General features: G+C 73.5%; 42 protein-coding genes, 1 tRNA gene and 1 pseudogene. 24 read left to right on the top strand and 20 right to left on the bottom strand.

The window, feature by feature from the left end; all coding sequences use genetic code 11:
- The first annotated feature begins 51 nt into the window (after positions 1-51).
- The 4 genes from ACFY7E_RS31275 to ACFY7E_RS31290 all read left to right on the top strand — a co-directional run bounded on the left by ACFY7E_RS31275 (position 52) and on the right by ACFY7E_RS31290 (position 3,344).
- Positions 52-136, top strand: a tRNA-Leu gene (locus tag ACFY7E_RS31275).
- A 307-nt stretch (positions 137-443) separates the two neighbouring features.
- Entirely contained in the window at positions 444-1,826 is a 1,383-nt protein-coding gene (locus ACFY7E_RS31280; protein WP_389490836.1) for a DUF2079 domain-containing protein, read from the top strand.
- A 171-nt stretch (positions 1,827-1,997) separates the two neighbouring features.
- Complete coding sequence (locus ACFY7E_RS31285; RefSeq protein ID WP_389490838.1) at positions 1,998-2,900, top strand: Bax inhibitor-1/YccA family protein; 903 nt, start codon at positions 1,998-2,000, stop codon at positions 2,898-2,900.
- 114 nt (positions 2,901-3,014) lie between these two features.
- A complete protein-coding gene (locus tag ACFY7E_RS31290) occupies positions 3,015-3,344 on the top strand; it encodes a hypothetical protein (protein ID WP_389490840.1) in 330 nt (109 codons plus the stop codon).
- Positions 3,345-3,360: 16 nt separating this feature from the next.
- Here ACFY7E_RS31290 and ACFY7E_RS31295 read toward each other — a convergent pair whose 3' ends face one another.
- The 3 genes from ACFY7E_RS31295 to ACFY7E_RS31305 form a co-directional block, all read right to left on the bottom strand.
- Complete coding sequence (locus ACFY7E_RS31295; protein WP_389490842.1) at positions 3,361-4,179, bottom strand: hypothetical protein; 819 nt, start codon at positions 4,177-4,179, stop codon at positions 3,361-3,363.
- A gap of 301 nt (positions 4,180-4,480) precedes the next feature.
- Positions 4,481-5,701 (bottom strand): acetyl-CoA C-acetyltransferase, encoded by a 1,221-nt coding sequence (locus ACFY7E_RS31300; RefSeq protein WP_389490845.1) that lies wholly within the window; start codon positions 5,699-5,701, stop codon positions 4,481-4,483.
- A 204-nt stretch (positions 5,702-5,905) separates the two neighbouring features.
- Complete coding sequence (locus tag ACFY7E_RS31305) at positions 5,906-6,943, bottom strand: SGNH/GDSL hydrolase family protein (RefSeq protein ID WP_389490848.1); 1,038 nt, start codon at positions 6,941-6,943, stop codon at positions 5,906-5,908.
- A 103-nt stretch (positions 6,944-7,046) separates the two neighbouring features.
- On the opposite strand from ACFY7E_RS31305, the gene ACFY7E_RS31310 reads away from it, so the two are divergent.
- Both ACFY7E_RS31310 and ACFY7E_RS31315 read left to right on the top strand, forming a co-directional pair.
- A complete protein-coding gene (locus tag ACFY7E_RS31310; protein WP_383441988.1) occupies positions 7,047-8,435 on the top strand; it encodes a cystathionine beta-synthase in 1,389 nt (462 codons plus the stop codon).
- Between the two features lie 371 nt (positions 8,436-8,806).
- On the top strand, positions 8,807-9,658 hold the full coding sequence (locus ACFY7E_RS31315) for a MurR/RpiR family transcriptional regulator (protein WP_389490852.1): 852 nt from the start codon (positions 8,807-8,809) through the stop codon (positions 9,656-9,658).
- Between the two features lie 22 nt (positions 9,659-9,680).
- On the opposite strand, the gene ACFY7E_RS31320 is transcribed toward ACFY7E_RS31315, so the two are convergent.
- The 6 genes from ACFY7E_RS31320 to ACFY7E_RS31345 form a co-directional block, all read right to left on the bottom strand.
- Positions 9,681-10,052 (bottom strand): hypothetical protein, encoded by a 372-nt coding sequence (locus ACFY7E_RS31320; RefSeq protein WP_125667118.1) that lies wholly within the window; start codon positions 10,050-10,052, stop codon positions 9,681-9,683.
- 41 nt (positions 10,053-10,093) lie between these two features.
- Positions 10,094-10,594 carry a roadblock/LC7 domain-containing protein gene (locus ACFY7E_RS31325; protein WP_389490856.1) on the bottom strand — a complete coding sequence of 167 codons (501 nt, stop codon included), beginning with the start codon at positions 10,592-10,594 and terminating at the stop codon, positions 10,094-10,096.
- A 41-nt stretch (positions 10,595-10,635) separates the two neighbouring features.
- Positions 10,636-11,418: a transcriptional regulator gene (locus tag ACFY7E_RS31330; RefSeq protein WP_389490859.1), complete on the bottom strand. Its 783-nt coding sequence runs from the start codon at positions 11,416-11,418 to the stop codon at positions 10,636-10,638.
- Complete coding sequence (locus ACFY7E_RS31335; protein ID WP_389490861.1) at positions 11,415-11,822, bottom strand: hypothetical protein; 408 nt, start codon at positions 11,820-11,822, stop codon at positions 11,415-11,417. The genes ACFY7E_RS31330 and ACFY7E_RS31335 overlap by 4 nt, the downstream gene beginning before the upstream one ends.
- A gap of 164 nt (positions 11,823-11,986) precedes the next feature.
- A complete protein-coding gene (locus ACFY7E_RS31340) occupies positions 11,987-12,481 on the bottom strand; it encodes an SRPBCC family protein (RefSeq protein ID WP_389490864.1) in 495 nt (164 codons plus the stop codon).
- 32 nt (positions 12,482-12,513) lie between these two features.
- A complete protein-coding gene (locus ACFY7E_RS31345) occupies positions 12,514-13,923 on the bottom strand; it encodes a diaminopimelate decarboxylase (RefSeq protein ID WP_389490867.1) in 1,410 nt (469 codons plus the stop codon).
- A 163-nt stretch (positions 13,924-14,086) separates the two neighbouring features.
- On the opposite strand from ACFY7E_RS31345, the gene hutU reads away from it, so the two are divergent.
- Genes hutU through ACFY7E_RS31370 form a run of 5 tightly spaced genes read left to right on the top strand, consistent with a single transcriptional unit; the run spans position 14,087 to position 20,446 of the window.
- Positions 14,087-15,766 (top strand): urocanate hydratase, encoded by a 1,680-nt coding sequence (hutU, locus tag ACFY7E_RS31350; protein ID WP_389490870.1) that lies wholly within the window; start codon positions 14,087-14,089, stop codon positions 15,764-15,766.
- Positions 15,767-15,783: 17 nt separating this feature from the next.
- Positions 15,784-17,013, top strand: coding sequence for an allantoate amidohydrolase (locus ACFY7E_RS31355; RefSeq protein ID WP_389490932.1), 1,230 nt, complete (start codon positions 15,784-15,786; stop codon positions 17,011-17,013).
- Positions 17,004-18,344 carry a formimidoylglutamate deiminase gene (locus tag ACFY7E_RS31360; RefSeq protein ID WP_389490873.1) on the top strand — a complete coding sequence of 447 codons (1,341 nt, stop codon included), beginning with the start codon at positions 17,004-17,006 and terminating at the stop codon, positions 18,342-18,344. The genes ACFY7E_RS31355 and ACFY7E_RS31360 overlap by 10 nt, the downstream gene beginning before the upstream one ends.
- A 17-nt stretch (positions 18,345-18,361) precedes the next feature.
- Positions 18,362-19,669, top strand: a complete 1,308-nt coding sequence (gene hutI / locus ACFY7E_RS31365; protein ID WP_389490876.1) for an imidazolonepropionase — start codon at positions 18,362-18,364, stop codon at positions 19,667-19,669.
- A 48-nt stretch (positions 19,670-19,717) separates the two neighbouring features.
- Positions 19,718-20,446 (top strand): hypothetical protein, encoded by a 729-nt coding sequence (locus tag ACFY7E_RS31370; protein ID WP_389490879.1) that lies wholly within the window; start codon positions 19,718-19,720, stop codon positions 20,444-20,446.
- Positions 20,447-20,501: 55 nt separating this feature from the next.
- Here the strand turns inward: ACFY7E_RS31370 and ACFY7E_RS31375 are convergent, their stop codons facing one another.
- The 3 genes and pseudogenes from ACFY7E_RS31375 to ACFY7E_RS31385 form a co-directional block, all read right to left on the bottom strand.
- A complete protein-coding gene (locus tag ACFY7E_RS31375; protein WP_389490882.1) occupies positions 20,502-21,035 on the bottom strand; it encodes an NUDIX hydrolase in 534 nt (177 codons plus the stop codon).
- 14 nt (positions 21,036-21,049) lie between these two features.
- The gene (locus ACFY7E_RS31380) at positions 21,050-21,400 is read right to left on the bottom strand and encodes a VOC family protein (protein ID WP_389490885.1); all 351 of its coding nucleotides are present in this window, start codon (positions 21,398-21,400) and stop codon (positions 21,050-21,052) included.
- A gap of 42 nt (positions 21,401-21,442) precedes the next feature.
- Positions 21,443-21,625 (bottom strand): annotated as a pseudogene (locus ACFY7E_RS31385) (hypothetical protein); the annotation flags it as partial.
- Positions 21,626-21,833: 208 nt separating this feature from the next.
- On the opposite strand from ACFY7E_RS31385, the gene ACFY7E_RS31390 reads away from it, so the two are divergent.
- From ACFY7E_RS31390 to ACFY7E_RS31410, 5 genes are all read left to right on the top strand, one after another.
- Positions 21,834-22,910 carry a GNAT family N-acetyltransferase gene (locus tag ACFY7E_RS31390; protein WP_389490935.1) on the top strand — a complete coding sequence of 359 codons (1,077 nt, stop codon included), beginning with the start codon at positions 21,834-21,836 and terminating at the stop codon, positions 22,908-22,910.
- 167 nt (positions 22,911-23,077) lie between these two features.
- Entirely contained in the window at positions 23,078-24,400 is a 1,323-nt protein-coding gene (locus tag ACFY7E_RS31395; RefSeq protein WP_389490888.1) for a glycosyltransferase, read from the top strand.
- Complete coding sequence (locus ACFY7E_RS31400; RefSeq protein WP_389490891.1) at positions 24,397-25,206, top strand: polysaccharide deacetylase family protein; 810 nt, start codon at positions 24,397-24,399, stop codon at positions 25,204-25,206. Before ACFY7E_RS31395 ends, ACFY7E_RS31400 begins: the two co-directional genes overlap by 4 nt.
- 116 nt (positions 25,207-25,322) lie before the next feature.
- Positions 25,323-27,260 (top strand): hypothetical protein, encoded by a 1,938-nt coding sequence (locus tag ACFY7E_RS31405; RefSeq protein WP_389490894.1) that lies wholly within the window; start codon positions 25,323-25,325, stop codon positions 27,258-27,260.
- A 54-nt stretch (positions 27,261-27,314) separates the two neighbouring features.
- Positions 27,315-27,749, top strand: coding sequence for a hypothetical protein (locus ACFY7E_RS31410; protein ID WP_389490897.1), 435 nt, complete (start codon positions 27,315-27,317; stop codon positions 27,747-27,749).
- Here ACFY7E_RS31410 and ACFY7E_RS31415 read toward each other — a convergent pair.
- The 3 genes from ACFY7E_RS31415 to ACFY7E_RS31425 form a co-directional block, all read right to left on the bottom strand.
- Positions 27,746-29,917, bottom strand: a complete 2,172-nt coding sequence (locus ACFY7E_RS31415; RefSeq protein WP_389490899.1) for a lipopolysaccharide biosynthesis protein — start codon at positions 29,915-29,917, stop codon at positions 27,746-27,748. The genes ACFY7E_RS31410 and ACFY7E_RS31415 overlap by 4 nt on opposite strands.
- The gene (locus tag ACFY7E_RS31420; protein ID WP_389490902.1) at positions 29,914-31,098 is read right to left on the bottom strand and encodes a DegT/DnrJ/EryC1/StrS family aminotransferase; all 1,185 of its coding nucleotides are present in this window, start codon (positions 31,096-31,098) and stop codon (positions 29,914-29,916) included. Before ACFY7E_RS31420 ends, ACFY7E_RS31415 begins: the two co-directional genes overlap by 4 nt.
- Before the next feature lie 169 nt (positions 31,099-31,267).
- Entirely contained in the window at positions 31,268-32,167 is a 900-nt protein-coding gene (locus ACFY7E_RS31425; RefSeq protein WP_389490905.1) for an RNA polymerase sigma factor SigF, read from the bottom strand.
- Between the two features lie 219 nt (positions 32,168-32,386).
- Here ACFY7E_RS31425 and ACFY7E_RS31430 point away from each other — a divergent pair, with 219 nt between their 5' ends.
- Together ACFY7E_RS31430 and ACFY7E_RS31435 are read left to right on the top strand one after the other, a co-directional pair.
- On the top strand, positions 32,387-32,755 hold the full coding sequence (locus ACFY7E_RS31430; protein ID WP_389490908.1) for an STAS domain-containing protein: 369 nt from the start codon (positions 32,387-32,389) through the stop codon (positions 32,753-32,755).
- A 97-nt stretch (positions 32,756-32,852) separates the two neighbouring features.
- A complete protein-coding gene (locus ACFY7E_RS31435; RefSeq protein ID WP_383442951.1) occupies positions 32,853-33,275 on the top strand; it encodes an ATP-binding protein in 423 nt (140 codons plus the stop codon).
- A 164-nt stretch (positions 33,276-33,439) separates the two neighbouring features.
- Here ACFY7E_RS31435 and ACFY7E_RS31440 read toward each other — a convergent pair whose 3' ends face one another.
- On the bottom strand, positions 33,440-34,960 hold the full coding sequence (locus ACFY7E_RS31440) for a peptide MFS transporter (RefSeq protein WP_389490911.1): 1,521 nt from the start codon (positions 34,958-34,960) through the stop codon (positions 33,440-33,442).
- A 427-nt stretch (positions 34,961-35,387) separates the two neighbouring features.
- Between ACFY7E_RS31440 and ACFY7E_RS31445 the strand changes: the two genes are divergently transcribed.
- Positions 35,388-36,065: a response regulator transcription factor gene (locus tag ACFY7E_RS31445; protein WP_125664197.1), complete on the top strand. Its 678-nt coding sequence runs from the start codon at positions 35,388-35,390 to the stop codon at positions 36,063-36,065.
- Between the two features lie 42 nt (positions 36,066-36,107).
- Entirely contained in the window at positions 36,108-37,379 is a 1,272-nt protein-coding gene (locus tag ACFY7E_RS31450) for an ATP-binding protein (protein ID WP_383445316.1), read from the top strand.
- Positions 37,380-37,388: 9 nt separating this feature from the next.
- Here ACFY7E_RS31450 and ACFY7E_RS31455 read toward each other — a convergent pair whose 3' ends face one another.
- Positions 37,389-37,904 (bottom strand): GtrA family protein, encoded by a 516-nt coding sequence (locus tag ACFY7E_RS31455; protein ID WP_383445313.1) that lies wholly within the window; start codon positions 37,902-37,904, stop codon positions 37,389-37,391.
- Positions 37,905-38,114: 210 nt separating this feature from the next.
- Between ACFY7E_RS31455 and ACFY7E_RS31460 the strand changes: the two genes are divergently transcribed.
- The 3 genes from ACFY7E_RS31460 to ACFY7E_RS31470 are packed head-to-tail and all read left to right on the top strand — an operon-like array spanning position 38,115 to position 40,977.
- The gene (locus ACFY7E_RS31460) at positions 38,115-39,254 is read left to right on the top strand and encodes a 5-(carboxyamino)imidazole ribonucleotide synthase (protein ID WP_389490915.1); all 1,140 of its coding nucleotides are present in this window, start codon (positions 38,115-38,117) and stop codon (positions 39,252-39,254) included.
- Positions 39,251-39,778, top strand: coding sequence for a 5-(carboxyamino)imidazole ribonucleotide mutase (gene purE, locus ACFY7E_RS31465; RefSeq protein WP_389490918.1), 528 nt, complete (start codon positions 39,251-39,253; stop codon positions 39,776-39,778). The genes ACFY7E_RS31460 and purE overlap by 4 nt, the downstream gene beginning before the upstream one ends.
- Positions 39,775-40,977, top strand: a complete 1,203-nt coding sequence (locus ACFY7E_RS31470; protein ID WP_389490920.1) for a dipeptidase — start codon at positions 39,775-39,777, stop codon at positions 40,975-40,977. Before purE ends, ACFY7E_RS31470 begins: the two co-directional genes overlap by 4 nt.
- A gap of 18 nt (positions 40,978-40,995) precedes the next feature.
- On the opposite strand, the gene ACFY7E_RS31475 is transcribed toward ACFY7E_RS31470, so the two are convergent.
- Positions 40,996-41,376: a VOC family protein gene (locus ACFY7E_RS31475; protein WP_389490923.1), complete on the bottom strand. Its 381-nt coding sequence runs from the start codon at positions 41,374-41,376 to the stop codon at positions 40,996-40,998.
- A gap of 138 nt (positions 41,377-41,514) precedes the next feature.
- A complete protein-coding gene (locus ACFY7E_RS31480) occupies positions 41,515-42,396 on the bottom strand; it encodes an SGNH/GDSL hydrolase family protein (protein WP_389490925.1) in 882 nt (293 codons plus the stop codon).
- Between the two features lie 399 nt (positions 42,397-42,795).
- Between ACFY7E_RS31480 and ACFY7E_RS31485 the strand changes: the two genes are divergently transcribed.
- Positions 42,796-43,311, top strand: a complete 516-nt coding sequence (locus tag ACFY7E_RS31485) for a cupin domain-containing protein (protein WP_389490929.1) — start codon at positions 42,796-42,798, stop codon at positions 43,309-43,311.
- A 66-nt stretch (positions 43,312-43,377) separates the two neighbouring features.
- On the opposite strand, the gene ACFY7E_RS31490 is transcribed toward ACFY7E_RS31485, so the two are convergent.
- Positions 43,378-44,703: a UDP-glucose dehydrogenase family protein gene (locus tag ACFY7E_RS31490; protein WP_383445323.1), complete on the bottom strand. Its 1,326-nt coding sequence runs from the start codon at positions 44,701-44,703 to the stop codon at positions 43,378-43,380.
- Positions 44,704-44,941 lie beyond the last annotated feature (238 nt).

Raw genomic sequence — 44,941 nt, forward strand, 5'->3', positions numbered from 1 at the left:
AACGAGGGAAGCGCCCCGATAGGGTCATGTGCCAACGCGGAGCTTCGCGACGCCCGGATGGTGGAATGCAGACACGGCGAGCTTAAACCTCGCTGACCTTCGGGCCGTACCGGTTCGAGTCCGGTTCCGGGCACCACCGCTGACAGTGCCGCCGACCGGCGGGGACGCCCGGCACCTCCGCCGGGAGCTCGGAGGACGTCCCCCTCCGGCACCCCTCGCGCACGGAGCGGACCGTTCCGTTCCTCCGCCCCCGGCCGGCCCGCCCGCGGGGGCGTCGCCGCGGCCCGGGGGCCGCCGATTGCCCCCTGTTACCCTGGGGGCCCCTCCGCCTCCTGTTAGGTTCTCATGCCGACATGAATATCCTGAACCTTTCGGTAGTGCCCACACAGCGGCGCGCACCGGAAGGGGGTGGCACGGCGCGTCGAGGAAATGCGCCGGAGGTCGTGGAACAGCGGTTCTCGAAACCCGCTCTCCTCCTTTCCGGGATTTTCTTCCTGGTCTATCTCGCCCTGTCCGCCCGGCGGCACGCGATACAGCTCACGACCGGGTACGACCTGGGGATCTTCACCCAGATAGTGAAGTCCTACTCGCAGTTCACGGCCCCGTACGCGCCGCTCAAGGGAACCGGCTACAACGCGCTCGGGGACCATTTCCACCCGATCCTCGCAATTCTTGGACCCGTCTACAAGGCATTCCCGTCGAGCTATACGCTCCTGGTCTGCCAGGCGGCCCTGGTCGCGGTCTCCGTCATTCCGATCACGCGATGGGCCCACGAGGTCAGGGGCCGAAAATTCGCCTACTGGACCGGAATTTCCTACGGCGCCTCCTGGGGAATCGCGGAACTCGTCCAGTTCGACTTCCACGAAGTGGCCTTCGCGGTCCCGCTCCTCGCCTTCTCCGTGTGCGCGGCCGGCCGGGAGAAGTGGCGCGCGGCCGTCCTCTGGGCGATTCCCCTGGTCCTGGTCAAGGAGGACCTCGGACTCACGGTGGCCGCGGTCGGCGCGTACATCGCGTGGAAGGGGCCCCGGCGCGCGGGAATCCCGCTCGCCCTCTTCGGGATCGCGGCGACGGCCCTCGCGATGTTCGTCGTCCTCCCCTCCGTCAATCCGCTCGGCGAATTCGCCTACTGGCCGCCCGCCGAACCCCAGGAGAAGAGCCTCCTGGTGAAGGCCGCGGCGACGTTCTGGCCGCCGGTCAAATGGCTCACTCTGCTCATGCTCGTCGCCCCCACCGGATTCCTGGCGATCCGCTCCCCGCTCCTGGTCGTCATGCTCCCGACGCTCGGCTGGCGCTTCACCTCGGACTTCCCCAACTACTGGGGAATGGACTTCCACTACAGCGCGATCCTGATGCCGGTCGCCTTCGCCGCGGCGGTCCACGCCGTCGCCTCGGGGCGGACGATCACCCGCAGGCTCCTGCACGCCGGGGTGATCGGGGCGGTGGCCACCGCCGTCACCTTCTTCACCTCCCCGTTCCACGAACTCGTGCTGCCGCGGACGTGGGTCGCGTCCGAGCACGTGAGGGCGACCGGCGAAATCCTCGGCAGGATCCCCGACGGCGCCACGGTGGCCGCGTCCAATCGCCTCGCGGCCCAGCTCGCGTACCGGACCACCGTCAGCGAGGTCTGCCTCTTCCCCCGTTCCTTCGCGCCGGAGGAACCGCCCCGGTGGATGATCTACGACAACGCCGATCCGTCCGATCCGGAATGCGCGACCGGGAAGTCCCTGGAATCGTCCGCCCCGCACGTTCCCGGCTACCGGCTCGTCGAGCGCCGGAGCGGGATAACCCTCCTGGAGAGGGTCGACGCCCCCGGTGGACGGCCCTGAGGGACCGCGCCCCGAACCGGCTCCCGGGGAGGGGGCGTACACCCCGCGCCTCCGGAGAGGAAGAGCGGGAAGATGAGGGAAAGATCCTCCCCGAGCACTAGGGAGTTTCTTTTGCCTACGCATTACCCTTGACGCAAGGCCGCGCCGTGCGGTCCGCCATGGAGGAGTGAGATGAGGAGCAGCAACCCGGTCTTCTCGCGACGGGGGTTCAGCCGCGACAACGGCTACGCGGGCTTCAACGCGCAGCAGCCGCAGGCCGGGGGCCCCGCCGTCGGAACCAACCCGTACGCCACCGGCAACCCGTACGCCGGGGACGCGACGAACCCGTACGCGACCAACCCGTACGCCCCGCAGGACACGCAGCTCAGCGCCCCGCAGCAGGCCCGCGGCAACGTGATGACGATCGACGACGTCGTGAGCCGCACGGCCATGACGCTCGGCACGGTCGTGCTCACCGCCGTCCTGTCCTGGCTGCTGCTGCCGGTCGACCCGGCGAACCTGGGCAAGTCCTACGGCATCGCCGTCGGCGCCGCCCTGGTCGCCCTCGTCCTGTCGCTCGTGCAGTCCTTCAAGCGCAAGCCGTCGCCCGCGCTGATCCTGTCCTACGCCGCCTTCGAGGGCGTCTTCCTCGGAGTGATCTCGGCCGCCGTCTCGACGTACATCGCCGACGGCGTCGTCATCCAGGCGGTCCTGGGCACCATGGCGGTCTTCGCCGGCGTGCTCATCGCCTACAAGCTGGGCTGGATCCGGGTCAACCGGCGCTTCTACGGCTTCGTGATGGCCGCCGCGATGGGCTTCATGCTCCTCATGGTGACCAACCTGCTGTTCGCCGTCTTCGCGGGCGGTGACGGCCTCGGCTTCCGCAGCGGCGGCCTCGGCATCCTGTTCGGCGTCATCGGCATCATCCTCGGCGCCTGCTTCCTCGCCCTCGACTTCAAGCAGGTCGAGGACGGCGTGACCTACGGCGCGCCGCGCGAGGAGGCCTGGCTGGCCGCCTTCGGTCTCACCATGACCCTGGTGTGGATCTACCTGGAGATGCTGCGTCTGCTGTCGATCCTCCAGGGCGACGACTGACGCACCGCCCCCGACTCGGGGGAAGGGCCCGTCCGGCTGCGCGCCGGGCGGGCCCTTCCGCGTTCCCGGGACGCCGCCTGGCACGGGGGCACGGGCGGCGCGTAGGGTCGCGGGGTGCTTGATACGAGTGACCTGACCGCCGCCGTGGAGCGGTTCGCCGACCGGCTGCGGGCCGCCCCGCACAGCCGCCTCCAGCAGGGTGCGGCGGCCGAGGGGCTCGCCCTCGCCCAGGAGCTCGCGGTGCGCGCCCAGCGCGTCGAGGAGCCGGACCGGGAGCCCAGGACGATGCCGGACGCCGGGATCTTCGCCGTGGGCGACCAGCTCGCGGTGGCCGGGAACGACCTGGCCGAGGCACTGCGAACGGCCCCGGCCGGCCCCCGCGAGGGAGAGCTGGACGAGGCCGTGGGACTCGTACGGGGGGCGCTGGAGCGCTCGGGGCTGTAGCGGCCGTTCCCGGGCCCTACAGGGAGGCGATCACGCGGTCCGCGAGGATGTAGACGTTCTCCTCGTCCGTGTCGCCGTACGAGAAGGTCAGGGCGAAGGCGCCGGAGACGCCCGAGCCGCCGAGCAGGACCGGGACGCGGCCCGCGCGCAGGGCCTCCGCGAGGCGCTCCGCGGTCTCGCGGTGCCCGGGGGTCATGCAGAGCGTGGTGCCGTCCGCGAAGACGTACACGTCCAGGGTGCCCAGCGGGCCCGGGCGGACGTCGGTCAGGGCCGTGCGCGTGTCGGCCAGCTCCTCCAGGCGCGCCACCGTCCGCTCGTGGTCGGTGACGACCGGGGTCTGCACCGGTACGAAGTCCGGGTGCGAGGGGTGCCGGCGCCGGGCCGCGGCCAGCTCGGGGGAGTCCTCGGGGAACTCGTCCAGCGGCTCCGCCGCGCCGTCGAGCGCCGCCGCCTCGGACTCCATGGCCTCCAGGGCCATCGCCTCCAGGCCCACGAAGTCGCTCTGCCGCGGCACGAAGAAGGAGCCGTCCTCGGCCGGTCCGCCGAGGCCGCCGAGCAGGGACGGGGCGTCGGCGGCGTCCCGGGCCTCCTGCGCGGCCCAGAAGGCCCGCGCCTCGGCGAGCTCGCGCTCGCGCTCCTCGGCCAGGGCCTCCGCGACCGCGGCCCGTATCTCGGCGGCGGGCGTGGCACGGGCCGCGGGGACCGTGACGCCGTGCCCGGCGGCCAGCTCGCGCCGCAGGGCGGTGACCTGCTTGCGGAGACCGCGGACGGCGTGCAGGGCGGCGGCGCCCACGGCCGTGGCAGCGGCCGTGGTCAGCAGCAGGGCAAGAGGCATGGCGCTCACTGACGTACTCCCGATTCCGAGTCGATCCCCCGACTTCCTACCTCAGCTTGTCGTGAGGTGGGGGCCGCTGTCAGTGCATTACGTCACGAATTGGACAGGTATTTCTCCTGGGTGTTTAGTCCCGAAACCGCTCTGACCTGGGAAAACGAACTCCCCCGGGACGTAGGTCACATCCTGGGGGAGATTCGGTCACGGCTGGGACGCGACGCGGTTGACCGTCGCTCGTGAGGAGAGCGGGGTCAGCTCAGCCGCTCGCTCCTGTGGTCGCGCTGAACTTCGCCTCCGCTACGGCTCAGCTCAGCCGCTCGATGACCATCGCCATGCCCTGGCCGCCGCCGACGCACATGGTCTCCAGGCCGAACTGCTTGTCGTGGAACTGGAGGCTGTTGATCAGGGTGCCGGTGATGCGGGCGCCGGTCATGCCGAAGGGGTGGCCGACGGCGATGGCGCCGCCGTTGACGTTCACCTTGTCCAGGTCGAGGCCCAGCTCCTGGTAGGACGGGATGACCTGGGCGGCGAAGGCCTCGTTGATCTCGGCGAGGTCGATGTCGTCGATGGTGAGGCCGGCGCGCTGGAGCGCCTGCCTCGACGCCTCGACCGGGCCGAGGCCCATGATCTCGGGGGAGAGGCCGGAGACGCCGGTGGAGACGATCCGGGCCAGCGGGGTCAGGCCCAGCTCGCGGGCCTTGGTGTCGGACATGATCACCAGGGCGGCGGCGCCGTCGTTGAGCGGGCAGCAGTTGCCGGCGGTGACCAGGCCGTCGGGGCGGAAGACCGGCTTGAGGCCCTGCACGCCCTCCAGGGTGACGCCCGCGCGCGGGCCGTCGTCCGCCGAGACGACGGTGCCGTCCGGCAGCGTCACCGGGGTGATCTCGCGCTCCCAGAAGCCGTTCTTGATGGCCTGCTCGGCGAGGTTCTGCGAGCGGACGCCGAACTCGTCCATCTCCCGGCGGCCGATGCCCTTCCAGCGGGCCAGGTTCTCGGCGGTCTGGCCCATCGCGATGTACGCGTCGGGGACGAGGCCGTCCTCGCGCGGGTCGTGCCAGGTGGAGCCCTCGGAGGCGGCGACCTCGGCGGTGCGGGCCTCGGCCTCGGCGAAGAGCGGGTTGTGCGTGTCGGGCAGCGAGTCCGAGTTGCCCTTGGCGAAGCTGGACACCATCTCGACGCCGGCCGAGACGAAGACGTCGCCCTCGCCCGCCTTGATCGCGTGCAGCGCCATCCGGGAGGTCTGGAGCGAGGAGGAGCAGTAGCGGGTGATCGTGCAGCCCGGCAGGTGGTCCATGCCCATCTGCACGGCCACGATCCGGCCCAGGTTGTTGCCCTGCTCGCCGCCGGGCAGGCCGCAGCCCAGCATCAGGTCGTCGATGTCACGCGGGTCCAGCTCGGGCACCTTCGCCAGGGCGGCCTGGACGATGGTCGCGGTGAGGTCGTCCGGGCGCAGGTCCTTCAGGGAGCCCTTGAAGGCCCGGCCGATGGGGGAACGGGCGGTCGAGACGATCACGGCTTCGGGCATCACGGCTCCATGAGGGTGCGGAGTGAGCGGACTGAAAGGGAAGTTACCCGTACGTACCGCACCGGGTCACCGGGGCGGACGTGTGATGCGGACCTCTTTTCTAAGCGGGCGCTCAGTCAGGGGTTCTCCGTCGGGAACGGTGTCCGCCGGGGCTTTGTTCCCGGCGGGGGTCCGGCCCGCCGGGGCCCTGCTCCCGGCGGGCGTTCAGTTGGCCGGGGTCTCGGACGCGGGCGCCTCCCGTGCCCCTTCGGCCCCCTCCGGGACCTCCGCCACCTCCGCCGCGACCGGCAGCCGCCGCCTGCGGCGGTGCTTGAGGAGGGCCCACGGCGCCCGGGCGCCCGTGACCTCCGTGCCCGCCTCTTCCACCGCCTCGGCCGCGGCCTTCGCCACCGGCAGCATGTCCTCCCGCCGCGCCGGCTCCAGACGGTCCGCCTCCGGCCACACGCCGAGCACCGCGCAGACCGTCGGCAGGACGGCCATCGCCGCCGTCGCGTACCCCTCGGCCGACGGGTGGAAGCTGTCCACCCCGAACATCTCGCGCGGGTTCGCCGCGAACTCCGGGCCGAGCAGGTCGCCGAGCGACACCGTCCGCCCGCCCTGCTCCACCACCACGATCGTCTGCGCCGCCGCCAGCTGCCGCGACGCCCGCCGGGCCAGCCAGCGCAGCGGCTGGTAGACCGGCTCGATCGTGCCCAGATCCGGGCAGGTGCCGACGACCACCTCCGAGCCCGCCGTCCGCAGCCGCCGCACCGCCGCCGCCAGGAGCCGCACCGACTCCGTCGCCGGCAGCCGGTGCGTCACGTCGTTCGCCCCGATCATGACCACGCACACGTCCGGCGGCCCCAGGGGCTGCGAGAGCAGCAGCGACACCTGCCGCTCCAGGTCGTCCGAGCGCGCCCCCGACAGGGCCGCGTTCCGCAGCAGGACCGGCCGCTCCGCCACCGCCGCGAGCCCCGAGGCGAGCAGCGCGCCCGGCGTCTGGCCGGTGCGGCGCACCCCCTGGCCCGCCGCCGTGGAATCACCCAGAAGGGCCAGTCGCAGCGGGTCCTCCGTCCCGAACACCCGCCCGTACAGCCCGTCCGCCGCGGGCGGCAGCGGGGCCGCCCCGCCCCCCACGGTCCGCTTCGCGATGTGCGCCTCGGCGAGCAGGACCCCCACCGCCGCGACCCCGAGGAGCCCGATGCCCCCACCGCCGTACGCCGCACCCGCCGCGATCCGCCGCGCCACCCTCGCCCTGGACATGGGGCCGTCACCTCCTTCAAGCCGTTCAGGGTGTAACTGCCCCGTAACCCGCTCCGACTACGCATACGCTGGCCACACCATTACGGAGACCCCGGAGATTACGGTGCAATTCCACGACTCGATGATCAGCCTCGTCGGCAACACCCCGCTGGTGAAGCTCAACCACGTCACAGAGGGCATCCAGGCGACCGTCCTGGCCAAGGTCGAGTACTTCAACCCCGGCGGGTCGGTCAAGGACCGGATCGCCCTGCGGATGATCGAGGCGGCCGAGCGCAGCGGCGAGCTGAAGCCCGGCGGCACCATCGTCGAGCCCACGTCGGGCAACACCGGCGTCGGCCTGGCGATCGTGGCCCAGCAGAAGGGCTACAAGTGCATCTTCGTCTGCCCCGACAAGGTGTCGCTCGACAAGATCAACGTGCTGCGCGCGTACGGCGCCGAGGTCGTCGTCTGCCCCACGGCCGTCGACCCGGAGCACCCTGACTCGTACTACAACGTCTCGGACCGGCTCGTCCGCGAGACGCCGAACGCCTGGAAGCCCGACCAGTACTCCAACCCGAACAACCCGCGCTCGCACTACGAGACCACCGGTCCCGAGCTGTGGGAGCAGACGGACGGGAGGATCACCCACTTCGTCGCGGGCGTCGGCACCGGCGGCACCATCTCCGGCACCGGCAACTACCTCAAGGAGGCCAGCGGCGGCGCCGTCAAGGTCATCGGCGCCGACCCGGAGGGCTCCGTCTACTCGGGCGGCTCGGGCCGTCCGTACCTGGTCGAGGGCGTCGGAGAGGACTTCTGGCCCAGCGCGTACGACCGGAAGGTCGCCGACGGGATCGTGGCCGTGTCCGACAAGGACTCCTTCCAGATGACCCGCCGCCTCGCCAAGGAGGAGGGCCTCCTCGTCGGCGGCTCCTGCGGCATGGCCGTGGTCGCGGCCCTGGAGGTCGCCCGCGGCCTCGGTCCCGACGACGTCGTGGTCGTGCTGCTCCCGGACTCCGGCCGCGGCTACATGTCGAAGATCTTCAGCGACGAGTGGATGGCCGACTACGGCTTCCTGGAGGACACCTCCTCCGCCACCGTCGCCGACGTCCTGCGCCACAAGGAGGGCGGCCTGCCCTCCCTCGTCCACATGCACCCGGACGAGACCGTCGGCCAGGCCATCGAGGTGCTGCGCGAGTACGGCGTCTCCCAGATGCCCATCGTGAAGCCGGGCGCCGGCCACCCCGACGTCATGGCCGCCGAGGTCGTCGGCTCGGTCGTCGAGCGCGAGCTGCTCGACGCCCTCTTCACCGAGCGCGCCTCCCTGGGGGACGCCCTGGAGCGGCACATGAGCGCGCCGCTGCCGCAGGTCGGTTCCGGCGAGCCGGTCGAGGACCTGGTGGCCGTCCTGGGCGAGTCCGCCGACGCGGCGATCGTCCTGGTCGAGGGCAAGCCGACCGGCGTCGTCAGCCGCCAGGACCTGCTGGCCTTCCTGGCGGGCGGCGGCGCGAAGTAGGACCCGGCACGGGTCGCGCGGGCGAGTTCGCGCAACCGGTACGAGCGCGTCACGTGCGCGCAGCACCCGCTTAACACGCGTCCGGCAGATTGTTCCTCGTCGGCGTCACGGACTTCCGGAGCGGCTCCCGGGCCTCCAGAGACGCCGCGGACGCGGACCGGCCCTGACCCGGGCCCGTGTCCCTCGCGGGGACCGTCGTCGTCCCGCCCCCCGGCAACGGGGGTGCGGCGGTCCCCGCGCCAAGCTTCACGAAGGGCCCCCGCACCGGCGGGGGCCCTTCGTCCATCTCCCTTCCAGGACCGCCCGCGCGAGATCGTGCATATCCTTATGCAGAGTGTTGCGTGAGTGAATAGGTGAAAGGGGAGGGCGACGTGAGCGACAGCCCGGCCGGCCGGCTCCAGGCCCTCTTCGAGGGGCACCGGCTGACGCCGACCCAGCGGCGGATCGCGCACTGCATGGTGCGGAGCGCCGGAGACGTGCCGTTCCTGTCCAGCGTGGAGCTGGCCGAGCTCGCCGGGGTCAGCCAGCCCTCCGTGACCCGCTTCGCCGTCGCCCTCGGCTTCGACGGGTACCCGGCGCTCCGCCGCCACCTGCGCGAGGTGGCACCCCCCGAGGCCGGCCCCGGGACCGGAACGGACGGGGGCGAGGAGCACAACGAGTACCAGCAGGCCGTGCTCGCCGAGATCGAGAACCTCCGGCACCTCGCCGGGCTGCTCGCCGACCCCCGGCCCGTCGAGCGGGCCGGCCGGCTGCTCGCCCGCTCCCGGCCGCTGCCCGTGCTCGGACTGCGGGCCGCCTCCTCGCAGGCGCGCGGCTTCGCCTACTTCGCCGCCAAGGTGCACCCGGACGTACGGCTCCTCGACGAGGGCGGCTCGATGCTCACGGACCGCGTCGACGCGGCCGTACGGGCCGGGGCGACGGCCCTGCTCTGCTTCGCGCTGCCCCGGCACCCGCGCGAGGTCGTCGAGGCGCTGGAGTACGCGCGGGCGGCCGGTCTGACGGTCGTGACCGTCGCCGACTCGGCGTTCGCGCCCGTCGCCGCCCACAGCGACCTGCTCATCCCGGCCGCCGTCGGCACCGGACTCGCCTTCGACACCGCCTGCGCCCCCATGATGCTCGGCCGGGTCCTCCTGGAGGCCATGGCCGACGAACTCCCCGACGCGCAGGCGCGCCTGGAGGAGTTCGACGCGAAGGCGGCGGCGCGGGGCCTGTTCGTCGAATAGGCGGCGGGCGGCCCTCCGGCCGTCAGACGTCCAGCTCGGCCTCGATCTTCTTCAGCTGGTGGCGGGCCATCGCCAGGTTCGCCCGGTCCTTGTGCAGGGCCAGGTAGAGGAAGAGGCCGTTGGTGTTGCGCCCCTTGAGCAGCCGGATCAGGTGGTAGTGGGTGCCGAGGGTGATGAGGATGTCCTCGATCTCGTCGTTGAGCCCCAGCATCTCCATCGCCCGGACCTTGGCCCGCACGACGTCGGTGTTGCCGGCCGCGGCCACGTTCAGGTCGAGCTCCTTGCCGCCGCCGATCGTGCCGAGCGCCATGCCGCTGGTGTAGTCGACGAGGGCAGCGCCGATCGCGCCGTCGATGGAGGCCGCTTCCTTGAGGGAGGTCTCGGTGTTCGCCATGGTGTCGTACTTCTTCCTTCTGGATTTACGGGTTTACGGGGTCACGGGGTCCTGGGGCTCCGGACCTCACGGACCGGGGGCCCGGCGGGGTGCGGGGGCCGTCCGGGGTGCGGGGGCTTCCCCGGGTACGGGGGCGGGAGCTGGCCCAGGCGGTTCGGCTCCCTGCGCTCCAGCGCGCCGTCGACCAGCTCGCCTATCCGGGCGCTGGACCGGCGCGCCTCCAGGTGGAGCCGCCCCACGTTGATCCGGGGCTCCGCGAGCAGCGTCAGGACGGCCGAGCCGCCCGCCGCGTACGTCGCCACGTAGCCGCTCTCGCCGCGTACGAGCAGTTCGCGGAAGCGGCCCTGGCCGGTGGAGTCGGTCAGGCGCTGGCCGACGCCGAGCGCCGCCGCGGTCAGCGCGGCCACGCTCTCCGCCTCGCCGTCCACGGTGTCGTGGGCCAGGACGAGGCCGTCGGCGCTGGCCGCCAGGGCTCCGGTGAGCTGGGGCAGCCGCGCCCGCAGCCGTCTCAGCTCGCCGAGGACCTCGGCTTCTGCCGTCATGAGCTGTCTCCTCTCGGCGCGCATGCGCAGGGCACGCCTCATCACAGGTGTGCCTCCAGGGCGTCACGGAGCCGGCGCAGCAGGGCGATGTCGGGATCGGACACCGGCAGGACGGGTAAGAGGGCCGGTGCCGGTGGCACGGCTTCGGGTTCGGGTTCGGGGCTGAGCGGGGTCTCGACGAGTCCGGCGGCGGCGAGCCGCCGTACGTCGAGGAGCGTGTGGAAGGCGGGGCGGCCCAGCAGCCTGGCCAGCTCCGCCGGGGACCGCTCCCCGTCGGCCGTCGCGAGCAGGGCGCGCTGCCGCGCCCCCACGGTCTGGCCGGGGGCGGCGGGGCGGGGGACGACCGGGGCGGTGTCCACGGCGGGGTACGGCCAGACGGCGTCGAGGAGTTCGCGGCGGCGTACGGTCTCGCGCTCGACGGCCTCGGCGGAGACCGGCCGCACCGTGCCGAACCAGTGCCCCACCCCGTACCGGAAGCGGGTCGGTCCGCTGGTGGGGGAGAGGGCGAAGAAGGCCGCGTCGAAGACGGCGCCGAGGTGGCAGATCTCCAGCTCCCCGTCCTGGAGCCGGCCGCTGTCGACCAGGAAGCGGCCGACCGCGCGGTGGGCGCCGGCCCGGTCGACGGCCTCGTCCCAGTTCTCCCGGGGCAGCCGGCCGCCGGTGGTGAGGAGGACGTCGACGCCGGGGGCGGCGGGGCTCTCGGCGTGCACCACCCGGCCGTCCACCAGGTAGAGCGTGCCGTGGTCGCGCAGCAGGGCGCCGGTGGCCTTCTCGGCGGCGAGCCGGACCAGCATCGGGGAGACGGGGGTGGCGACCGCGCTCATCCGAGGACCAGCTTCTCGGCTATGTCGCGGAGTCTCATCCGGGCGAGGGCGAGGTTGCCGGTGTGGCGGTCGAGCCAGAGGTGGAGGAAGACGCTGCTGTCGAAGGAGGTCTCCACGAAGCGGAGGACGTGGTAGCCGGCCCGGGTGGTGACGATCAGGTCCTCGACGGGAGGCCCTCCGTCGTCCCCGTCCCCTCCGGAATCGCCGTCCGTCGCCAGGAAGGTGTCGAATTCGGCCGCCGAGCGGGCCAGTTCGGCGGTCTCGGCGGCCGTGGTCTCGTGGTCCCCGACGGGCGAGTCGCCCGCCGTCCCCAGTGCGAGTCCGCTGGTCCAGTCGACCAGGGAGGCGCCCCGAGCACCCGGTAGGGTCATGGCCTCCGTCAGGCACTCGTCGATTCCGGGCACGCGGATTCCCCTCCCGATGCGGCGTGCGAACGTGCGGCAGTGACGGTGACGCTACTGAACGTTCCGCTCCGGGGGAGGTGTTCTGGCATTTTCCATCGGAACATGCCCGGGTCTGACGGAAATTGATCCCTCGGTCGTGGCGGACATGTGCCGGGGCGTCCGCGTCAGGCCCGGGTCCCCACGGCGTTCGCGACGTCCGACAGGTCCTTGGCGAGCGCCCTGGCGACGGCCTTCGCCCCGAAGCGGGCGAGCAGCCGGCCGACGGCGCCGGGGGCGCGCCCGTGCGCGGGCCGGGCGGAGAAGGTCATCCGCAGGACGGTGGACCCGGTCCCGTCGGGCGTGAGGGTGAGTTCGGAGACGTGGTGCGTGCCGTGGGAGTCGGCGACGGTGACGTACCGGTCGGGCGGCTCGCACGCGGTCACGGTCATCTCCTCGGTGGCCTCCCGGCCCAGTGTCCGCCGGGTCTCGCGCCAGCGCGTGCCCACGCCGAAGCCGCCCGGGGTGAGCACCTCCACCTTCCGGACGCCGGTCAGCACCCGGGGCAGGTCCGGCAGGTCGGTGATCGTCTCCCAGACCCGCCCGGGGGAGGTGGCGACCCGGCGCTCGACGACGACGGAGGTGCCGTCCGCACCCGTTCCGGTCATGCCTTCACCACTCATGTCCTCATGGAAGCCGGGGCGCGGGGGCGGCGCTACCGGACTGTCGGCCCTCTTTCTGTTCGATCCTTCCGTTCGGCCGGTTCGGTCGTCCCGGCCGGTTCGGTCGGTTCGGTCGGCGTACGCACCAGCGCGTCCGCCAGGTCCCCGCCCGCCTCGGCGACGATCTCGTCCAGCGTCTGGGACCTGCGCACGGGCGTGAACGCCACCGTTCCGTCACCGGCCACGGCGAAGCCGTGGATCGCCGGCCGGGGCAGGCTGTTGTACGCGTAGTGGTGGGCGAAGTAGTACGCGCCGGTGTCCGGCACCGCCACCACGTCCCCCGGCCGCAGCAGCGGCAGCTCACGGCCGGTGGCGATCAGGTCCCCGGCGAAGCAGGCGGGGCCCGCCACGTCCTGGACGGCGGTCTCCCCGGTGCGGGGCCGCCCCCCTGAGTCGTACGCGAGGACGCGCAGCGGCCAGGAGCCGGGGGCGTAGACCGTACGGGTGGCGAGCTGCACGCCCGCGTGGGTGACGGCGATCGGGCGGCCCCCGGAGGTCTTGGTGTACTCCACCCGGGTGAGGACCGTTCCGTGTTTGGCCAGAAGTGAGCGCCCGAACTCGGTGACCAGACGGTAGCGGCCGTCGAAGAGCCCGGGGACGGTGGTGGCGAGCAGCCGCGCGTACTCCGCGTACGTCGGCGTCTCCTCGTCGGAGGCGAAGTTCACCGGCAGGCCGCCGCCGATGTCGAGGGTGTCGACCTGCCGCCGGCCGGCGGTCCGGTTGATCTCCTCGGCGAGCGCGTACGCCTCCCCGACCCCCTCCGCCATCAGGGCGAGCGGCACGCCCTGGGAGCCGGTGTGGGTGTGCAGCCGGGTGAGCCGGGGGCGGTCGAGGAAGGCCTGGACGACGGCCTTGCGGGCGCCCTCGTCGCGGAGCGCCACGCCGAACTTGGAGGTGGCGGTCGCGGTGGAGAGCGCGCCGATGGAACCGGCTCCTACCTGCGGGTTCACCCGGAGACCGAGCGGTGAGGCGCTGGGCGCGGCGGCCGTGAGCGCGTCGATCCTGGCCAGCTCCTGGAGGTTGTCGGCGTTGACCGCGATCCCGAGCGCGAGGGCCCGGCGCAGCTCGTCCGGGGTCTTGGCGGGGGAGTCGAGCACGGTGCGTTCCGGCGGGATCCCGGCGGCGTGGGCGAGGGCCAGCTCGCCGGGGCTCGCCACCTCGGCCCCGAGCCCGGCCTCGTGGAGCAGGCGCAGGACGGGGACGAGCGGTGCGGCCTTCACGGCGAAGGCGTGCAGGACGGGCGCGTCGGTGACGGCGGCGAAGGCGCTGGTCAGAGCGGCGGCGGAGGCGCGGATGCCGGCGGTGTCGAGGAGGGCGACGACCGGTTCGGCGGGGGAGAGGAGCCCTTGGTCGACGGAGGCGCGGACGGCGAGATCGCGACGGGAGGAGGCCATGGGGCCCATGGTCGTCCATGCGGTGCGGGAGCGGGAGGGCGTCGCGTCTTCCGGCCGGTCCGGGAGCGGGCGGGCGCCGTGCGGGCGCCGACCTCTCGCCGGGCCCTGTTGACTACAACTATTCATGCCGCCAGGATGTGAATATCTGAACGACATTCGAGGAGGCACCGCCATGTCAGGACCCCGCCCCGTACGGGCCCCGCGCGGTACGGAACTGAGCGCCCTGGGATGGCAGCAGGAGGCCGCCCTCCGGATGCTCCAGAACAACCTGGACCCCGAGGTCGCCGAGCACCCCGACAAGCTCGTCGTCTACGGCGGCACCGGCAAGGCCGCCCGCGACTGGCGCTCCTTCGACGCGATGGTCCGCACCCTGCGCACCCTCAAGCAGGACGAGACGATGCTCGTCCAGTCCGGCCGCCCGGTCGGCGTCATGCAGACCCACGAGTGGGCCCCCCGCGTCCTCATCGCCAACTCCAACCTGGTCGGCGACTGGGCGAACTGGGAGGAGTTCCGGCGCCTGGAGCAGCTCGGCCTCACCATGTACGGCCAGATGACGGCCGGCTCCTGGATCTACATCGGCACCCAGGGCATCCTCCAGGGCACGTACGAGACCTTCGCCGCCGTCGCCGCCAAGAAGTTCGGCGGCACCCTGGCCGGGACCATCACCCTGACCGCCGGTCTCGGCGGCATGGGCGGCGCCCAGCCGCTCGCCGTGACGATGAACGACGGCGTCGCGATCTGCATCGACGTCGACCCGCGCGCCATCGAGCGCCGCATCGAGCACCGCTACCTGGACGTGAGGGCCGACTCCCCGGAGCACGCCCTCGCCCTGGCGACCGAGGCCCGCGACGCCCGCCGCCCGCTCTCCATCGGCCTCCTCGGCAACGCCGCCGAGCTGCTGCCCCGCATGCTGGCCGAGGGCGCCCCGATCGACATCGTGACGGACCAGACCTCCGCCCACGACCCGCTCTCCTACCTCCCGGCCGGCGTCGCCTTCGAGGACATGGCCGACGCGGCGGCGAAGGACCCGGCCGGGTTCACGACCCGGGCCCGCGAGTCGATGGCCCGGCACGTCGAGGCCATGGTCGGCTTCATGGACGCGGGCGCCGAGGTCTTCGACTACGGCAACTCGATCCGGGGCGAGGCCCAGCTCGCCGGCTACGACCGCGCCTTCGCCTTCCCCGGCTTCGTCCCGGCGTACATCCGCCCGCTGTTCTGCGAGGGCAAGGGCCCGTTCCGCTGGGCCGCCCTCTCCGGCGAGGCGAGCGACATCCACAAGACGGACAAGGCGATCCTCGACCTCTTCCCCGAGAACGAGTCGCTGCACCGCTGGATCAGGATGGCCGGCGAGCGCGTCCACTTCCAGGGCCTGCCCGCCCGCATCTGCTGGCTCGGCCAGGGCGAGCGCGACAAGGCCGGCGCCATGTTCAACGACATGGTCGCCGACGGCACCCTCGCCGCCCCCCTCGCCATCGGCCGCGACCACCTGGACTGCGGCTCGGTCGCCTCCCCGTACCGCGAGACCGAGGCCATGCTCGACGGCTCCGACGCCATCGCCGACTGGCCGCTGCTCAACGCCATGGTCAACGTCGCCTCCGGCGCCTCCTGGGTCTCCCTCCACCACGGCGGCGGCGTCGGCATGGGCCGCTCGATCCACGCGGGCCAGGTCTCGGTGGCCGACGGCACCCCGCTGGCGGGCGAGAAGATCCGCCGCGTGCTGACGAACGACCCGGGCATGGGCGTCATCCGCCACGTCGACGCCGGTTACGACATCGCCGAGCGGGTCGCCGACGAGAAGGGCGTCCGCGTCCCGATGCGCGAGGGCGACGACGCTTCCGGGGCCTCCGCGTGAGCGAGACCTTCCACGCCATGTGGCGGTCGCTGCGGCCCCTCGGCCGCAGCGCCGCCTCCGGCGGCTACCGCCGCTACGCCTGGACGGACGCCGACGCCGACTGCCGCCTCTGGTTCCGGATGCAGGCCGAGGCCCGCCGCCTGGACGTCGAGACCGACCGCAACGGCAACCAGTGGGCCTGGCTCGGCGACCCGACGGCCGGCGACGCCGTCGTCACCGGCTCCCACCTGGACTCCGTCCCCGACGGCGGTGCCTTCGACGGCCCCCTCGGCGTCGTCTCCTCCTTCGCCGCGCTGGACGAACTGCGCTCCCGGGGCGTCTCGTTCAAGCGCCCCCTCGCCATCGTCAACTTCGGCGACGAGGAGGGCGCCCGCTTCGGCCTCGCCTGCGTCGGCTCCCGCCTCACCGCCGGGCGGCTGACGAAGGAGCAGGCGTACGAGCTGCGCGACGCCGACGGGACCAGCCTCCCGCAGGCCATGGAGGCCGCCGGGTACGACCCCGACGCCATCGGCCCCGACCCCGAACGGCTCGCCCGCATCGGCGCCTTCGTGGAACTCCACGTCGAGCAGGGCCGGGCCCTGGACCTGTCCGGCGACGCCGTCGGCATCGCCTCCGCCATCTGGCCGCACGGCCGCTGGCGGTACGACTTCGCCGGCGAGGCCAACCACGCGGGCACCACCCGCCTGGTCGACCGCCGTGACCCGATGCTCACCTACGCCGAGACCGTCCTCGCCGCCCGCCGCGAGGCCGAACTCGCGGGCGCCGTCGCCACCTTCGGCAAGATCGCGGTCGAGCCGAACGGCGTCAACGCCATCCCCTCCCTCGTGCGCGGCTGGCTCGACGCGCGCGCCGCCGACCAGGACGCCCTGGACGCGGTCGTCGCGGGCGTCGAGACGGCGGCCCGCGACTACGCCGACCGCCACGGCATCGACCTCACCGTCGTCCGCGAGTCCTTCACTCCGGTCGTGGACTTCTCGCACGCCCTGCGCGACGAGCTGTCCCGGATCCTGGGCGACTCGGCCGCGAGCACCGCCGGCACCACGGGGCCCTCGGGCAAGGTCCCGGTCCTCGGCACGGGCGCGGGCCACGACGCGGGTATTTTGTCCGAATCGATCCCGACCGCCATGCTGTTCGTGCGCAACCCCACGGGCGTCTCGCACTCCCCGGCCGAGTTCGCGGCCGAGGACGACTGCCTGGCCGGGGTCCGCGCACTCGCCGACGTACTGGAGGAGCTGGCGTGCCGCTGACGACCACGTACTGGCTGGAGCACGCCTGGATCGACCCCGTCGTCGAGCCGGGCGTCGCCCTGGAGGTGGCGGACGGCCGGATCACGTCGGTCCGCACGGGGGCGGAGACCCCGCCCCCGGGCGCGGAGGTCCTGCGCGGCCTGACGATCCCGGGCCTGGCCAACGCCCACTCGCACGCCTTCCACCGCGCCCTGCGCGGCACCGTCCAGGTCGGCTCCGGCACCTTCTGGACCTGGCGCGACACCATGTACAAGATCGCCCAGCGCCTCACCCCCGACAGCTACTTCGCCCTGGCCCGCGCGGTGTACGCGGAGATGGCGCTCGCCGGCATCACCTCCGTCGGCGAGTTCCACTACCTCCACCACGCCCCCGGCGGCACCCCGTACGCCGACCCCAACGCCATGGGCGAGGCCCTGATCGCGGCCGCCGCCGAGGCCGGCGTCCGCCTCACCCTCCTCGACACCGCCTACCTCTCCTCCGGCTTCGGCGCCGCCCCCGAGCACCACCAGCTCCGCTTCACCGACGGCACGGCGGACGCCTGGGCCGAGCGGGCGTCGGCGCTCCAGGAGCGGGACGGCGTACGGATCGGGGCGGCGATCCACTCCGTACGGGCCGTCCCGGCGGACCAGCTGGCCACGGTGGCCGACTGGGCCCGGCGGCGGGAGGCCCCCCTCCACGTGCACCTCTCGGAGCAGACCGCCGAGAACGACGCCTGCCTGGCGGCCCACGGCCTCACCCCCACGCAACTCCTCTCCGAACACGGTGTGCTCGGCCCCCGGACCACCGGGGTCCACAACACCCACCTCACCCCCGGCGACATCGCCCTCCTCGGCTCGTCCTCCACCGGCACCTGCATGTGCCCGACGACCGAACGCGACCTCGCGGACGGCATCGGCCCGGCGGTGGACCTCCAGCGCGCCGGCTCCCCCCTCTCCCTGGGCAGCGACAGCCACGCGGTCGTCGACCTCCTCGAAGAGGCGCGGGCCATGGAGCTGAACGAGCGCCTGCGCACCCGCACCCGGGGCCACTGGACGGCGGCGGCGCTGCTCCGCGCGGCGAGCGCGGACGGCCACGCGGCCCTGGGCCGGCAGGAGGCCGGCGAACTGACGCCGGGCGCCCTCGCCGACTTCACGACGATCGCCCTGGACTCCGTCAGGACAGCGGGACCGGCACCGCGTCTGGCAGCCGAGACGGCGGTATTCGCGGCGTCGGCAGCGGACGTGCGGCACACGGTCGTGGGCGGCCGGCACGTCGTACGGGACGGGGTCCACCAGTCCGTACCGGACGTGCCCCGGGCCCTCGCCGACTCGATCGCCGCCCTGCGCGGCTGAAGGAGACCCCCCTCACCATGAACACCGGCCCCGAGACGAGGAACAGCACGGCGGCGACCTCCGCCCCCACGAGCGCGAACAGCGCCGTGGCGACCCCCGCCACCGCCATCGTCAACATCGCCAGCCTGGTCACGAACGACCCCTCCCTCAGTGACGGAAGCCCCCTGGGCCTGATCCAGAACGCGGCCGTCGTGATCGAAGGCGACCGGATCGTCTGGGTCGGTGAATCCAGCAAAGCACCGACCACTGACAACCGGGTCGACGCGGGCGGCCGGGCGGTGATCCCCGGTTTCGTCGACTCCCACTCGCACCTGGTCTTCGCGGGCGACCGCACGGCCGAGTTCAACGCCCGCATGTCCGGGCGGCCGTACGAGGCGGGCGGCATCCGCACGACCGTGGCGGCGACGCGCGCGGCGAGCGACGAGGCCCTGTCGGCGAACGTCGCCCGCTACCTGCGCGAGGCCCTCGCCCAGGGCACGACCACCTTCGAGACGAAGTCCGGCTACGGCCTGACGGTCGAGGACGAGGCCCGCGCCCTGCGCATCGCCGCCGAGCACACCGACGAGGTCACGTACCTCGGCGCGCACATCGTCCCCCCGGACCACGCCGACGACCCGGCGGCCTACGTCGAGCTGGTCACCGGCCCGATGCTGGACGCCTGCGCCCCGTACGCCCGCTGGGTGGACGTCTTCTGCGAGAAGGGCGCCTTCGACGGGGACCAGGCCCGCGCGATCCTGACGGCGGGCAGGGCGAAGGGCCTCCACCCCCGCATCCACGCCAACCAGCTGTCCTACGGCCCCGGCGTCCAACTGGCGGTGGAACTGGACGCGGCGAGCGCCGACCACTGCACGCACCTGACGGACGCGGACGTGGACGCGCTGGCCTCGGGGAACACGGTCGCCACCCTCCTCCCGGGGGCGGAGTTCTCCACCCGCGCCGAGTGGCCGGACGCCCGCCGCCTCCTGGACGCGGGCGTCACGGTCGCCCTCTCCACGGACTGCAACCCGGGCTCCTCCTTCACCTCCTCCGTCCCCTTCTGCGTCGCCCTGGCGGTCCGGGACATGGGCATGACCCCCGACGAGGCCCTCTGGTCCGCCACGGCGGGCGGTGCGGCGGCCCTCCGCCGCACGGACGTCGGCCGCCTCACCCCCGGCACCCGCGCCGACCTCACCCTCCTGAACGCCCCGTCCCACGTCCACCTGGCCTACCGGCCGGGGGTGCCGCTGGTGTCGGAGGTGTGGCGGAGGGGCGTGCGGGTGGTCCGAGGGGCCGCCGCGACACCGGAAACGGCAGGTCACAGTCCGTTTCCCCACGGCTCGCGTTGAGTACGGGTACTCATGTGGGCGGCGTTCGTCCGCTCGCATGATTCCCGCATGAGGACCCCGAACCGCCTCACGAGGACCGCCCTGGCCGTCGCACTCGGCAGCGTGGCCCTGACCGCCTGCGGCACGGAGACCTCCACCGGTGCGACCTCCGCCGAGGTGTCCGCCGTGGGTGCCGGCGCCTCGAAGACACCGGCGCCGAAGCGGTCGCTCCCGTCGGACGGCCTGGCGACGGACCCCGACCCGGAGGCGCGCCACCTGGCCGTGTCCGCCCGCATCCTGTACGAGTGCGACCCGGGCGGCTGGGGACCCCTGGAGCCGACCCCGGAGGGCACGATCCCGCCACGGAACCGGAACCTGCCGAAGGGCGGCCCGGTCCCCCTGGACGCCCCGGAGCCGCCGTCCGACCCGGACCCGGTCCCCACCAGGACCGGACCCGTCGAGGAGGTGCCGCTGAACCCGCTGGACGCGTGCGCGGGCGACGCGCACGCCGAGCGCGTCCTCGCGGCGTTCGACGGCACGGGCCCGGCCGACTACCCGGCACTGCGGCGGAAGCTGACGGGCCTGGACCACCCGCCGTCCCGCATCCACCGGATGCCGGACCACGACGGCTCCCCCCGCGCCCGGCTCGACCTCCGCTTCATGGGCGACAACCTGGTCCTGGAGATCACCGGCACCCCCCACCGGGTACGCGTCGAGCCCTTCGGGGCCCCGGAGACGGAGGACGTGCGCATCACCGACGTCAGGCGCGGACAGAACCGCGCCGCCGCGCCCTCCTGACCGGTCCGGACCCCAGGGCCCGGGGACGGGGCCGGCCGGCCCGGTCCGCCCCGGATCAGCCCGAGACCTCGTCCAGCAGCACCTGCAACAACCCCACCAGGGTCGCGCCGCTCACGATCTCGCGGCGGGCGATCATGCCCCGGACGTCCGCGAGGGGGATCCACTCGATGCGGTCCGACTCGTTGAGCTCGGTCGGCGGGCCCTCGTACGCGGCGCCGGCGGCGCGGAAGACGTGGTGCCGGGAGTCGGTGATGCCGTTGGCCGGCTCCGAGTAGACCAACGGGGTGAGGGGGCCGGGGCGCCAGCCCGTCTCCTCCAGGACCTCGCGGGCCGCCGCCTCCGCCGGGGTCTCGCCGTCCTCGACCAGGCCCATGGGCAGCTCCCAGGCCCAGACGTCGGTGACGAAGCGGTGGCGCCACATCATCAGGACCTCGCGGCGGTCGTTGACGACGGCCGCGACGGCGAGGTCGCGGAGCTTGACCACGTAGTACTCGTCCCGCTGCCCGTCGGGCCGCTCGACATCGGCGAGCCACAGGTTCACCCAGGGGTACTCGTGGAGCGGGCGCTCCCCGTGGACCTTCCAGCGCACGACCGGTTCTCCTCTCAGTCCCGGTGGCCCAGCACGTTGACCACCCGGCCGTCCGGATCCCTTACGAAGAAGCGCCGCACACCCCACTCCTCGTCCGTCAACGGGTGCACGACCTCGACCCCCGCCGCCCGCACCGCCGCGTACACCGCGTCCACGTCCTCCACCTCCACGCTCAGATCGGGGGAGACGGGGGCGGTCGGATCCGCGCCCATCAGGCTGACCTGGACGGCGGGGACGGCGGGCGAGGCGAGGGTCGCGATCCAGCCGTGGTCCATGACCTGCTCGAAACCGAGGAGACCGTAGAAGTCCTTGTTCTCCTCCGGGGAGCCGGTCCGGAGGTTGGGGACTGCGCGGCGCACGCTCATCGGGTACTCCTCGGCACGGGAAACGACACTCGGCGACGGTTCACGGAACTCGTGGACCACCCGGATCTCCCCCACGATATGCGCGTTGAACTCCTCCGGCTCCTCCGCCGGCACCCACAGTTCGAGGATCGTCCGCCCGCCCGCCCGCCCGCCCGCCTGCCGGACCGGGTGCTTGGCCAGGAACTCCGTGTCGCTCTCTTCCGGAGGAGGAGCGCCGGCGGTATCCGGCCCCTCCCCGCCGTGACCACGGGGTTTCGGCGGCGACGGCCGTGAAGTGCGTTCACTCGCCCGGGACTTCGCCGTGTCCCCGCCTTCACGGGTCGGTCACGGAAAGGACGAGTATCCCTGTCTCCGGGCGTTGCGGGCCGGTACCGTCCTGTCCTGGCAGGACTCAGGGGGAAGACCGGGGGTCGGCAGGGTGAGCGCTGTCCGCATGCGGGTCGTGAGGCCGGGGGAGCTGAGCGCGCGCGAGGTCGAGGCCTGGCGGAAGCTGCGGGCCGAGTCCGGTGCGCCCGCCAATCCGTTCATGGAACCGGAGTTCACGCGCGCGGTGGCCGAGGTGCGGCCCCGCGCGCGGGTCGCCGTCTGGTGGGACGGGGACGAGCCCGTCGGGTTCTTCCCTTACGAGAAGGGGCCGTTGGGGCAGGGCCGGGCCATCGGGTTCGGCGTCTCCGACAGCCAGGGGGCCGTCCTGCGGGACGGACTGCGGCCCGGCGCACGCGCCCTGCTGCGCCACTGCGGGCTCGCGGCGTGGGAGTTCGACAACCTGGAGGACGGCCAGGACCTCTTCCGGGACGCCGCCGTCGAGTCCTTCGCCTCCCCCGTGATCGACGTCGGCGAGGGATACGCCGCCTACGAGGCCCTCCTGCGCGTCCGGTCGCCCAAGTTCCTGAAGACCACCCTCGCCAAGGAGCGACGGCTCGCCCGCCGGACCGACGGCGGCGTCCGCTTCGTCTTCGACGAACGCGACCCGGCCGCCCTGCGCACCCTCATGGCGTGGAAGTCCGCCCAGTACCGCAGGACCGGCCGCCGCGACCGCTTCGCCAAGGAGTGGATCAACGTCCTCGTCCGGCGTCTGCACACGCTTCGCACCCCCGGCTGCTCCGGCGTGCTGTCCGTGCTGTACGCGGGCGAACGGCCCGTCGCCGCCCACTTCGGGCTCCGGTCCGCGACCGTCCTGTCCTGCTGGTTCCCCGCCTACGACCCCGCGTTCGCCAAGTACTCGCCCGGCCTCGTCCTCCACCTGCGCATGGCCGAGGCCGCGGCCGCCGCCGGGATCGGCGTCCTCGACCTGGGGCGCGGCGACGCCGAGTACAAGGACGCCCTCAAGACCGGGGAGCTGACGGTGTACGAGGGGGCCGCCGTCCGCCCCGGCGCCCGCGCCGCCCTGCACCGGCTGCGGCGCGAACCCGCCCGGCGCCTCCACGCCTTCGTCCGCTCCCGCCCCGCCCTCGCCGCCCACGGCCGCACCGCCCTCAACCGGCTCGCCCGTCTGCGGGGTGGGGGGTGACCCTTCCGGGCCCTCCCGGGTCCATCCGGTTCCTCCGTGCTCCTTACGCCCATCCGGGCCCCTCCAGTCCTGGCCGGATCACCCGCGCCCCTCACCCCCATCCGGACCCCTTCGACCCGCCCGTGCCCCTTACGCCCGCCCGCACATACGTCCCTCGGGAGGCCCCGTTGAATCCCCCCGCCCCCCGGCCCCTCTCCGTCGCCGAGCTCGACCTCGCCGGGCCCGAGGGGCCCGTCCTGGCGTTCCGGGCCGCGCCCGGCGGGCCGGAGGTGAAGGGCGGTGACGTCTACGCGCTCGTACGGCTCCGGGGCCGGCCCGCCGCCACCGTCGTCGGGACCGTCGCGGACGGCGAGGACCCCGCCGAGGCGCTCGCCGCCCTCGCCCGGGAACGGCTCGCCCGGACCGCGCCCCCCTCCGACGCCGAGCGACTCGCCCGGACCATTCCCCCCTCCCACGCCGAGCGTCTCGCGGAGGTCCGGAAGGAGGCCGGTGGGGCCGCCCCGCCCCGTACCTCCGTGGTCGTCGCCACCCGTGAGCGCCCCGAGCCGCTCGCCCGTGCCCTCGACTCGCTCCTCGCCCAGGACCACCCCGACTTCAGGATCGTCGTCGTCGACAACGCGCCCCGGACCACGGACACCCGTGACCTGATCGCCCGCGCGTACGCCGGCCGCGTCCGGTACGTCCGCGAGGACGTCCCCGGTCTCGCCGCCGCCCACAACACCGGAGCCGCCGCCGCCGACGGCACCGTCCTCGCCTTCACCGACGACGACGTCGTCGCCGACCCGCACTGGCTGACCGCCCTCACCGCCCCCTTCGCCGCCGACCCCGGCCTCGGCTGCGTCACCGGCCTGATCCTGCCCGCCCGGCTCGCCACCCCCGCCCAGGTCCTCCTCGAATCGCACGGCGGGTTCGCCAAGGGCTTCGCCCCGCGCCTGTACGACCCGGCCCGGCCGCCCGCCGACGAACCCCTCTTCCCGTTCACCGCCGGCGGCTTCGGCTCCGGCGCCAACATGGCCTTCCGCGCCGACGCCCTGCGCCGGGCCGGCGGCTTCGACCCGGCCACCGGCACCGGGACGGCGGCGAGGGGCGGTGACGACCTGTACGCCTTCGTCGCCGTCCTCTCCGCCGGCTTCCGGCTCCGCTACACCCCGGACGCCCTCGTCTGGCACCACCACCGCGACACCTGGCAGGACCTGCGGAACCAGGCGTACGGCTACGGCGCCGGCCTCACCGCGTACCTCACCGCGACCCTGGTCCGCCGGCCCCGTCTGCTGCCCGCGCTCCTCGTCCGCCTCCCGCGCGGCCTCGCGCACGCCCGCGCGACGACCGCCCGGCGGGGCGGGGCCGGGAGCGGTGTCCCCGGCGAGCACGGCACCCGCCACCCCTGGCCCCCCGGCCTCTCCCGACTGGAGCGACGCGGCATGCTCCACGGCCCGATCGGATACGCGAAGGCCCGTGTCGCGGCGCGGCGGGGGAGGAACCCCCGATGACCGGAGCCCCCCTCCCCGCCCGGATACCCGTCCTCCTCTACCACGCCGTCATGGAGGACCCGCCGGACTGGATCGCCGAATTCACGGTCGGGCCCAAGGAGTTCGCCTCGCAGCTCGACGCCGTCGTCGCCTGCGGACGCACCCCGGTCACCATCGGCACCCTGGCCGCGCACCTCGTCTCCGGGGCCCCGCTGCCGGACCGGCCCGTCGTCCTCACCTTCGACGACGGCTTCGCCGACCTGGCCGGGCCGACCGCCGAGGCGCTCGCCACCCGGGGCCTGCCGGCCACGGCGTACCTCACCACCGGCGCCCTCACCCCCGGCCGGCCCTGCCTGCTGCCGCCCGCGCCGATGATGACCCTCGCGCAGGCACCGCGCCTGGAGGAGTACGGCATGGAGGTCGGCGGCCACACCGTCACCCACCCGCAGCTCGACACCCTCGCGCCGAACGCCCTGCGCCGCGAACTGCGCGATTCGAAGGCCGCGTTGGAGGACGTCCTCGGGCACGAGGTGGTCCACCTCGCCTACCCGCACGGCTACAACAGCCCCGCCGTCCGGCGGGCCGCCGCCGCCGCCGGATACACCTCGGCGGTCGCCGTCCGGCACGCCCTGAGCTCCCGGCGCGACGAGGTCCACCGCATCGCCCGGCTCATCGTGCGCCGCACCCACACCACCGCCGACGTGGAGCGGTGGATGGAGGGGCGGGGCGCGAGGACCGCCCCGTACCGGGATTCGCCGGCCACGGTCGGCTGGCGGACGTACCGCAGGGCCCGCGCCCTGCTGAGGGGACCCGAGTTCGCCGGCTGAGCCGCAGGACCGGGCGGGGATGGCAAGTCACCCGTAAGGAAAGGGAGTCGAATGTGCGTATATGACCGAAGCGCGTTCCTTCGGTTCGCCGAGGGTGCCGTGGGAGGAGAGCCGTCGTGCAGCACCACGTGCCCTCGACACCGGTGACCGGGAGCGGCGGTGCCCCGGCCCGGCCCTCCGTGCCGGGCCGGGGGGCCGTGGAAGGCGAAGACCGGGATCACGACGCCGGCGGAACCCCGGCCCCCGGCCGCCGGACCGGCCGCGCCGCCGCGCTCCGCTCCCCGGCCGCCCTCGCCCTGGCCCCCCTCGTCCTCGCCACCGCGCTCTGGCTGTGGGCGCTGCCCCGCACCGACTTCCGGAGCATCGAGGAGTTCGGTCTCCTCGACCGGTTCCCCCCCGGCTTCTACGCCGCGCTCGTCGTCCTCACCGGCGGCTTCGTCCTCACCCTGCGGCGTGCGGGCACCGCGCCCCTCTGGCCCGCCGCCTACTGCGCGGCGATGCTCGTCGCCCTCAAGGCGCCGCCCGCGATCCTCTACGACACCGTCCGCTACGCCTGGGCGTCCAAGCACGACGCGATCATCAGCAGGCTCCTCGCCGAGGACACCGTCCCCTCCGGGCGCGAGCCCTCCGGCGGCATGGCGGCCTACGACCAGTGGCCCGGCTTCTTCTCCCTCGACGCGGCCCTCGTCCGCGCCTTCGGCGTCGACACCGCCGCCTCGTTCATCAACTGGGCCCCGGTCGCGCTCGGCCTGCTCGTCGTGCCCCTCCTCGTCCTCGTCTACCGCACGTTCACCGACGACTGGCGGCTGGTGTGGACCGGAGTGTGGATCTTCCAGCTGGCGAACTGGGTCGGCCAGGACTACCTCTCCCCCCAGGGCTTCTCGTACCTGCTCCACCTCACCGTCCTCGCCGTCGTCGTCCGGCACTTCGTCCTGCCCGGTTCGGCCGGCGCGCTGCGCGACCGCTCCGCCCTGGACCCGGCCGCCGCGTCCGTACCGCCGCCCACCACCACCCGGCAGCGGGCGGTCGCCGTCCTCTTCCTCGTCCCGATCGTCGCCACCGTCAACGCCTCGCACCAGCTCACCCCCGTGATGCTGTGCGCGAGCCTCTCCGTCCTGTGTCTCACCCGCCGTCACCGCAACCTCGGGCTCCTCGTCACCACCGGTCTGATCACGCTGACCTGGAACCTCACCATGGGCCGGGAGCTCTTCCTCGACACCCTCGGCACCCTGCGCGAGAAGGCCGGGGACCTCCTGGCCAACTCCCGCCCCGGCTTCGCGGGCGACCCCACGGGCCCCGGCCCGGAGCTGGTCGGCGACGCCAACGTCCTGATGGTCCTCGCCCTCGGCGTGCTCGCCGCCGCCGCCGTCCTGCTCCGCCGCAGGCTGGCCCGCAGCGCCCTGCCGCTGGTGCTCACCGCCGCGGCGCCCCTCCCGATGTTCGCCGTCAACGACTACGGCGGCGAGATGGTCTTCCGCGTCTACCTCTTCGGCCTGCCCGGCGCGGCCTTCTTCGCCGCCGCGGCGCTCGTCCCCGCCGTCGGGGCCGCGAGCCGCGCCGCCGCGAACGCCCGCCGCGTCGCCGCCGCCGCCCTGCCGGTCACCCTGATCGTCATGCTGGCCGGCTTCCTCCCCTCGTACTACGGCAAGGAGGGCATGCACTACGCGCCGCCCGGCGAGACCGCGCTCACCCGCCGCGCCTTCGACCGGGCGCCGGAGGGAGCGCTGATCATCGCCGCCACCGGCGCCTTCGCCGACTCGTACTACCGCTACGACCGCTACGACCGCTGGTTCTTCACCGAGCAGGAGGTCGAGGAGAACCTCCGCATGCTGAAGGACCCGGCCGGCTACCTCGCCGGCGGCATCCCCGAGGGCCGCCCGGCCTACGTGATCCTCACCCCCACCCAGGGCGAGGCCGTCATCGGCGAGGGCTACCTGCCGGAGGGCGGCTTCGACACCCTCCGCGAGGCGCTCAGGGAATCCCCGCTGTTCGAGGTCGTGGAGGAGAGCCGGTACGGCCTCGTCCTCCGCCACCGCCCCACGACCGGCGGCTGAACACCCGCCGGGCACATCCCGCCGCAGACCGCACGCACGAGGAGCAGACACGCCATGGCCCACCCGCGTCCGACCCCGCGCGTCCGGCGCAGAGCCGCCCTCGCGGCCTCCGGATGGATCGCCCTCGCCGCGACCGCGTTCCCCGGCGGCTCCCCGCTGCGCTGGATCCCCGTCCTCGCCTTCGTCGTCCTCGCGCCCGGCCTCGCCCTGATGCTCCCGCAGCCCCCCGGGCTGCGACCCGGCGCCCGCCTGGAGGCCCTGGCGCTCGCCGCGCCCGTCAGCCTCTCCGTGGCGACCCTCGCCGCGACCACCCTGTTCCTGACGAAGTCCTTCTCCCCGACGGTCTTCCTCGTCGTCCTCGCCCTCTTCGTGAGCGTCGCCGCCGCCCTGCCCGGCGTGCCGCTGCCGGCGGCCACACGCGGCGCCGTCGAGCGGGACGGCGCCGGACACCGCTCCCCGATCCGGCCCGCTCGACAAGACGCCCCCTAGGGCCTGTCCGAGGTCAGCCCCCGGAAGGCGCACACCGCCATCGTGGCCCCGGCCAGGCCGAGGAGGAGCGGGAGCGGGGCGGCGGCGAAGGCCTGCTGTCCCGCCCAGCCCGCCCAGACCAGCACCCACACCACCCCGGCCGTGACCCGCGCGCCCGTCCCGACCGCCCTCAGCAGCACGGTCGTGAGCAGCAGACACAGCGCCTGGAGCACGATCGGGGCGACGGCCCGCCCCGCCCCCTCGCCCAGGAGCGTCGCCCCGGGACCGCCCGCCCCGGCCGGGCGCAGGCCGAGCAGCGGCGGGGCGGTGTGCAGGGCGAGGAAGGTGGTGAGCAGGACCGTTCCGGCGTACGAGGGCCGGAAGGCGCGGACTCCGACGGCGACGCCCTGGAGGGCGACGAGCAGCAGCCCGGCGGCGAGCGTGATGGGCGGGAGCGCGGTCAGCAGGGCCGTCCCGGAGAGCCGTTCCACGTCGAGCGCGCCGGCACCGGCGAGCGGCAGCCAGAACAGCCCGGCGGCCAGGCCGAGGAGCAGCCACAGCCCGGCCGCCGTCCGGCCGTGGTCGGGAGCCGGTTCCGCCGGGGCCGTACGCCGCGGCCCGGAAGCCGTCCCCGGGCGGTCCGCACCGCCCGCCCTCCGCCGCGGATCCGGCGCCGGGACCGGCCGCGCGCCGGGCACGGGCCCGGGGCCCCGCCGCCCGGGCACGTACACCGGTATGCCGTACGCGGGCGTCACCGCGTCCTGGGCGGCCGTGGAGCGCAGGTACGCGCTCTCCCGCGCCCAGTTCGTGCCGTACCCGTCGTCGTCGGGGGCGGCGGGCGCCGCCGGGGTCTCCGGCCCGCGGCCCTTCAGCACCGCCCGCAGCCCCGGCACGCACGCCGCGGCCGTCACCGTCATCCCGCCGAGGAGCGCCCAGCCGGCCCCGGCGATGCCCAGGGGGCCGAGCAGCAGGGCCGCGCCCCCCAGCACCAGGACGCACATGCCGCCCTGGACGGCGGTGAGCGCGCCGGTGCGGCCCTGGACGCGGAGGACGCCGATGTACAGCTCCACCGCGACCCGGGGGAGCGCCCCGGCGGCGAGCAGTCGCAGCACCGTGGAGCCGTTGTCGGTGTAGCCCCGGCCGAAGGGGGCGAGGACCAGCGGCGCGAAGAGGACCAGGACGAGGACGACCGGGACGAGCAGCAGCACCATGCGGCGCAGCGCGCCCCGGACGCCCCCGGCGAGGGAATCGGGGCTGTGCGAGGCGTGCGCGGTGAGCGAGGAGGCCATGTTGATGGCCATGAACTCCATGGTGCCGCCGACGGTGTACGCCGTGTAGAAGAAGGCGTTGTGCGCGGCGTCGAAGCGGACCGCGACCATGACCGGCAGCAGGCTGATCATGACCAGGCTGAAGAAGGCGCCGACCGCGTCCCCGGCGACGAACCGTCCGATCTCGCGGTACGTGGGGGGCTCGCGGTCCCGGTCGGCGCGGGCCTGCCGCGGGATGAGCCGGCGGAAGACCAGCCAGGCCAGCGGGACCGTAGAGAGCGCGATCGCCGCCGCCCAGGAGACGAAGACGCCCAGGACGGGCAGGGCGGCGGCGAGGACGACGAGCAGGACCAGCTTGCCGACGGAGAAGACGGCGTTGCCCACCGGCACCCAGAAGGCCTTCCGCAGCCCGGTGAGGACTCCGTCCTGGAGGGTGAGCAGCGCCCAGCCCACGGAGGACAGGGTGAAGAAGAGGCCGGCGGAGAGGGTGCCGAGCGGGGCGTACGAAGGTCCCCACAGGTCCAGGGTGAGCAGGAAGGTCCCGGAGGCGGCGGCCACCACGACCGTGCTGAGCACGTAGAGGCGGACGACGAGCGGGCCGGTGGCGCGGCCGGCCCGGGGGACGTAGCGGACGACCGCGCCGGCGAGGGTGGTGGCGGTGAGGGAGGCGAGCATCCGCTGGGCGGCGATGGCGGCGGAGCCCTGCCCGACGGCCTCCTCGGTGTAGTAACGGGCGGCGACCAGCCAGAAGCCGAGGCCGAGGGCGGCGGAGACGCCGGTGGAGAGCATGAGCGCGTAGGCGTTGCGGAAGAGCGAGTCCTCGCCGGGGGAGCCGCCGTCGCCCTGCGTCCCGGAGACACCGGCCCCGGGCCGTCCCGGGGCGGCCGGGCCGGCGTCCCGGGGCCGTACGGCCCCGGTCACCGGGCGCCGCCGGGGGCGGGCGAGGGGACGGCGGGCCGGGCTCCGGAGGCGCGCAGCACGGCGAGCGCCTCGTCCGCGCGGCGCGGGTCCACGGGCAGGGCGTGCCGGGCGAACCAGGCGGCCGGCTCCGGCGCGGGCGAGGGGTCGGTGAAGCGCCCGCCCGCGTAGGCGTCGAGCGGCGGGTCGTAGAGGTAGCCGGTGGTGATCCGGCGCCGGGCGAGGGCGGCGACGGCCGCGTCCCGGTCCTCGACGAGCAGCGGCACCCGGAACAGGGGCCGCGCCTCGCCTCCGGAGCCGTACTCGCTGGCCAGGAGCCGTGCGGTGCCCGCCCGGTGGGCGTCGAGGACGGTGTCGAGCCGGGCCAGCCGGCGCCCGGTGCGGCGGAGCCGGGCGGCGCCCGGCCGGAGCCGGTAGTCGTGCATGTCGACGCGGACCCAGGAGTGGAAGGGGGCGAGCGCGGGCGCGGCCGGGAGCGCCCGCTCCAGGGCGTCGGGCCGGAGCGGCATCCGTATCCCCTCCCGCTCCTCCCGGCCGAGCGCCCGCAGCGCGGCGCGGGCGGCCCCGGTCAGGCGCAGCCCGCGCACGGCGGCCTCCGCGTACGGCCGTGCGAGGAAGGCGATTTCGGCGGTGGCGCGGGCCGGGTGCAGCAAGGCGTCGCGGGCGGCGGCCAGTTCGTCGCGCCGGGCCGGGTCGGCGAGGGCGAGGAAGCCGCCCGTCCCGGCGCGGACGTGCTTGGAGAGGCTGAAGACGGACGCCTCGCCGTACGTGCCGACCGGGCGTCCGCCGACGGTGGAGCCGATCGCGTGGGCCGCGTCCTCGATCAGCGGGACGCCGAGCCGGTCGCAGCGCTCCCGCAGCTCCGGTGCCGGGTCGGGGTTCCCGTACAGATTGGTCGTGAGGACGGCGGACAGGCCGCTCCAGACGGATTCGGGGACGGCCGCCGCGTCGAGGGATCCGTCGCGCGGGTCGAGCGGCGCCTGGACCGGGCGGAGGCCGGCGGCGAGGACGACGAAGAGGATGACGTCGTCGTTGACCGGCGACATCAGCACCCTGCCGCCGGGTGCGCACCAGTGGCGCAGCGCGAGGTAGAGGCCGAGGCGGCACGACGGCACGTAGAGGCACTCCCCGCCCCCGAGCCGGTCGCGCATCCGCCCTTCCAGTTCCGCGTACGCAGAAACCATGTGATTCCCCCCTGAAACCCGGGCTCAATGTGGCCCCGTCCGGGCGGCGCGTCAACAACGCCCCCCGACCGTACGGGTGGTGCTGCGCGAAAGGGCCCGTCCAGGGTCGGCAGACCGTGAACGGGCCCTCTCCCCCGTCATCCTGACGGGTCGGGCTTCTCCCGGGAGGTCATTCCTCCAGAGTGAGGCCCTGCCGCAGCCGGGTGAGGGTGCGGGCCAGCAGCCGGGAGACGTGCATCTGGGAGATGCCGAGCTCCTCGCCGATCTCCGACTGGGTCATGCCGGAGACGAAGCGCAGGGAGAGGATCTGCCGCTCGCGGGAGGGCAGCGAGGCGATCATCGGCTTGAGGGAGGCGATGTACTCGATGCCGGAGATGCCGTTGTCCTCGTAGCCGAGCCGGTCGGCGAGCGCGGCCTCGCCGCCACCGCCGTCCTCCTCGGAGGGCTGGGCGTCGAGCGAGCTCGCGGTGTACGCGTTGCTCGCCGTCATGCCCTCGACGACCTCCTCCGGCGCGATGCCGAGTTCCTCGGCGAGCTCGGCGACGGTGGGGGAGCGGTCCAGACGCTGGGAGAGGGTGTCCGTGGCCCGGGCGAGGTCGAGGCGGAGCTCCTGGAGCCGGCGGGGCACGTGCACGGACCAGGAGGTGTCGCGGAAGAAGCGCTTGATCTCGCCGATGATGGTCGGCATCGCGAAGGTGGGGAACTCGACGCCGCGGGAGAGCTCGAAGCGGTCGATCGCCTTGATGAGGCCGATGGTGCCGACCTGGACGATGTCCTCCATCGGTTCGCTGCGGGTGCCGAACCGGGCGGCGGCGAAGCGGACCAGGGCGAGGTTGAGTTCGACGAGGGTGTTGCGGACGTACGCGTGGTCGTGGGTGCCTTCCTCCAGCTCCGCGAGGCGGGCGAAGAGGTCCTTCGACAGGGCGCGCGCGTCGACCGGACCGATCCGGCCGAGGGGCCGGTCGAGCAGCCGGTCGGCGAGCTCGTCCGGGAGGGGGGTGGCGTGGTCGACGGAAAGGGTTGCCGACGGCGCGTCGGGGGTACGCGTGGCGTCGAGCCGGGGTGACATGGGTCTCCTTCGGGTTCTTCTCGCAGCGGTTTGCGGCGCCTCCGAGCCGGCCGTTTCGGGTGTTTCCTCTAGCCCTACCTGCTCGACCTCGAAGGTTGCAAGTGCCATTGATCCCGTCCGGCCCGTTATGAGACGGACCCTGTGTGCATCGAAGGCCTGCCCGCTTGTAGTGTTCGAGGACGTCAGTCGGCATCCGCGAGAGCGAGAAGAGGCACGGCCATGGACCGCGAACACATCGGCAGCGCACTGCCCGCGCGGCTGCGGGTCGAGACGCGGACCGTGGGGGAGAGCGAAGTCCTCACCCCGGTGGGCGAACTCGACCACCACACCGCGGAGCTCCTGCGCGAACCCCTGGACGGGGCACTGGACGAGGGCCGTTCGCGGCTCGTCGTCGACTGCTCCGGTCTGGAGTTCTGCGACTCGACCGGGCTCAACGTCCTGCTCGGCGCCCGGCTGCGGGCGGACGCCGCCGGCGGTGCGGTGCACCTGGTGGGGATGCGGCCCGCGGTGGCCCGGGTGTTCCACATCACGGGCGCGGACACCGTCTTCACCCTCCACGACACGCTCGCGACGGCACTCCCCGAATGAGCCCCGTCGGACCGGGCCGCCGGCTCCGGCCCGGCCCGGATCCCGCACGTCCCGCACGTCCTGCCCCAGTCCCGTCGATCGGTGAGGTGAAGCGCTGATGGACCAAGCTTCCGACGTCCGTACGCTCGCCCTCGGCGATACCAGCGGCACGGTGCCGCTCGCCCGCGACTTCACGCGGACGGCGCTCCACGAGTGGGGCTGGCTGCCCGCCGACACCGCCGACCGCAGGGCCGCCGCCGAGGACGTCCTCCTGGTCGTCTCCGAGCTGGTCACCAACGCCTGCCTGCACGCCGACGGGCCCGACAGCCTGCGCGTCCTGCGGCTGCCCAAGGTGCTGCGCCTGGAGGTCACCGACCGCGGCGCCGGCCAGCCCGCCCCCCGCACCCCGCACCGCGCCGGGCGCCCCGGCGGCCACGGCATGTTCATCGTCCAGCGGCTCTGCCGCGACTGGGGCATCGACCGCACGCCCGGAGCCCCCGGCAAGACGGTCTGGGCCGAGATCTCGGCTCCCGGCGACTGACGGGGCCGCGGAAGGCCGTCAGAGGGCCGTGGAGGGCCGTCGGGCCAACGGGGGCCACGAGGAGCCCCGCAGGCCCACAGGCGCCCGCGACAGGGGTCATGAGACGACGGAGGCCGCCGCACCGGATCGGTGCGGCGGCCTCCTGCGTGAGCGGCGGGACGGCGTCAGTGGACGTCGCCCATGAGCTTCTGGACCTTCTTGCGGTACATGTAGATCGCGAAGCCCGCGAAGACGGCCAGAGCGGCCTCCAGGGCGATGATCCCGGTCCCGTTCAGGTCCACGCCGGCCAGCGAGAGCAGACCGGTGGTGCAGTCACCGGCGGTGACGGCGAGGAACCAGACGCCCATCATCTGGGACGCGTACTTCTGCGGCGCCATCTTCGTGGTGACGGAGAGGCCGACCGGGGAGAGGCACAGCTCGCCGATGGTCTGGATCATGTAGATCGAGACGAGCCACATCGGGGACACCTTCGTGCCGTCGCCCGCCATGTTCATGGGCACGACGAAGACGAAGAAGGACGCGCCGACCAGGACCAGGCCCATCGCGAACTTCACGATGGTGTTCGGCTCCTGGTTCTTGCGCGCCAGCCACAGCCACAGCCAGGCGAAGACCGGGGCCAGCGCCATGACGAACAGCGGGTTCAGGGACTGGTACCAGGTGGCCGGGAAGCCGAAGCCGAAGACGGTGTCGGCGGTCTTGTCGTCCGCGAACAGCGACAGGGTCGAGCCGCCCTGGTCGTAGATCATCCAGAAGATGGCGGCGGCGACGAAGAACCAGATGTAGCCGGTCATCTTCGACTGCTCGGACTTGTCGAGGTCCTTGTCGCGCTTGATGCGGACGAGGACGGCGACCGGGATGATCAGGCCGGCGAGGGTGATCGGGACGAGCGCCCAGTTCAGGGTGTACACGCCGAGGGCGACGACGACGCCGTAGAAGACGGCGGCGAGCACGACGACGAGCGCGACCTTGACCAGCATGCCCTTGCGCTCGGCCGGGGAGAGCGGGTTCGGGACGACCTCGCTCTTCGGGCTGAGGTTCTTCGTGCCGAGGAGGAACTGCAGCAGGCCCAGGCCCATGCCGACCGCGGCGAGCGCGAAGCCGAGGTGCCAGTTGACCTTCTCGCCGACCGTGCCGACCACGAACGGCGCCACGAAGGCACCGAGGTTGATGCCGACGTAGAAGAGCGTGAAGCCGCCGTCGCGGCGCGGGTCGTCCGGGCCGTCGTAGAGGTGGCCGACCATCGTGGAGATGTTGGCCTTGAGCAGGCCCGAGCCGGCCGCGACGAGCGCGAGGCCGACGAAGAACATCGCCTGGCCGGGGATGGCCAGCGAGGCGTGACCGGCCATGATCACGAACCCGGCGATGGCGACGGTCTTGCGGGCGCCCCAGACGCGGTCGCCGAACCAGCCGCCGGGCATGGCCATGAGGTAGACCATCGAGACGTACACGGAGTAGATGGCCGTCGCCGTGGCCGCCGTCATGGCGAGGCCGCCACCCTGGCTGCCGGTCGCGGCGTCCGCGCCGCCGGAGACCAGGTACAGAACGAGAAGTGCCCGCATGCCGTAGTAGGAGAAGCGCTCCCACATCTCGGTCATGAAGAGAGTGGCCAGGCCGCGGGGGTGGCCGAAGAACGTCTTCTCGGAACCGGGGGCTCCGGAGGAAGCCGTCGTCAGGCTGGACGCCATGTCGATCCTTGCTCTGTCGGGACGCTCGCCTTGTGAGCGGGGTGCGCCCGGTGGGGGAGGCCGGCACCGGGGGAATCGTGGAACTCCACCGGGATCCACGCCCCGGGAGACGCGTCGTCACGTCCCGGGACCCGGCCCACAGGTCATTCGCCGTCGTCGAGGGGGGCGGTGCCCGCCTCACGCAGAAAAGAGGACCCCGACCCACCAAGCCGGCCGAAGGTCCCCGAATACCGCTACAGACGTCTCGCCACCATACGACACGACAGTGCCGGATATGGAAGGACTTGAGACATGGATCACAGGCGCAAGCGCAACCGTACAAGGCCATTCGAAGGTCCCACACAGGATGGCCGAAAGATCCCCAGGTCCTCCCCGGGCTCCACGCATCGCGCCCCGGGCCGGGGGCCGTGCGGACTACCATCACCCCATGACCCGTGTACTGCTCGCCGAGGACGACGCATCCATCTCGGAACCGCTGGCCCGCGCCCTGCGGAGGGAGGGGTACGAGGTCGAGGTCCGCGAGGACGGCCCCACCGCGCTCGACGCCGGCCTGCAGGGCGGCGTCGACCTGGTCGTGCTCGACCTGGGCCTCCCCGGCATGGACGGTCTCGAGGTCGCCCGGCGACTGCGCGCCGAGGGGCACGCGATCCCCATCCTGGTGCTCACCGCGCGCGCCGACGAGGTCGACACCGTCGTCGGGCTCGACGCGGGCGCCGACGACTACGTCACCAAGCCCTTCCGGCTCGCCGAGCTCCTCGCCCGGGTCCGGGCCCTGCTGCGGCGCGGCGCCACCGAGCCCGTCGCCGCCCCCTCCACCCACGGCGTCCGGATCGACGTCGAGTCGCACCGCGCCTGGATGGGCGACGAGGAGCTCCAGCTCACCGCCAAGGAGTTCGACCTGCTCCGGGTCCTCGTCCGGGACGCCGGCCGGGTCGTCACCCGCGACCAGCTGATGCGCGAGGTCTGGGACACCACCTGGTGGTCCTCCACCAAGACCCTCGACATGCACATCTCGTGGCTGCGCAAGAAGCTCGGCGACGACGCGGCGAACCCGCGCTACATCGCCACCGTGCGCGGCGTCGGCTTCCGCTTCGAGAAGAGCTAGAACCTTTTCGGGAAGAGCCGGACCCTTCAGGGAGAAGCAGCCGTGCGCCGCCGTCTGATCAACTCCACGCTCGCCGTGGTGCTCGTCGTCATCGCCGTCTTCGGCGTCTCCCTCGTCATCGTGGAGACCCGCACGATCGCCGGCAGCGCCCAGGAGAGCGTGGACTCCGAGGCGCTGCGGATCGTCTCCATCGTCGACAGCCGGCTCATCGGCGGCGAGCCGGTCAACCCGGACATCCTCGCCGAGCAGAGCGGCGCCAAGCGGTACGCGCAGATCCGCATCCCCGGCCGCGACCCGATCACGATCGGGGAGCGCCCCGAGGGCGAGGTCATCCGCGGCTCCGCCGAGGGCGAGCGCGGCGAGACCGTGACCGTCGAGGAGTCCCGCTCGGCCGTCACCGCCGAGGTCGGCCGCACCCTCCTGATCATCGGCGCGGTGGCCCTGCTCGCCGTCGTCGCCGCCGTCCTCCTCGCCGTACGGCAGGCCAACAGGCTCGCCTCCCCGCTCACCGACCTCGCGGAGACCGCCGAACGCCTCGGCTCCGGCGACCCGCGCCCCCGGCACAAGCGGTACGGGGTGCCCGAGCTGGACCGGGTCGCGGACGTCCTCGACGCCTCCGCCGAGCGGATCGCCAGGATGCTCACCGCCGAGCGCCGGCTCGCCGCCGACGCCTCCCACCAGCTCCGCACCCCCCTCACCGCGCTCTCCATGCGCCTGGAGGAGGTCGCCCTCGCCGACGACCTGGACACGGTCAAGGAGGAGGCGACGATCGCGCTCACCCAGGTCGAGCGGCTCACCGACGTGGTGCAGCGGCTCCTCACCAACTCCCGCGACCCCCGCACCGGCTCCGCCGTCGCCTTCGACCTGGACGAGGTCGTCAAGCAGCAGATCGAGGAGTGGCGGCCGGCCTACCGCAGCGCGGGGCGGGCCGTCGTGCACTCCGGCAAGCAGGGGATGCGGGCCGTAGGCACCCCGGGGGCGGTCGCCCAGGTCCTCGCCGCCCTGATCGAGAACTCGCTCATGCACGGCGGCGGCACGGTCGCCCTGCGGACCCGGGTCACCGGCAACCAGTCCGTGATCGAGGTCACCGACGAGGGGCCCGGCGTCCCGGCCGACCTCGGCGCGCGGATCTTCGAGCGGGCCGTCAGCGGCCGCAGCTCCACCGGCATCGGCCTGGCGGTCGCCCGCGACCTCGCGGAGGCGGACGGCGGGCGCCTGGAGCTCCTCCAGCAGCAGCCGCCGGTCTTCGCGCTCTTCCTGAGCCGCGAGGTCAGAAGCCCCTCGGAGCGCCCCGCGGACCGCCCCGTACGGTGAACGGCCCGGTCAGACCCGGTCGGGCTGGCGGCGGGTCGCCTGCCGCGGCGCCTGCTCCAGGAACGATTCGGCGGTCTGCACGGCCTCCTTCGCCGGCAGGGCGCGGAAGACCCAGGTGCGGTACGACCAGAAGCGGAACAGGGTCGCGACCCCGATCCCGAAGAACTTGAAGAAGTTGCTCGCCAGCGGGCCGTCCCAGCCGAGGCCGTACGTCGCCGTGTAGAGCACGCCGTTCTCGATGACCAGGCCGACCAGGCTGAACAGCAGGAACAGCGTCAGTTCCTTGGTCCGTCCCGACTTGTCCCGGTCGCGGTACGTGAAGTAGCGGAACCCCACGTAGTTGAAGACGATCGCGACCACGGTGGCGATCAGGCTGGCCCGCACCACCGGGAGTTCCGTCGCGTGGCGGACCAGGTTGAAGACGGCGAGGTTCACGAGGACGCCGAGGCCGCCCACCACCCCGAACTTCGCGACCTCGCGGAAGAGCCGGTCGAGTCGCGTGCGCAGCGCGCCGGGTTCACTCATGGTGATGGCTCTGTCCCGTCCGTCCGGGTGACGCCCGGGTGACGTCAACCAGTCCATGCTAACCAGGGCCTCCGGCGCGTGCCGGGGTACCGCACGAACCGTGGCCGAACCTCGCCCCTCCGCCCGTGCTCCTCCCCGGTCCCGTCCTTGATCCTTGTGGCAAACCACAGCCGGACGAGTGTTCCCCGATGGTGCGGATACCCTAAGAGGGTGACGTTTCCGGTAGTCGGCATGGTCGGTGGCGGTCAGCTCGCCCGTATGACCCACGAGGCGGGCATCCCCCTCGGCATCAAGTTCAAGCTCCTCAGTGACACTCCGCAGGACTCCGCGGCCCAGGTGGTGAGCGAGGCCGTCGTCGGCGATTATCGCGACCTGGACACGCTGCGTGACTTCGCGCGCGGATGCGACGTGATCACCTTCGATCACGAGCACGTCCCCACCGAGCACCTGCGGGCCCTGGAGGCGGACGGCATCCCCGTCCGCCCGGGGCCCGACGCACTGGTGCACGCGCAGGACAAGGGGGTGATGCGCGCCCGGCTCGACGCGATCGGCGCGCCGAGCCCGCGCCACCGCATCGTCGCGGACCCGGCGGACGCGGAGGCCTTCGCGGCCGAGGTCGGGGGCTTCCCGATCATCCTCAAGACCGTGCGCGGCGGCTACGACGGCAAGGGCGTCTGGTTCGTGCGTTCGCCCGAGGACGCCCGCGACCCCTTCCTGGCCGGTGTGCCCGTCCTCGCGGAGGAGAAGGTCGACTTCACGCGCGAGCTGGCGGCGAACATCGTCCGCTCCCCGCACGGCCAGGCCGTCGCCTACCCGGTCGTCGAGTCCCGCCAGGTCGACGGCGTCTGCGACACCGTGATCGCGCCCGCCCCCGACCTGTCCGAGGAGCTGTCCGGACAGGCCCAGGAGCTGGCGCTGCGGATCGCCCGGGAGCTGGGCGTCGTCGGCCACCTCGCCGTGGAGCTGTTCGAGACCGCGGACGGCCGCATCCTGGTCAACGAGCTGGCGATGCGCCCGCACAACTCCGGCCACTGGACCCAGGACGGCGCGATCACCTCGCAGTTCGCCAACCACGTCCGGGCGGTCCTCGACCTGCCCCTCGGCGATCCGCGCCCCCGCGCGCGGTGGACCGTGATGTGCAACGTCCTGGGCGGCGACTACCCGGACATGTACTCCGCGTACCTGCACTGCATGGCCAGGGACCCGCAGCTCAAGATCCACATGTACGGCAAGGACGTGAAGCCCGGACGCAAGGTGGGCCACGTCAACACCTACGGCGACGACCTGGACGACGTGCTGGAGCGCGCCCGCCACGCCGCCGGCTACCTGCGAGGAACGATCACCGAATGAGCACCAGCCCCGTCGTCGGCATCGTCATGGGTTCGGACTCCGACTGGCCCGTCATGGAGGCCGCCGCCCAGGCCCTGGACGAGTTCGAGATCCCGTACGAGGTCGGCGTCGTCTCCGCGCACCGCATGCCGCGCGAGATGATCGCGTACGGCGAGGAGGCCGCGGGCCGCGGGCTCAAGGCGATCGTCGCGGGCGCGGGCGGCGCCGCCCACCTGCCCGGCATGCTCGCCTCCGTCACCCCGCTGCCCGTCATCGGCGTGCCCGTGCCGTTGAAGTACCTCGACGGCATGGACTCGCTGCTCTCCATCGTGCAGATGCCGGCCGGCGTCCCGGTCGCCACGGTCTCCGTCGGCGGCGCCCGCAACGCGGGCCTGCTCGCCGCCCGGATCCTCGCCGCGCACGACCCGGCGCTGCTCGACCGGATGCGCTCCTTCCAGCAGGAGCTGAACGACCAGGCGACGGAGAAGGGCAAGCGGCTGCGCGCCAAGGTCGAGGGCGCCGGGTCCTTCGGCTTCGCCCGGTGACCGCCGCCGACCGCCTCGCGGAGGCGCGCGAGCTGCTGGCCGGCCACCCCGTGGTGGACGGCCACAACGACCTGCCGTGGGCCCTGCGCGAGCAGGTGCGCTACGACCTCGACCGGAGGGACATCGCGGCCGACCAGACCGGCGCGCTCCACACCGACCTGGCCCGCCTGCGGGCCGGCGGGGTGGGCGCCCAGTTCTGGTCGGTGTACGTGCCCTGCCGGCTCGCCGGGGACGACGCGGTCAGCGCCACCCTGGAGCAGATCGACGCCGTCGACCAGCTCCTGGAGCGGTACGCGGCGGACCTGGCGCCCGCCCTGACGGCGGACGACATGGAGGCGGCCCGGAAGCAGGGCCGCATCGCCTCCCTCAAGGGGGCCGAGGGCGGCCACTCGATCAACAACTCCCTCGCCACCCTGCGCGCGCTGCACGCCCTGGGCGTGCGCTACATGACGCTCACCCACAACGACAACAACGACTGGGCGGACTCGGCGACCGACGAGCCGGGCGTCGGCGGGCTCTCCGCCTTCGGCCGGCGGGTCGTCCGCGAGATGAACCGCTCCGGCATGCTCGTGGACCTCTCGCACGTGGCGGCGACGACCATGCGGGACGCCCTGGACGCCACCGCCGCGCCGGTGATCTTCTCGCACTCCTCGGCCCGCGCGGTCTGCGACCACCCGCGCAACGTGCCGGACGACGTCCTGGAGCGGCTGCCCGCCAACGGCGGCGTGGCGATGGCCACCTTCGTGCCCAAGTTCGTCCTCCCGGCGGCCGTCGAGTGGACCGTCCGGGCGGACGAGAACCTGCGGGCGCACGGCTTCGACCACCTCGACACCACGGCCGGGGCGATGGAGCTGCACCGCGCCTTCGAGGAGGCGAACCCGCGCCCGGTGGCCACCGCCGCCACGGTCGCCGACCACCTCGACCACATGCGCGAGGTGGCCGGAATCGACCACGTCGGCATCGGCGGCGACTACGACGGCACGGCCTTCACGCCGTCGGGCCTGGACGACGTCGCCGGCTACCCGAACCTGATCGCGGAGCTCCTCCACCGCGGTTGGTCGCGCCCGGACCTGGCCAAGCTGACCTGGTCCAACGCGGTCCGCGTCCTGCGCGACGCGGAGGCCGTCTCCCGCGACCTGAAGGGCCGTACGGCCCCGTCGAACGCGACGATCGAGTCCCTGGAGGGCCCGGCGGCCTGACCGCCCCGGGCCGCTCTCCTACCGGTCCACGCAGAGGCAGAACGGGTGCCCGACCGGGTCCGTGTACACGCGGAAGTCGCGGTCGGGCCCGCCCGCGTCCAGCAGCTTGGCGCCGAGCGCGAGGACCTGCTCCTCGCCCCGGTCGAGGTCGTCCACGGTCAGGTCCAGGTGGAACTGCTGCCCGCCCTCCTCCTCGGGCCAGCGCGGCGCGACGTACCCGGAGACCTCCTGGAAGGCGAGCTGGGTGCCGTCGTGCCCGGAGAGCGTCACCCAGGAGTCCCCCTCCTCGGAGTCCTCGGAGGCCCGGGGGGAACCGCCGAGGATCCCGGCGTAGAAGGTGGCGAGGGACATCGGGTCGGGACAGTCCAGGACGACGGACCGCAGGGTGGCGACGGGCATGGCTCTCCTCGTGCTCGTACGGATGGGGCGTTCCCACCGTCCGCCCCTACCCGCGTTCGCGCACGCCAAGGCCACCCGCGCGCGCGTACCTCCGCCGGTCCCCGGAAGGGCGCGGACCGGCGGAACGCCGTCGACCGGTCAGCGGACGGCCGCGAGCACCGCGTCGGCCATGGCCCTCTCGCCCGCCGCGTTGGGGTGGAAGGGAGCCGCCGCGTCGGTGAGGAGCGGCTCCATCCAGCGGGTCCCGGCCGGCTTGCAGACGTCGTGGCCGACGGACTTGGCGTACGTGTCCACGTAGACGGCCCCGTGCGCGGCGGCCTGCGCGGCGATCACGGTGTTGAGCCGCTTGTGGATGTCCCGCAGCCAGGGGGCGTCGCCCTTGGCGATGGTCGCGACCCAGGGGCAGTTGGTGCCGTCGTCGGGGAGGATCGCCGGGTAGCCGGTGACCAGGATCCTGGCGCGGGGCGCGCGCTGCCGGATGCCGTCGAGGGTCGCGGCGATCCTGGGAGCGGTGGCGTCGACGGTGGCGGCGAGCCGGTCGGTGCCCGTCCAGGTGTAGCTGCCCCTGCAGGGCGAGCCGCCCAGGTTGAACACCCCGAGGCTCACGCAGCGGACGATGATGCCGGCGAAGCCGACGTCGTTGCCGCCGATGGTGAGGGTGACCAGGTCCGTGTCGGCGCTCAGCGCGTCGAACTGCGGTGGCGCGGACGGGTTCTGCGCGGTGGTCATGTGGACCGTGGTGGCCCCTCCACAGGTGACGTCCCTGTGGGCGGAGGGGGAGAGCGCGGTGTTCAGCAGGGCGGGGTAGTTGCGGCCGGAGCGCGTACAGGCGGAGTCGGTCTGGTCCGGTACGCCCGCTCCCGACGCGTACGAGTCGCCCAGGGCCACGTAACGGTCGATCGCGGTGTCGGCGGCCGAGGCGGGACCGGCGCCGAGACCGGCGGCGGTGGTCAGCAGGGCGGTGGCGGCGGTGACGGCGGCGGCGGTGCGGGTGCGGCGGCTCGGTGCGACTGATCGCATGGCGGTGCCTCTCGTGACGGGGTGGGGGGGCGGGCGCCCGTCGGCCGCCGGGAAGGCCGGAAGGCGCACCGTGCCGACGGCAGGACGGTCCCGTCCGCCTGCCACCGGAAGTGCGAGGACGCTGTGCGCGGTGTTACCGATCGGTCTTACTCGTCCGTAATATCGGGTCGGCGTGACGCGCCGTCAAGATGGTGCGCGTTGAATCGGGTTCGCGGCGGCACACGGCCCGCCGGCCGTCCGCGCTCCACCGGTCCCGCCCCGGGCGCGCCGCCGGACGGGCCGTAGGTCTCCGGTCCCCGGTCCACCGGCCCCGAGATCGTCCGCGAGCCCGATGCCGGCCCCCGGGGGCGGGGGCCACCCTAGGGAGGGAGACCGGCGGACCCACCGAAGGAGCAGGACGTGTCGCACCCCGAGGACTTCGCGTATCCCGAGCCCCGCTACCACGGCGACCGGGGCGAGGTGAACGCGACCTTCCGTCCCGCCGACACCCCGCCGGACCTCTCCTCGCCCGGCGGCGCCACCCACTACCTCGCCACCCACGCCTCGACCGGCGGCGAGTTCGGCTTCTACAAGGTGGACCTCGGCCCCCGGGCCGCCGGGGCCAGGCCCCACTTCCACAAGGCCATGTCCGAGTCCTTCTACGTCCTCTCCGGCGAACTGGAGCTCTACGACGGCGACAAGTGGGTCACCGGCCGCGCGGGCGACTTCCTGTACGTGCCGGTCGGAGGCCTGCACGCCTTCAAGAACGCGACCGACGAGCCCACGTCCATGCTCATGCTCTTCTCCCCGGGCGCTCCGCGCGAGGAGTACTTCGAGCGGGTCGCGGAGGTGGCGCGGCGCGGCGGCGAGGAGCTCAGGCGGTTCCGCGTCCGGCACGACAGCTACTTCGTGGAGGACTTCGAGCCGGAGGCGTGACGGGCCGGGGCGTGACGGGCGGGAACGTGACGGGCCGGGGCGTGACGGGCCGGGGCCCCGCGGGGCCTACGCCCGCGGGCGCCCCATCGCCCGGTACGTCCAGCCCGCCCCGCGCCACCGCGCCGCGTCGAGCGCGTTGCGGCCGTCCAGGACGATCCGGGCGGAGACGGCCCCGCCCAGCTCCGCCGGGTCCAGCTCGCGGAACTCGCGCCACTCCGTCAGGTGCAGCACCACGTCCGCCCCGCGCACGGCCTCCAGGGCCGAGTCCGCGTATCCCAGGGTCGGGAAGAGGCGGCGGGCGTTCGCCATGCCCTTCGGGTCGTAGACGGTGACCTGGCCGCCCTGGAGGTGTATCTGCCCGGCCACGTTGAGGGCGGGGGAGTCGCGGACGTCGTCCGAGTCCGGCTTGAAGGTGGCGCCGAGGACGGCGACCCGGCGGCCCAGGAAGGAGTTCCCGCCCAGGGCCTCGCGGGCCATCTCGACCATCTGGCCGCGCCGCCGCATGTTGATGGAGTCGATCTCGCGGAGGAAGGTCAGCGCCTGGTCGGCGCCCAGCTCGCCCGCCCGGGCCATGAACGCCCGGATGTCCTTCGGCAGGCAGCCGCCGCCGAAGCCGATCCCGGCCCGCAGGAACTTGGCGCCGATCCGGTCGTCGTGGCCGATGGCCTCCGCCAGCTTGGCGACGTCGCCGTCCGCGGCCTCGCAGACCTCCGCCATCGCGTTGATGAAGGAGATCTTGGTGGCGAGGAAGGAGTTCGCGGCGGTCTTCACCAGCTCGGCCGTCGGGAAGTCGGTCACGACGAACGGCGAGCCCTCGCCGACCGGCACCGCGTACACCTCGCGCAGCAGCTTCTCGGCCCGCTCGCCGCGCACGCCGACCACGATCCGGTCCGGGTGCAGGGTGTCGTCGACGGCGAAGCCCTCCCGCAGGAACTCGGGGTTCCAGGCCAGCTCGACGCCGGCCGGGAGCAGGGCCGCGAGCCGCTCGGCCGAGCCGACCGGCACGGTCGACTTGCCGACGACCAGGGCCCCTTCCCGTACGACCCCCGCGAGGGAGGTGAAGGCGGCGTCCACGTAGCTCATGTCGCAGGCGTACTCGCCGTGCTTCTGCGGGGTGTTCACGCAGACGAAGTGCACGTCGCCGAAGGCGCCCACCTCCTCCCAGGAGGTGGTGAACCGCAGCCGGCCGCTCGACCCCTCGATGCCGGCCACGTGCTTCGCGAGCAGCTCCTCGAGCCCCGGCTCGTACATCGGGACCCGGCCGGAGGACAGCAGCTCGATCTTCTCGGGGACGACGTCGAGCCCGAGCACCTCGAAGCCCAGCTCCGCCATGGCCGCGGCGTGGGTGGCGCCGAGGTAGCCGGTGCCGATCACGGTGATCTTGAGGGCCATGCGGTACTCCAGGGAGGTCGGGCTGAATGCCTGCCCGAGCATAGCCGTGCCCTGGTCGGGGGCCCGGTCACGCCCTACCATTTGGGTTACTTAACGGTAGTTAGCAAGCCTGGGAGTGAGTGAACGTGGCGGGTTCTGGCGATTTCGACCTGTATCGGCCTTCCGAGGAGCACGACATGCTCCGGGAGTCGGTGCGTGCGCTGGCGGAGGCGAAGATCGCGCCGTTCGCGGCGGCGGT

It is taken from the genome of Streptomyces sp. NPDC012825, from assembly GCF_042900925.1.
Lineage (GTDB): Bacteria > Actinomycetota > Actinomycetes > Streptomycetales > Streptomycetaceae > Streptomyces.

Bases quoted from the DNA above. Each gene is read 5' to 3' on its own strand.
- ACFY7E_RS31425 (WP_389490905.1), bottom strand. From the start codon at position 32,167: ATGTCACCCCGGCTCGACGCCACGCGTACCCCCGACGCGCCGTCGGCA.
- ACFY7E_RS31370 (WP_389490879.1), top strand. From the start codon at position 19,718: ATGAGGACCCCGAACCGCCTCACGAGGACCGCCCTGGCCGTCGCACTC.
- ACFY7E_RS31330 (WP_389490859.1), bottom strand. From the start codon at position 11,418: ATGAGCGCGGTCGCCACCCCCGTCTCCCCGATGCTGGTCCGGCTCGCC.
- hutI (WP_389490876.1), top strand. From the start codon at position 18,362: ATGAACACCGGCCCCGAGACGAGGAACAGCACGGCGGCGACCTCCGCC.
- ACFY7E_RS31445 (WP_125664197.1), top strand. From the start codon at position 35,388: ATGACCCGTGTACTGCTCGCCGAGGACGACGCATCCATCTCGGAACCG.
- ACFY7E_RS31410 (WP_389490897.1), top strand. From the start codon at position 27,315: ATGGCCCACCCGCGTCCGACCCCGCGCGTCCGGCGCAGAGCCGCCCTC.
- ACFY7E_RS31400 (WP_389490891.1), top strand. From the start codon at position 24,397: ATGACCGGAGCCCCCCTCCCCGCCCGGATACCCGTCCTCCTCTACCAC.
- ACFY7E_RS31325 (WP_389490856.1), bottom strand. From the start codon at position 10,594: ATGACGGCAGAAGCCGAGGTCCTCGGCGAGCTGAGACGGCTGCGGGCG.
- ACFY7E_RS31345 (WP_389490867.1), bottom strand. From the start codon at position 13,923: ATGGGCCCCATGGCCTCCTCCCGTCGCGATCTCGCCGTCCGCGCCTCC.
- ACFY7E_RS31305 (WP_389490848.1), bottom strand. From the start codon at position 6,943: ATGTCCAGGGCGAGGGTGGCGCGGCGGATCGCGGCGGGTGCGGCGTAC.
- purE (WP_389490918.1), top strand. From the start codon at position 39,251: ATGAGCACCAGCCCCGTCGTCGGCATCGTCATGGGTTCGGACTCCGAC.
- ACFY7E_RS31455 (WP_383445313.1), bottom strand. From the start codon at position 37,904: ATGAGTGAACCCGGCGCGCTGCGCACGCGACTCGACCGGCTCTTCCGC.
- ACFY7E_RS31355 (WP_389490932.1), top strand. From the start codon at position 15,784: ATGTGGCGGTCGCTGCGGCCCCTCGGCCGCAGCGCCGCCTCCGGCGGC.
- ACFY7E_RS31285 (WP_389490838.1), top strand. From the start codon at position 1,998: ATGAGGAGCAGCAACCCGGTCTTCTCGCGACGGGGGTTCAGCCGCGAC.
- ACFY7E_RS31475 (WP_389490923.1), bottom strand. From the start codon at position 41,376: ATGCCCGTCGCCACCCTGCGGTCCGTCGTCCTGGACTGTCCCGACCCG.
- ACFY7E_RS31320 (WP_125667118.1), bottom strand. From the start codon at position 10,052: ATGGCGAACACCGAGACCTCCCTCAAGGAAGCGGCCTCCATCGACGGC.
- ACFY7E_RS31295 (WP_389490842.1), bottom strand. From the start codon at position 4,179: ATGCCTCTTGCCCTGCTGCTGACCACGGCCGCTGCCACGGCCGTGGGC.
- ACFY7E_RS31440 (WP_389490911.1), bottom strand. From the start codon at position 34,960: ATGGCGTCCAGCCTGACGACGGCTTCCTCCGGAGCCCCCGGTTCCGAG.
- ACFY7E_RS31340 (WP_389490864.1), bottom strand. From the start codon at position 12,481: ATGAGTGGTGAAGGCATGACCGGAACGGGTGCGGACGGCACCTCCGTC.
- ACFY7E_RS31380 (WP_389490885.1), bottom strand. From the start codon at position 21,400: ATGAGCGTGCGCCGCGCAGTCCCCAACCTCCGGACCGGCTCCCCGGAG.
- hutU (WP_389490870.1), top strand. From the start codon at position 14,087: ATGTCAGGACCCCGCCCCGTACGGGCCCCGCGCGGTACGGAACTGAGC.
- ACFY7E_RS31300 (WP_389490845.1), bottom strand. From the start codon at position 5,701: ATGCCCGAAGCCGTGATCGTCTCGACCGCCCGTTCCCCCATCGGCCGG.
- ACFY7E_RS31490 (WP_383445323.1), bottom strand. From the start codon at position 44,703: ATGGCCCTCAAGATCACCGTGATCGGCACCGGCTACCTCGGCGCCACC.
- ACFY7E_RS31390 (WP_389490935.1), top strand. From the start codon at position 21,834: ATGCGGGTCGTGAGGCCGGGGGAGCTGAGCGCGCGCGAGGTCGAGGCC.
- ACFY7E_RS31435 (WP_383442951.1), top strand. From the start codon at position 32,853: ATGGACCAAGCTTCCGACGTCCGTACGCTCGCCCTCGGCGATACCAGC.
- ACFY7E_RS31480 (WP_389490925.1), bottom strand. From the start codon at position 42,396: ATGCGATCAGTCGCACCGAGCCGCCGCACCCGCACCGCCGCCGCCGTC.
- ACFY7E_RS31430 (WP_389490908.1), top strand. From the start codon at position 32,387: ATGGACCGCGAACACATCGGCAGCGCACTGCCCGCGCGGCTGCGGGTC.
- ACFY7E_RS31420 (WP_389490902.1), bottom strand. From the start codon at position 31,098: ATGGTTTCTGCGTACGCGGAACTGGAAGGGCGGATGCGCGACCGGCTC.